Annotated in this window: 47 protein-coding genes and 1 pseudogene (1 of these 48 only partly in view); 16 read left to right on the forward strand and 32 right to left on the reverse strand. The window is 73.7% G+C overall.

Annotation, left to right across the window (positions count from 1 at the left end; all coding sequences use genetic code 11):
• Nucleotides 1-99, forward strand: a pseudogene (locus ACH4TG_RS36930) (lactate utilization protein C); the annotation flags it as partial.
• Nucleotides 100-106: 7 nt separating this feature from the next.
• Here the strand turns inward: ACH4TG_RS36930 and ACH4TG_RS36935 are convergent.
• Nucleotides 107-1,930 carry an ABC transporter ATP-binding protein gene (locus tag ACH4TG_RS36935; protein WP_398247065.1) on the reverse strand — a complete coding sequence of 608 codons (1,824 nt, stop codon included), beginning with the start codon at nt 1,928-1,930 and terminating at the stop codon, nt 107-109.
• A gap of 128 nt (nt 1,931-2,058) precedes the next feature.
• Between ACH4TG_RS36935 and ACH4TG_RS36940 the strand changes: the two genes are divergently transcribed.
• Nucleotides 2,059-2,571, forward strand: coding sequence for a MarR family winged helix-turn-helix transcriptional regulator (locus ACH4TG_RS36940; protein WP_398247066.1), 513 nt, complete (start codon nt 2,059-2,061; stop codon nt 2,569-2,571).
• Nucleotides 2,572-2,656: 85 nt separating this feature from the next.
• On the opposite strand, the gene mscL is transcribed toward ACH4TG_RS36940, so the two are convergent.
• The 3 genes from mscL to ACH4TG_RS36955 form a co-directional block, all read right to left on the reverse strand.
• A complete protein-coding gene (gene mscL, locus ACH4TG_RS36945; protein WP_398247067.1) occupies nt 2,657-3,109 on the reverse strand; it encodes a large conductance mechanosensitive channel protein MscL in 453 nt (150 codons plus the stop codon).
• A gap of 113 nt (nt 3,110-3,222) precedes the next feature.
• Complete coding sequence (locus ACH4TG_RS36950; RefSeq protein WP_398247068.1) at nt 3,223-4,962, reverse strand: carbohydrate-binding module family 20 domain-containing protein; 1,740 nt, start codon at nt 4,960-4,962, stop codon at nt 3,223-3,225.
• A 218-nt stretch (nt 4,963-5,180) separates the two neighbouring features.
• Nucleotides 5,181-5,930 carry a hypothetical protein gene (locus tag ACH4TG_RS36955; RefSeq protein WP_398247069.1) on the reverse strand — a complete coding sequence of 250 codons (750 nt, stop codon included), beginning with the start codon at nt 5,928-5,930 and terminating at the stop codon, nt 5,181-5,183.
• A gap of 260 nt (nt 5,931-6,190) precedes the next feature.
• On the opposite strand from ACH4TG_RS36955, the gene ACH4TG_RS36960 reads away from it, so the two are divergent.
• Nucleotides 6,191-8,110 (forward strand): ABC transporter transmembrane domain-containing protein, encoded by a 1,920-nt coding sequence (locus ACH4TG_RS36960; RefSeq protein ID WP_398247070.1) that lies wholly within the window; start codon nt 6,191-6,193, stop codon nt 8,108-8,110.
• Nucleotides 8,107-9,888: an ABC transporter ATP-binding protein gene (locus ACH4TG_RS36965; protein WP_398247071.1), complete on the forward strand. Its 1,782-nt coding sequence runs from the start codon at nt 8,107-8,109 to the stop codon at nt 9,886-9,888. Before ACH4TG_RS36960 ends, ACH4TG_RS36965 begins: the two co-directional genes overlap by 4 nt.
• Before the next feature lie 78 nt (nt 9,889-9,966).
• On the opposite strand, the gene ACH4TG_RS36970 is transcribed toward ACH4TG_RS36965, so the two are convergent.
• Nucleotides 9,967-10,761 (reverse strand): metal-dependent hydrolase, encoded by a 795-nt coding sequence (locus ACH4TG_RS36970; RefSeq protein ID WP_398247072.1) that lies wholly within the window; start codon nt 10,759-10,761, stop codon nt 9,967-9,969.
• Between the two features lie 135 nt (nt 10,762-10,896).
• Between ACH4TG_RS36970 and ACH4TG_RS36975 the strand changes: the two genes are divergently transcribed.
• On the forward strand, nt 10,897-13,410 hold the full coding sequence (locus ACH4TG_RS36975; protein WP_398247073.1) for a DEAD/DEAH box helicase: 2,514 nt from the start codon (nt 10,897-10,899) through the stop codon (nt 13,408-13,410).
• Here the strand turns inward: ACH4TG_RS36975 and ACH4TG_RS36980 are convergent.
• The 3 genes from ACH4TG_RS36980 to ACH4TG_RS36990 form a co-directional block, all read right to left on the reverse strand.
• Nucleotides 13,317-14,546, reverse strand: coding sequence for a DUF6397 family protein (locus ACH4TG_RS36980; RefSeq protein WP_398247074.1), 1,230 nt, complete (start codon nt 14,544-14,546; stop codon nt 13,317-13,319). The genes ACH4TG_RS36975 and ACH4TG_RS36980 overlap by 94 nt on opposite strands.
• Nucleotides 14,547-14,653: 107 nt before the next feature.
• Nucleotides 14,654-15,040 (reverse strand): roadblock/LC7 domain-containing protein, encoded by a 387-nt coding sequence (locus ACH4TG_RS36985; RefSeq protein WP_398247075.1) that lies wholly within the window; start codon nt 15,038-15,040, stop codon nt 14,654-14,656.
• Between the two features lie 117 nt (nt 15,041-15,157).
• Nucleotides 15,158-15,493, reverse strand: coding sequence for a YnfA family protein (locus ACH4TG_RS36990; protein WP_398247076.1), 336 nt, complete (start codon nt 15,491-15,493; stop codon nt 15,158-15,160).
• A 13-nt stretch (nt 15,494-15,506) separates the two neighbouring features.
• On the opposite strand from ACH4TG_RS36990, the gene ACH4TG_RS36995 reads away from it, so the two are divergent.
• The gene (locus ACH4TG_RS36995) at nt 15,507-16,115 is read left to right on the forward strand and encodes a class I SAM-dependent methyltransferase (RefSeq protein WP_398247077.1); all 609 of its coding nucleotides are present in this window, start codon (nt 15,507-15,509) and stop codon (nt 16,113-16,115) included.
• Here the strand turns inward: ACH4TG_RS36995 and ACH4TG_RS37000 are convergent.
• Nucleotides 16,102-16,872 carry an alpha/beta fold hydrolase gene (locus tag ACH4TG_RS37000; RefSeq protein ID WP_398247078.1) on the reverse strand — a complete coding sequence of 257 codons (771 nt, stop codon included), beginning with the start codon at nt 16,870-16,872 and terminating at the stop codon, nt 16,102-16,104. The genes ACH4TG_RS36995 and ACH4TG_RS37000 overlap by 14 nt on opposite strands.
• 119 nt (nt 16,873-16,991) lie before the next feature.
• On the opposite strand from ACH4TG_RS37000, the gene ACH4TG_RS37005 reads away from it, so the two are divergent.
• Both ACH4TG_RS37005 and ACH4TG_RS37010 read left to right on the forward strand, forming a co-directional pair.
• On the forward strand, nt 16,992-17,522 hold the full coding sequence (locus tag ACH4TG_RS37005) for a PadR family transcriptional regulator (RefSeq protein ID WP_398247079.1): 531 nt from the start codon (nt 16,992-16,994) through the stop codon (nt 17,520-17,522).
• A 150-nt stretch (nt 17,523-17,672) separates the two neighbouring features.
• Nucleotides 17,673-18,779, forward strand: coding sequence for a hypothetical protein (locus ACH4TG_RS37010; protein ID WP_398247080.1), 1,107 nt, complete (start codon nt 17,673-17,675; stop codon nt 18,777-18,779).
• A gap of 195 nt (nt 18,780-18,974) precedes the next feature.
• On the opposite strand, the gene ACH4TG_RS37015 is transcribed toward ACH4TG_RS37010, so the two are convergent.
• Complete coding sequence (locus ACH4TG_RS37015) at nt 18,975-20,354, reverse strand: FAD-dependent oxidoreductase (protein ID WP_398247081.1); 1,380 nt, start codon at nt 20,352-20,354, stop codon at nt 18,975-18,977.
• Nucleotides 20,355-20,641: 287 nt separating this feature from the next.
• Here ACH4TG_RS37015 and ACH4TG_RS37020 point away from each other — a divergent pair, with 287 nt between their 5' ends.
• Nucleotides 20,642-23,659 (forward strand): carbohydrate binding domain-containing protein, encoded by a 3,018-nt coding sequence (locus ACH4TG_RS37020; RefSeq protein ID WP_398247082.1) that lies wholly within the window; start codon nt 20,642-20,644, stop codon nt 23,657-23,659.
• Nucleotides 23,660-23,780: 121 nt separating this feature from the next.
• Here the strand turns inward: ACH4TG_RS37020 and ACH4TG_RS37025 are convergent, their stop codons facing one another.
• The 6 genes from ACH4TG_RS37025 to ACH4TG_RS37050 form a co-directional block, all read right to left on the reverse strand.
• Nucleotides 23,781-24,374, reverse strand: a complete 594-nt coding sequence (locus ACH4TG_RS37025) for an NADAR family protein (RefSeq protein WP_398247083.1) — start codon at nt 24,372-24,374, stop codon at nt 23,781-23,783.
• A gap of 23 nt (nt 24,375-24,397) precedes the next feature.
• Nucleotides 24,398-24,943 carry an MOSC domain-containing protein gene (locus tag ACH4TG_RS37030; RefSeq protein WP_398247084.1) on the reverse strand — a complete coding sequence of 182 codons (546 nt, stop codon included), beginning with the start codon at nt 24,941-24,943 and terminating at the stop codon, nt 24,398-24,400.
• A 66-nt stretch (nt 24,944-25,009) separates the two neighbouring features.
• On the reverse strand, nt 25,010-25,192 hold the full coding sequence (locus tag ACH4TG_RS37035) for a hypothetical protein (RefSeq protein ID WP_398247085.1): 183 nt from the start codon (nt 25,190-25,192) through the stop codon (nt 25,010-25,012).
• A gap of 123 nt (nt 25,193-25,315) precedes the next feature.
• Complete coding sequence (locus tag ACH4TG_RS37040) at nt 25,316-27,289, reverse strand: Xaa-Pro dipeptidyl-peptidase (RefSeq protein ID WP_398247086.1); 1,974 nt, start codon at nt 27,287-27,289, stop codon at nt 25,316-25,318.
• Between the two features lie 108 nt (nt 27,290-27,397).
• Nucleotides 27,398-29,800, reverse strand: coding sequence for a Tex family protein (locus tag ACH4TG_RS37045; RefSeq protein WP_398247162.1), 2,403 nt, complete (start codon nt 29,798-29,800; stop codon nt 27,398-27,400).
• Between the two features lie 125 nt (nt 29,801-29,925).
• Nucleotides 29,926-30,432 (reverse strand): GNAT family N-acetyltransferase, encoded by a 507-nt coding sequence (locus ACH4TG_RS37050; RefSeq protein ID WP_398247163.1) that lies wholly within the window; start codon nt 30,430-30,432, stop codon nt 29,926-29,928.
• Between the two features lie 183 nt (nt 30,433-30,615).
• On the opposite strand from ACH4TG_RS37050, the gene ACH4TG_RS37055 reads away from it, so the two are divergent.
• The gene (locus ACH4TG_RS37055; protein ID WP_398247087.1) at nt 30,616-31,695 is read left to right on the forward strand and encodes a fatty acid desaturase family protein; all 1,080 of its coding nucleotides are present in this window, start codon (nt 30,616-30,618) and stop codon (nt 31,693-31,695) included.
• Nucleotides 31,696-31,722: 27 nt separating this feature from the next.
• Here ACH4TG_RS37055 and ACH4TG_RS37060 read toward each other — a convergent pair whose 3' ends face one another.
• The 8 genes from ACH4TG_RS37060 to ACH4TG_RS37095 all read right to left on the reverse strand — a co-directional run bounded on the left by ACH4TG_RS37060 (nt 31,723) and on the right by ACH4TG_RS37095 (nt 44,106).
• Nucleotides 31,723-32,202, reverse strand: a complete 480-nt coding sequence (locus ACH4TG_RS37060) for a macro domain-containing protein (protein WP_398247088.1) — start codon at nt 32,200-32,202, stop codon at nt 31,723-31,725.
• A gap of 45 nt (nt 32,203-32,247) precedes the next feature.
• Nucleotides 32,248-33,648 carry a M1 family metallopeptidase gene (locus ACH4TG_RS37065; RefSeq protein ID WP_398247164.1) on the reverse strand — a complete coding sequence of 467 codons (1,401 nt, stop codon included), beginning with the start codon at nt 33,646-33,648 and terminating at the stop codon, nt 32,248-32,250.
• A gap of 273 nt (nt 33,649-33,921) precedes the next feature.
• On the reverse strand, nt 33,922-36,090 hold the full coding sequence (locus ACH4TG_RS37070) for a 3-hydroxyacyl-CoA dehydrogenase NAD-binding domain-containing protein (protein WP_398247089.1): 2,169 nt from the start codon (nt 36,088-36,090) through the stop codon (nt 33,922-33,924).
• Nucleotides 36,091-36,117: 27 nt separating this feature from the next.
• Nucleotides 36,118-37,332 (reverse strand): acetyl-CoA C-acetyltransferase, encoded by a 1,215-nt coding sequence (locus tag ACH4TG_RS37075; RefSeq protein WP_398247090.1) that lies wholly within the window; start codon nt 37,330-37,332, stop codon nt 36,118-36,120.
• Between the two features lie 34 nt (nt 37,333-37,366).
• The gene (locus tag ACH4TG_RS37080; protein WP_398247165.1) at nt 37,367-38,467 is read right to left on the reverse strand and encodes a CaiB/BaiF CoA transferase family protein; all 1,101 of its coding nucleotides are present in this window, start codon (nt 38,465-38,467) and stop codon (nt 37,367-37,369) included.
• A 923-nt stretch (nt 38,468-39,390) separates the two neighbouring features.
• Nucleotides 39,391-41,349, reverse strand: coding sequence for a primary-amine oxidase (locus tag ACH4TG_RS37085; RefSeq protein ID WP_398247091.1), 1,959 nt, complete (start codon nt 41,347-41,349; stop codon nt 39,391-39,393).
• Nucleotides 41,350-41,558: 209 nt separating this feature from the next.
• Nucleotides 41,559-43,109: an APC family permease gene (locus tag ACH4TG_RS37090; protein ID WP_398247092.1), complete on the reverse strand. Its 1,551-nt coding sequence runs from the start codon at nt 43,107-43,109 to the stop codon at nt 41,559-41,561.
• Between the two features lie 40 nt (nt 43,110-43,149).
• A complete protein-coding gene (locus ACH4TG_RS37095; protein WP_398247093.1) occupies nt 43,150-44,106 on the reverse strand; it encodes a hypothetical protein in 957 nt (318 codons plus the stop codon).
• Between the two features lie 238 nt (nt 44,107-44,344).
• On the opposite strand from ACH4TG_RS37095, the gene ACH4TG_RS37100 reads away from it, so the two are divergent.
• From ACH4TG_RS37100 to ACH4TG_RS37110, 3 genes are all read left to right on the forward strand, one after another.
• Nucleotides 44,345-45,976 carry a hypothetical protein gene (locus tag ACH4TG_RS37100; RefSeq protein WP_398247094.1) on the forward strand — a complete coding sequence of 544 codons (1,632 nt, stop codon included), beginning with the start codon at nt 44,345-44,347 and terminating at the stop codon, nt 45,974-45,976.
• Nucleotides 45,977-46,232: 256 nt separating this feature from the next.
• Nucleotides 46,233-46,598, forward strand: coding sequence for a nuclear transport factor 2 family protein (locus tag ACH4TG_RS37105; protein ID WP_398247095.1), 366 nt, complete (start codon nt 46,233-46,235; stop codon nt 46,596-46,598).
• 124 nt (nt 46,599-46,722) lie between these two features.
• On the forward strand, nt 46,723-48,180 hold the full coding sequence (locus tag ACH4TG_RS37110; protein WP_398247096.1) for an MFS transporter: 1,458 nt from the start codon (nt 46,723-46,725) through the stop codon (nt 48,178-48,180).
• A 137-nt stretch (nt 48,181-48,317) separates the two neighbouring features.
• On the opposite strand, the gene ACH4TG_RS37115 is transcribed toward ACH4TG_RS37110, so the two are convergent.
• The 5 genes from ACH4TG_RS37115 to ACH4TG_RS37135 form a co-directional block, all read right to left on the reverse strand.
• On the reverse strand, nt 48,318-48,758 hold the full coding sequence (locus ACH4TG_RS37115) for a nitroreductase family deazaflavin-dependent oxidoreductase (RefSeq protein ID WP_398247097.1): 441 nt from the start codon (nt 48,756-48,758) through the stop codon (nt 48,318-48,320).
• Between the two features lie 65 nt (nt 48,759-48,823).
• Complete coding sequence (locus ACH4TG_RS37120; protein ID WP_398247098.1) at nt 48,824-49,384, reverse strand: hypothetical protein; 561 nt, start codon at nt 49,382-49,384, stop codon at nt 48,824-48,826.
• Nucleotides 49,384-50,286, reverse strand: coding sequence for a zinc metalloprotease HtpX (gene htpX / locus ACH4TG_RS37125; RefSeq protein WP_398247099.1), 903 nt, complete (start codon nt 50,284-50,286; stop codon nt 49,384-49,386). Before htpX ends, ACH4TG_RS37120 begins: the two co-directional genes overlap by 1 nt.
• 141 nt (nt 50,287-50,427) lie before the next feature.
• Entirely contained in the window at nt 50,428-51,381 is a 954-nt protein-coding gene (locus ACH4TG_RS37130; RefSeq protein WP_398247100.1) for a zinc-binding alcohol dehydrogenase family protein, read from the reverse strand.
• A 105-nt stretch (nt 51,382-51,486) separates the two neighbouring features.
• Entirely contained in the window at nt 51,487-52,647 is a 1,161-nt protein-coding gene (locus ACH4TG_RS37135; RefSeq protein ID WP_398247101.1) for a citrate synthase, read from the reverse strand.
• 176 nt (nt 52,648-52,823) lie between these two features.
• Between ACH4TG_RS37135 and ACH4TG_RS37140 the strand changes: the two genes are divergently transcribed.
• Nucleotides 52,824-54,089, forward strand: a complete 1,266-nt coding sequence (locus tag ACH4TG_RS37140; protein ID WP_398247102.1) for a citrate/2-methylcitrate synthase — start codon at nt 52,824-52,826, stop codon at nt 54,087-54,089.
• Nucleotides 54,090-54,099: 10 nt separating this feature from the next.
• Here ACH4TG_RS37140 and ACH4TG_RS37145 read toward each other — a convergent pair whose 3' ends face one another.
• The gene (locus ACH4TG_RS37145) at nt 54,100-54,309 is read right to left on the reverse strand and encodes a hypothetical protein (protein WP_398247103.1); all 210 of its coding nucleotides are present in this window, start codon (nt 54,307-54,309) and stop codon (nt 54,100-54,102) included.
• A gap of 122 nt (nt 54,310-54,431) precedes the next feature.
• Here ACH4TG_RS37145 and trxA point away from each other — a divergent pair, with 122 nt between their 5' ends.
• The gene (trxA, locus tag ACH4TG_RS37150) at nt 54,432-54,806 is read left to right on the forward strand and encodes a thioredoxin (protein WP_398247104.1); all 375 of its coding nucleotides are present in this window, start codon (nt 54,432-54,434) and stop codon (nt 54,804-54,806) included.
• Between the two features lie 81 nt (nt 54,807-54,887).
• Nucleotides 54,888-56,582, forward strand: a complete 1,695-nt coding sequence (locus ACH4TG_RS37155) for a bifunctional 3'-5' exonuclease/DNA polymerase (RefSeq protein ID WP_398247105.1) — start codon at nt 54,888-54,890, stop codon at nt 56,580-56,582.
• Between the two features lie 25 nt (nt 56,583-56,607).
• Here ACH4TG_RS37155 and ACH4TG_RS37160 read toward each other — a convergent pair whose 3' ends face one another.
• Together ACH4TG_RS37160 and ACH4TG_RS37165 are read right to left on the reverse strand one after the other, a co-directional pair.
• Nucleotides 56,608-56,829, reverse strand: coding sequence for a hypothetical protein (locus ACH4TG_RS37160; RefSeq protein WP_398247106.1), 222 nt, complete (start codon nt 56,827-56,829; stop codon nt 56,608-56,610).
• Nucleotides 56,826-56,910, reverse strand: partial view of a hypothetical protein gene (locus ACH4TG_RS37165; protein ID WP_398247107.1) — the 3' end only. It continues 344 nt past the right edge of the window; 85 of the gene's 429 nt are visible here — the last part of the coding sequence; its start codon lies off the right edge, out of view; it ends in the stop codon at nt 56,826-56,828. Before ACH4TG_RS37165 ends, ACH4TG_RS37160 begins: the two co-directional genes overlap by 4 nt.

The raw sequence follows: 56,910 nt of genomic DNA on the forward strand, positions 1-56,910 counted from the left end.
TGGATCAGCGGCCCCTCCGCCACCAGCGACATCGAACTCGACCGCGTCGAAGGCGTCCACGGACCCCGCACCCTCGACGCCATCATCACCACCCCCTGAACGACCCCTACGAGGCCGTGGCGGGGGCAGTGGCGAGGAGGGTGTCGCGGCGCACGAGTGCGGCGTACCGGCCGTCCAGGGCCACAAGTTCGTCGTGGGTGCCGCGTTCCATGATCTGTCCGGCGTCCAGGACCACGATCTGGTCGGCGTCGCGGACGGTGGACAGGCGGTGCGCGATGGTGAGGGTGGTGCGGCCGGCGGAGAGGGCGTCGATGGCCTGCTGGACAGCCGCCTCGGTCCGGGTGTCCAGCGCGCTGGTGGCCTCGTCGAGGATGAGGACCGGCGGGTCGCGCAGGATGGTGCGCGCTATGGCGAGCCGCTGCTTCTCGCCGCCGGAGAAGCGGTAGCCGCGCTCGCCGACGAGGGTGTCGTAGCCGTCGGGCAGGGACGCGATGTGGTCGTCGATCTGCGCGGCGCGCGCGGCGGCCCGGATCTCCTCGTCCGTGGCGTCCGGCTTGGCGAAGCGCAGGTTCTCGGCGACGGAGGCGTGGAAGAGGTAGGTCTCCTGGGAGACCACGCCGACCGCGGCGGCGAGGGTGTCGAAGGTCAGGTCGCGTACGTCGGTCCCGTCGAGCGTGACCCGGCCGCTTGTCACGTCGTACAGCCGCGGCACCAGGTAGCTGAGGGTGCTCTTGCCCGAGCCGGTCGCACCGACCACGGCGAGGCTGCTGCCCGCGGGCAGGTCGATGTCGATGCCCTGGAGGGTGGGCGCGCCGGTCTCGTCGTAGGAGAAGTCGACGTTCTCGAAGCGGACGTCACCGCGGACCCGCTCGATCCGCACGGCGTCGGGCTTCTCGGTGATGTCGACGGGCAGGTCGAGGTACTCGAAGATGCGCTGGAACAGCGCGAGCGAGGTCTGCACCTGCACGCCGGTGGCCAGCAGCGAGACGGTGGGCCGGAACATGCCCTGCTGCAGCGAGACGAAGGCGACGAGCGTGCCGATGGAGATCGACGAGCCGCCGTGGCCGGTGGTCAGTCCGGCCGCCCAGTACAGCAGCGCGGGCATGGCCGACATGACGATGCCGATCACGGCCATCCGCCAGCGGCCCTGCATGTTGGAGCGCACCTCGAGGTCGACGAGGCGCTCGGACTCGGTGGAGAAGTCGCGGGCCAGGGACTCGCCGCGGCCCATGGTGCGGCCGAGCAGGATGCCGCTGACCGAGAGGGACTCGGTGACGATCGCGGACATCGCCGCCATCTGCTTCTGGCGCTCGGTGGTGATCTTCTTGCGTTCGCGGCCGACCTTGCGGGCGACCCAGACGAACACCGGGAGCAGCAGCAGGGAGACCACGGTCAGCCGCCAGTCGAGGGCGACCATGGCGACCACGGAGGCGATCACCGCGGTGGCGTTGGAGACCAGCGAGGTCGCGGTGGAGGTGACGGTGGCCTGCATCCCGCCGATGTCGTTGGCGATGCGCGACTGCACCTCACCGGTGCGGGTCCTGGTGAAGAACGCGAGCGACATGCGCTGCAGCCGCTCGTAGACGGCGGTGCGCAGGTCGTGCATGACCCGCTGGCCGACAGTGGTGGAGATCAGCGTCTGGAGCACGCCGAAGACACCGTTGGCGACGGCGGTGGCGATCATGCCGAGGGCGAGCAGGCTGAGCAGCCCGGTGCGGCCCTGCGGGATCGCGGTGTCGAGGATCGCCTTCAGCAGGAACGGCGAGGCGACCGAGACGAGGGAGGACAGGCCGACGAGGATGCCGACGACGGTGAGGCGCCCGCGGTACGGGCGGAACAGCCGCATGATCCGGCGGACGTCGGTGGGGGTGGCGGGCTTTTTCTTGTTCGGTGGGGTCCACCGGGAGGCGAGATCGTTTTCGGGGCGCAAAGGACTCCTTGGGCATGCGGGGCCCCAGCCGCGCGCCGATGTCCGGGCGCGCCGGGGTCAGGACATTGGGAGTGTAGTTCATTGTTACCTATACTCACAATGAACCTTTGTCCTGATACCCTCGGAGCATGGATACGCCCACCCTCCCGCCGGCCGTCGCACCCGTTCCGGCCGAGGCCGCAGAGCGGCCCGAGGAGCGTCCCGACGAGGTGACCGCGCGGCTCGCCGACCAGCTGCTCGGCCTCAGCCGGCGGCTGCACCGCGCTCAGCGCCGCCTGATGGAACCGCTGGGTGTCACCCCGGCGCAGTCCCGGCTGCTGCGCGCCCTCGCGCACTGCACCGAGCCGCCCCGGATGGCCGACCTCGCGCAGCGCCTGGAGGTGGTGCCGCGCGCGGTGACGAGCCTGGTCGACGCACTGGAGGAGCGCGGGCTGGTGCGGCGGGTGCCGGATCCGGACAACCGCCGGGTGATCCGCATCGAGCTGCGCGACGAGGGCGCCCGCGTGCTGCGGGATCTGCGCCAGGCCCGGCGCACCGCGGCCGCCGAACTGCTCTCCCCGCTCGACGACGGCCAGCGGGCGGCGCTGACCGCGCTGCTGGCCGTGCTCGACGAGGAGGAGCCGCACCCCGGCCGGAGCTGACCCGGCCGGGCGGGCACTCGCCCCGGGCCTCCCGCCTGCGCGAGAGCGCTCGAAGCCGCCCTGCCCGGCGAGGAAGCGCCGACCGCTACTTGGAGAGGTTCGCGCGCTCGTCGACCGGGCCACCCTGCGCGACGACGGTCGGGGCGAGCTGGCTGGTGCAGGCGCTGCAGCGCTTGGCGGCGGCCGGCACCGCGGTCAGGCACTCGGGGCACTCGCGCACGGGCGCGTTCGCGGCCTTGGGGAAGAACCGCGCCTGCATCTTGTTCATCGGCATCACCACCAGGAAGTAGATCACCGCGGCCACGATCACGAAGCTGATCACCGCGTCGATGAACACCCCGTAGGGGAACGTCACGCCGGACGCGCGGAACGACTTGGCGCTGAAGTCGCCGGTCGCACCGCTGGCCAGGCCGACGACAGGCGTCAGGAACGCCTTGACGAAAGCCGTCACCAGTGCGGTGAAGGCCGCACCGATGACGATGCCGACGGCGAGGTCGACGACGTTGCCGCGGAGCAGAAATGCCCGGAAGCCCTTCATGGGTGGGGGTCCCCTCTGTGGTCAAGAATCTTGAGCGGCCAACAGCATGCCAACTCCGCCACAGAGGGGCCAATCCGGTGTGCCCTCGGTCACACTTTCTGCTGATTCGTGGCTCAGTTCCGCCAGGTGTCGTTCAGTACGACCTTGCCCGAACTCGGTACGGTGGCCGTCCGGTTGGCACCGGATTCCCAGGTGACCGCGCCGCTTGCGTCCTTCCGGATGTACTTGTACTGAAAGGCGGTGCCGGCGGGCATCGCCACGTCGGCCTTCCACACCGGGTAGCCGGCCGACGACAGCGGCACGGCCTGGGAGGTGTCCCAGCCGCCGAGCGCGCCCGCGTCGCCCGAGACGAAGATGTTCTGGCCGAACACGGTCGTCGCGTTGACGGCGAAGGACGCGCCGGCCGACGGGTCGGGCGTCCCGCTGCCCCCGTCCGTTCCGGTGGTCCCGCTGCCGGTCCCGGAGCACGGCGCGCCGACGTAGAGGGCGACCGCGTCGCCCGCGCCGACCGTGGCGGTGAACTTGCCGTCGGAGCCGACGGTGTACGTGGCGCCGCTGTGCTGCACGTCGCAGTAGGTGCCGGCGGGCAGCGAGGTGGTGAACGTCTGGGTCAGCGCGCCGCTCTCGTGGTTGATCGCCACGTAGCCCTTGCTGCCGCGGCCGAAGGCGATGGCGTTGTTGCCGTTGTCCCACCAGTTGGTCACGCCGGTGCCGGCCACCGCGTTGTGGAAGCCGACCATGCCGGCGATCTGCGGCCAGGCGTGCTGGCACTTCCAGCCGTCGCTGTAGCAGGCGTTGACGGTGCCGCCGTTGGGCGGGCCGGCGTCGTTGTCGGAGAACTCGTAGCCGGAGTAGACGTTCGGCGAGCCGTAGTTCCAGGCCAGCAGGTAGACGTTGGCCAGGGTGTAGGTGTTGCCGTACTTGTAGTTGAGGGTGGAGCCGTTGCGCTCGGTGTCCCAGTTGTCCACGAACGTACGGGAGTTGGCACTGGGCAGGTAACCGGCGCCCCAGGAGGGGCCCCAGGTGCTGAGGTAGGCGAGCTTCTCGCTGCTGAAGATCCGCTTGAGGTCGTAGGCGCCCTGGAAGAGGTCGACGTCGCCGGTGCCGGTGTACTCGGTGGGCTGCACCGCCTCGCCCGCGCCGTAGATGACCTCCTGGGCCCAGAAGACGCCCGGGTTGGTGAGCTTGGCCTTGATCGCGGCGAGGTCGCCGTCCGCGATGTGCTTGGCCGCGTCGACGCGGAAGCCGTCGACGCCCAGCGCGATCAGGTGGTTGAGGTAGCCGGCGATCGTGCCGCGCACGTAGTCGCTGCCGGTGTCGAGGTCGGCGAGCCCGCTCAGCTCGCAGTTCTGCACGTTGTCGCGGTTGGTGTAGTCGCTGATATTCGTCCGGCAGCTGTGGAAGTCCTGGTCCTGGTAGTAGCCGGGGTAGTTGTACTTGGTGTAGCTGCTGCCGCCGGTGCCGGTGCCGGAGCCCGCCGACATGTGGTTGATCACCGCGTCGGCGATGACCTTGACGCCCGCCGCGTGGCAGGTGTTCACCATGTTCTGGAACGAGGTGGCGTCGCCGAGCCGGCCGGCGATCTTGTAGCTGACGGGCTGGTAGGACGTCCACCACTGGGAGCCCTGGATGTGCTCCTCGGGCGGGGAGACCTCGACGTAGCCGTAGCCGTCGGGGCCGAGGGTGCTGGTGCACGCCTGGGCCACCGAGTCGAACTTCCACTCAAAAAGGGTCGCGGTCACGTCCTTGCCGCCCGGCGGGGCGGCCTGCGCCGGGTGCTGGGCGGAGACGGCGATCAGGCCGGCCGAGGCGAGCAGTGCGGCCAGCGCGCCATTGACGACGCGGGATCTCATGGGCGGCTCCTTCGGAAGGCGGGCAGCATGCTGCCCTCGAAGGCAGCCACGCGCCTGGCCGCCGGTGGGGGAAGGGAGCCCGGTCCGTCGGGCTCCGCCGAGGAGCTTCCCGCCGTGGGCGCGTACGCGTCAATACGCGGACGGAAGAAGTTTCGTGCGCTTTCTGCAAACTCTTTCGGCCGGCGCTCTCCCGGTGACCGGCGCCTGGTGACGTCCCGTCAGGCCGCCAGGTGCGCGGTGTCGCCCATCACCACGACCGGGTGGGCGGACGGCTGCAGGGTGTTCAGCAGGTAGCGCAGGGCGTCCTTGGACACCGTCACGCAGGCCGAGGTGCCCACGCCGTGGTCCAGGTGGATCCAGATGCCGCCGCCGCGGGACTGGCCGAGCGGGCGGGTGGGGTCGCTGGGCGAGGTGCCGACCACCCGGTTGTAGTCGATGGCGATGACGTAGTCGAAGTCGTGGTGGTAGCTCTTCGGCCAGGACGCGGGCGTGGTGAACGCCGTCGACTGGTGGTAGGGCAGCCGCGAGCCGGGGTCGGGCAGCAGGCCGCCCGCGTCGTGCAGGGTGAAGACGCCGATCGGGCTCTTCAGGTCGCCCTCGTGGTGCTGGAGTGTCCAGCCGTGGATGGCGTTGTGCGACGGCCAGCTGGGCCCGCGGTGCCAGACGCCGCCACTGCGGGTGAACAGGGTCACGGTGGACTTCGAGTGGTCCGGGTTCGCGCCGTAGACGACCAGCGCCTGCCGGGCCGTCGCCGGGACCTGGGCCGTCAACCGCGGGCCCACGCCCGGCAGGGTGCGGGTGTCGTCGGCGGGAGCGGCGTGCGAGCCGCCCGACCGCCCGCCCGGGGAGGAGGCGGAAGCGTGCGCGGCGCCCGAGCCGGCCTTGCCGCCGCAACCGGCGAGCAGCAGCGCGCACACCGCCGTGGCCGCGTACACCGCCTTGCGCGCGGCACCCATCGTCCGTCCCATTTCCGAACCTCCCGCGGGCCGTCCCCGGCACGTCCCTTCCGTCACACGAACGTATCGCGGGCGATGGCGCGTTCCGTCCCGGGGCGCCGGAAAACCTGTTGACCCGGTCCCGCCGACGCGCGAACCTTGCACGGCTCCTGACCGCTCCCGTCAGGGTTCCTCCGCATTTGCCGCAGTCCGGCGGACGGATCCCGATGTGCCGACCGCGTTCGCGCGGTGTCCCCGTGCCGGTCCCGCCCTCGCAGAGATCCCAGGACCTCATGCCGTCCCTCCGAAGTCTTCCGTTCCCCGACCCCGGCGTGCCCGACGTCCGCTCCGGGTTCCGCTTCCTGCTCTGGCTGGAGATCCGCCAGTGGCGGGGGCAGGCGGCCGCCGCTGCCTGGGGCACCCTCCATCTGGCGGCCGTCGCGAGCTTCCCGGCCACCGTGGGCATGGCCGTGCAGGCCGTCGTCGACCGCTCGGGTACCAAGCTGGCTCTGGCCGGCGGCCTGATGCTGCTGCTCGGTGTCCTGACGGCCGTCGGCGACACGATGCTGCACCGCACCGCGGTGACCAACTGGATCTCCGCCGCCGCCCGCGTCCAGCAGTTGCTCGCCCGCAAGACCGTCGCGCTGGGCTCGGTGCTCACCCGGCGGGTGGCGGCCGGCGAGGTGGTGGCGGTCAGCACCGGCGACGTCGAGAAGATCGGCTGGTTCGTGGAGGCGCTGGCCCGCTTCACCTCCGCGCTGCTGGCCACCGTCGGGATCGCCGTGGCGCTGCTGGTCTACCAGCCCAGGCTCGGGCTGCTGGTGGCGGCCGCGGTGCCGGTGCTGGCCCTGGCCGTGCTGCCGCTGCTGCCGGCCGCGACGCGACGCGCCGACCTGCAGCGGGAGAAGGCCGGCCGGGCCACCGAGCTGGCCTCCGACACCGTCGCGGGGCTGCGCGTGCTGCGCGGCATCGGCGGCGAGGAGCTGTTCCTGGACCGGTACCGCCGGGCCTCCCAGGAGGTGCGGACCGCCGCCGTGCGCAGCGCCCGGATGTGGGCGCTGATCTCCGCGGTCCAGGTGGCGCTGCCGGGACTGCTGCTGGTCGGCGTGGCCTGGTACGGGGTGCGGCTCGCCCTCGACGGCCGCATCTCGGTGGGCGAACTGGTCACCGTGTACGGCGCGGTGGGCTTCCTGATGCTGCCGCTGCGCAACTTCCAGGAGATCGCCATGGCCTGGTCGTTCTCCCGCCCCTCGGCCAAACGGGCGGCGCGGGTGCTGGGCCTGGAGCGGTCCGCCGGGGAGGCCGGGCAGGCCGGCGCACCCGGGCATGCCGGCTCGGCCGGAGAGGCCGGGGGGAGCGCCGCGCGGACGGCCGCCGGCGACGGCGCGCCGCCAGCCGGTGACCTCCGTGAACTCCGTGAACTCCACGACCCCGTCACGGGGTTGACCGCTCCCGCCGGACTGCTCACCGCCGTGGTCTGCGGCGACCCGGACGCGGCCGGCCGGCTCGCGGACCGGCTGGGCGGCCACAGCCCGCAGGCCGCCGGCGAGGCGTCCGCCGAACTCGGCGGGCAGCCGCTCGACGCCCTGCCGCTGGCCGCGGCCAGGAGCACGGTGCTGGTCCAGGACAAGGACCCGGTGCTGCTGTCCGGCACCCTCGCCGAGCTGCTCGACGTGCCCTCCTCGGGGCGGGTCGACGCCGGCGCCGCCCTCGCCGCGGCCCAGTGCCAGGACGTGCTCGACGCCCTCGTGCAGTCCCTTGCCGGCCCCGACGCGGAGACCGGCGACCCGATGCGGGCGCGGATCACCGAGCGGGGCCGCTCGCTGTCCGGCGGCCAGCGGCAGCGCCTGGCGCTGGCCCGCTCGCTGGTCACCGACCCCGAGGTGCTGGTCCTGGACGAGCCGACGTCGGCGGTCGACGCGCACACCGAGGCGCGGATCGCCCGCGGCCTGCACGAGATCAGGGCCGGGCGCACCACGGTGGTGCTCACCTCCAGCCCGCTGGTGCTGGACCGGGCCGACCTCGTGGTGTTCGTCGACGAGGGCAGGGCGGCGGCCGGCGGCCGCCATCTGGACCTGCTGCACACCAACCCGCGCTACCGGGCCGTGGTGACCCGCGAGACCGAGGCGGAGGCGGCCGCCGCCGTGCCGCCGCAGCCGGGGCCGGCGGCACCCGGCGCCCGTACCACCCCACCGATGGAGGAGTCCGCATGATCGGCGTGCGACCGCCGGAGTACGACCCGGCCGCGCCGCAGCAGAGCACCACCCTGCCGGTGGGCTCGCCGGCCACGGTCCGCGCCTACGTGCGCGACCTGGTCCGGCGGCACCGGCGGGACTTCGGGCTGCTGATGGGCGCGAACACCGTCGCCGTGGTCGCGTCCATGGTCGGCCCGTACCTGCTGGGCGGCATGGTGCAGGACCTGTCGACCGGCCACCGGGACATCCGTCTCGGCCCGATCGTCTGGCTGTTCGTGGCCGCGCTGGTGGTACAGGCGTTCTTCGTGCGGCTGGAGCAGCTGCGCGGCGCGGTGCTGGGCGAGCGGATGCTGGCCGACCTGCGCGAGGACTTCCTGGTCCGCTCGGTGGCGCTGCCGCCCGGCGTGCTGGAGCGGGCCGGCACCGGCGACCTGCTGTCGCGGATCACCACGGACGTGGATCGGCTGTCCAACGCGATGCGCGAGGCGGTGCCGCAGCTGGTGATCGCCGTGGTGTGGACGGTGCTGCTGCTGGGCGCGCTGACCTTCACCGCGCCGCCGCTGGCGCTGGCCGTGCTGGTCGCGGTGCCGCTGCTGGTGGCGGGCTGCCGGTGGTACTTCCGGCGGGCGCCGCAGGCGTACCGCTCGGAGGCCGCCGGGTACGCGGCGGTCGCCGCGGTGCTCGCCGAGTCGGTGGACGCCGGCCGCACCATCGAGGCGCACGGCCTGGGCGACCGCCGCGAGGACCTGTCGCGGCTGCGCATCCGGCAGTGGGTGGCGTGGGAGCGGTACACGATGTGGCTGCGCAGCGTGCTGTTCCCGGTGATCAACCTGACCCACACGGTGATCCTGGCCGCCGTGCTGATGATCGGCGGCGCCATGGCCCTCAACGGCTGGGTCACCGCGGGCGAGCTGACCACCGGCGCGCTGTACGCGCAGATGCTCGTGGACCCGGTGAACCTGATCCTGCGCTGGTACGACGAGCTGCAGGTGGCGCAGGTGTCGCTGGCCCGCCTGGTGGGGGTGCGCGAGGTCGCCGAGGACGACGGCGACGCGTCCCTCGCCCCGGACGGCCGGCACGTCGCCGCGCAGAAGGTGCGGTTCGGCTACCGCGCGGGCAGCGACGTGCTGCACGACGTGACGCTCAGCGTCGCTCCGGGGACCCGGCTGGCGCTGGTCGGCCCGTCGGGTGCGGGCAAGTCCACGCTCGGGCGGCTGCTGGCCGGCATCTACGCGCCGCGGGTGGGCGAGGTGACGCTCGGCGGCGCGGAGCTGGCCCGGATGCCCGCCGAGCGGGTCCGCTCGCACGTGGCCCTGGTCAACCAGGAGCACCATGTGTTCGTCGGCTCGCTGCGGGACAACCTGCGGCTGGCGCGCGCCGGGGCGACCGACGACGAGCTGTGGGCGGCGCTGGCCGCGGTCGACGCCGACGACTGGGCCCGCGCCCTGGACGGCGGGCTCGACACCGAGGTGGGTTCCGGCGGTTCGGTGCTGACCCCGGCCCAGGCGCAGCAGCTCGCGCTGGCCCGGCTGGTGCTGGCCGACCCGCACACCCTGGTGCTGGACGAGGCCACCTCGCTGCTCGACCCGCGGGCCGCCCGCCATCTGGAACGGTCGCTGTCGCGGGTGCTGGACGGCCGGACCGTGGTGGCCATCGCGCACCGCCTGCACACCGCGCACGACGCGGACGTGATCGCGGTGGTCGAGGACGGCCGGATCAGCGAGCTGGGCAGCCACCACCAGCTGGTCGCCGCCGGCGGTGCCTACGCGGCGCTGTGGCGGTCCTGGCACGGATAGCCGTCCGCTGCGGGCCCTCACCGGGCCCGCCCTCACCCGGTCCGGGCCCCCCGCGGGCGCGGACCGGGTCGCGGGGTCTCAGCCCAGGATGCCCAGCGCGCCGAGCGCGCTCGCCCCGCCGATGATGAAGAACGCCGGCGTCAGCACCTTCAGCTCGACCCAGCTGCCGGCCCGGAACCGCATGAACTTCGGCGGCCCCAGCGGGTACCAGCGCTTGCGGGCTATCGGGATCGGCCACAGGATCGGGCAGCCCGAGACGGTGATCGCGTCGCCCACGCAGTGCACCAGCGCCCCCAGGATGATGGGCAGGCCGATCCACATGTAGTGCTGGCCGGGCTGGGTGAACAGCCACGCCTTGCCGTTGCCCGGGTCGTCCAGCACTTCGGCGAGCACCCAGGCGCTGAAGGCGCCGAGCAGCCACACGATCACATGGCTGGAGGCCCTGGCCGCCCGCCACAGCAGGCCCTCCACCGCCAGCACCATGTGGACGAAGAGGATCGCCAGCACCGCCCAGCGCCCGCCGTAGACCGCCGCCGCCGAGCAGCCGGTGCCGATCAGCGCGGCCCACACCGCGGTGTGGGTCAGCGTGCGGTGCCCGCCCGTGCGGCGCGGGTCGTGCCTGCCGCGGGTCGCGTTGTAGGTGGCGTGCGCGATGGCGTCGATGATCTTGCACGCGGCCTTCGACAGCGGACCGAAGGAGTGGGAGATCGTCGCGGCATGGTGGTCCAGGTCCGGGGCGAGGGCCGCGCCCGAGCTGATCAGCGCACCGACCACGAGTGTCGGCCAGGGCATCGGGTGGCCCACTCCCGCGGCCACGGCTCCCGCACCCATCCAGGCAGCCGCTCCGGACAGTGAGTGCGCAGGTCCCATCATGGTGGTGCTCAGCCCCCCTATACCGCCGTCCTGAGGCGGAGTTGACGCATCGTTGAGCGCACACCCTACCGTTGGTGATCACGGTCCTCGTCGTCCGGTTCCGCCACCGCGGCCGGGGGCGGGCAAGATGGAGGGGTGACCCTTATCGATCAGCTGCCGTCCGACGCCGACCCCGATGCCCTCTTCGAAGCCTTCTCGACGTGGGCCGAGGGGCAGGGCATCACCCTGTACCCGGCCCAGGAGGAGGCGCTGATCGAGGTGGTCTCGGGCGCGAACGTGATCCTGTCCACCCCGACCGGGTCGGGAAAGAGCCTGGTCGCGGCGGGTGCGCACTTCGCCGCCCTGGCCCGGGACGACGTCACCTTCTACACCGCGCCGATCAAGGCGCTGGTCTCGGAGAAGTTCTTCGACCTGTGCAAGCTCTTCGGCACCGAGAACGTCGGCATGCTCACCGGCGACGCGTCGGTGAACCCGGACGCGCCGGTGATCTGCTGCACCGCGGAGGTGCTGGCCTCGATCGCGCTGCGCGACGGCAGGAGCGCGGACGTCGGCCAGGTCGTCATGGACGAGTTCCACTTCTATGCCGAACCGGATCGCGGGTGGGCCTGGCAGATCCCGCTGCTGGAGCTGCCGCAGGCGCAGTTCCTGCTGATGTCGGCGACGCTCGGTGACGTCTCCCGGTTCGAGGAGGACCTGAAGCGGCGCACCGGGCGGCCCACCGCGGTCGTCCGGTCCGCGAGCCGGCCGGTGCCGCTGAGCTACGAGTACCGGACGACGACGCTGACCGAGACCCTCACCGAACTGCTGGAGACCCGGCAGTCCCCCGTCTACATCGTGCACTTCACCCAGGCCGCCGCCGTGGAGCGGGCGCAGGCGCTGATGAGCATCAACATGTGCACGCGGGCGGAGAAGGACGCCATCGCCGACCTCATCGGCAACTTCCGGTTCACCACCGCCTTCGGGCGCAATCTGTCGCGATTCGTGCGGCACGGCATCGGCGTGCACCACGCGGGGATGCTGCCGAAGTACCGGCGGCTGGTGGAGAAGCTCGCCCAGGCCGGGCTGCTGAAGGTGATCTGCGGCACCGACACCCTGGGGGTGGGCGTCAACGTCCCCATCCGCACGGTGCTGTTCACCGCGCTGACCAAGTACGACGGGCAGCGGGTGCGGGTGCTGCGGGCCCGCGAGTTCCACCAGATCGCCGGCCGGGCCGGGCGGGCCGGCTTCGACACCGCCGGCTTCGTGGTGGCGCAGGCCCCCGAGCACGTCGTCGAGAACGAGCGGGCGCTGGCCAAGGCCGGCGACGACCCGAAGAAGCGCCGCAAGGTGGTCCGCAAGAAGGCGCCCGAGGGCTTCGTCAACTGGTCGCAGGCGACCTTCGAGAAGCTGATCGGTTCCGAGCCGGAGCCGCTGACCTCCCGCTTCCGCGTCACCCACGCCATGCTGCTGTCGGTGATCGCCCGGCCGGGCAACGCCTTCGACGCGATGCGCCGGCTGCTGGAGGACAACCACGAGGACCGCCGCTCCCAGCTGCGCCACATCCGCCGCGCCATCGCGATCTACCGCTCGCTGCTGGACGGCGGCGTGGTGGAGCGCCTCGACGAGCCGGACGCCGAGGGCCGGATCGTCCGGCTGACCGTCGACCTGCAGCAGGACTTCGCGCTGAACCAGCCGCTGTCGACCTTCGCGCTGGCCTCCTTCGACCTGCTCGACCCCGACTCCCCCTCCTACGCGCTGGACATGGTGTCCGTGGTGGAGTCCACGCTCGACGACCCGCGGCAGATCCTCGCCGCGCAGCAGAACCGGGCCCGCGGGGACGCGGTGGCCGCGATGAAGGCCGACGGGGTCGAGTACGAGGAGCGGATGGAGCGGCTGCAGGACATCTCCTACCCCAAGCCGATGGAGGAGCTGCTGCTGCACGCCTACGGGCTGTACCGCAAGAGCCACCCGTGGGTCGGCGACCACCCGCTGTCGCCGAAGTCCGTGGTGCGGGACATGTACGAACGCGCCATGACCTTCTCGGAGTTCGTCTCGTACTACGAGCTGGCCAGGACCGAGGGGATCGTGCTCCGCTATCTGGCCGGCGCCTACAAGGCGCTGGAGCACACGGTGCCCGACGACCTGAAGTCCGAGGACTTCCAGGACCTGACGGCCTGGCTGGGCGAGCTGGTCCGGCAGGTCGACTCCAGCCTGCTCGACGAGTGGGAGCAGCTGGCCAACCCCGAGGAGGAGAGCGCCGAGGAGGCCGCCGAGCGGGCCGACCAGGTCAAGCCGGTCACCTCCAACGCCCGTGCCTTCCGGGTGCTGGTCCGCAACGCGCTCTTCCGCCGGGTCGAGCTGGCCGCACTGGAGAAGTACGCGGAACTGGGCGGGCTGGACGCGGACGCCGGCTGGGACGCGGACGCCTGGGCGGACGCCATGGACGCGTACTGGGACGAGTACGACGACCTGGGCACCGGTCCGGACGCGCGCGGCCCGAAGCTGCTGCAGATCGAGGAGGATGCCGCGCACGGCCTGTGGCGGGTCCGGCAGACCTTCGCGGATCCGGCCGGCGATCACGGCTGGGGCATTTCCGCCGAGGTCGACCTGGCGGCCTCCGACGAGGAGGGCCGCGCGGTGATCCGGCTGACGGACGTCGGCGAACTCTGACCGGGACGCGCCGGGCCGCCCGGTGACCGCCGCCCCAGGAGCCTGCGCAACCCGCGGCGCATCGGCGAGGCGGCGGCCACCGGCCCGGCGACGGCCACCGGTACCGGGTCCGGCACCGGTGAGGGATCCGGCACGTACCGCGGAACGGATGCGCGCCCCGGGCCACGGGTCGGCCCCGGCCCAAACCTGCGCGCCGCTTCTTCGACGGCTTCCTCTGGACGCGCGGCCTCGGCTGCGACCGGCGAAGGCGAAGAGCGGGGCACGGGCTGCCCGGTGCGGGCCCGGCCCAGGGCCTCGGCCAGTGCGACCAGGCCGGCCGCGATCTCGTCCGGCGCGTCCGCGGTGGTGATCGACCTGACCTGCTCCGGTGTCGCCCGCCCCGGCCGTCCCGGGGGCAGTGCGGTCCGCAGCCCGTGCAGCCGGGCCCGCTCGCAGGGATCGGGAACCGCTTCCGCTGCGATCTCAGGTCCGAGCAGCGCGGCCCACACCGCCGCCTCCTCCCACGCGTCGGCGGCGTCCCGCACCAGTTGCCGGGTGCGGCGGGCCCGCCAGCCGCGGGCGCGCTGGTCGGCGCCGTCCGCGGCCTCCCGCAGAGCTGCAGGCAGCCGCCCGGCCAGCACGCCGCGGTTCTCCGCGGCGAACTCCGCGGCCTCCCTTGCCAGATACAGCCACACCACGGCCCGGTACTGGTTGACATACCAGCGCACCGGGCGGACGCAGCCGGCTCGGGCGAGGCGGACGAACCGGTCGCGGCCGATGCCCATCGCCTCCGCGGCGCCCTCGCTGCTCACCAGGCGCAGCCGGTCCAGAAGGGTCTCCGGATAGCCCCGCGTCGCACGCACCCGGGTCAGTTCGGACCGCGGCACCTTCCACACGCCGGGCCCGCAGACCACGGTGCGCACCTCGCCCACCTGCAACGCGACCTCGAACTCGTCGTAGTCCAGGTCGAGTTCGTCGCGAGCCTTGCTCAGTGGCAGCAACTCCCGCCCGTCCGCCGCGGACCCGTCCCGGCGCACCCGGCGCACCCCGCGCCCCTGGGCCCTCCGCCGGGCCGCCTCCTCGACGACGCCTGTGACCGCGCCCCCGACCGCGCCCTTGGCCGTGCCATTCGCCGCGCCCTTGACCGTCTTCGTCATCATCACTCCCCCGCATCGATTCGCTCACTGACAGTGACGAATCTAGCGCGGCGACGAGACGGCCGTCGGCGGCCCTGTGGATAACTCCCGGCCGGCGAACGCCCTGGCTACCCGCGCGGCGCGACCCCGAGGTGCTCCCCGACCTGGTGCACCAGCCGCGTCATCTCGTACGCGACCTGGCCGATGTCGGCCTCCATACCGCTGAGCACGGACAGGCAGCTGCCGTCGCCCGCAGCGGTGACGAACAGGAAGCCCTCGTCGAACTCGACCATCGTCTGCCGGACGCCGCCGGTGCCGAACTGGCGCCCGGCGCCCTTGGCGAGGCTGTGGAAGCCGGAGGAGACGGCCGCCAGATGCTCGGCCGTGGAGCGGTCGAGCTCCGTGCTCGCGCCGGTGACCAGCCCGTCGTTCGACAGCACGAGCGCGTGCCGGACATGGGGCACGCGCTTGGTCAGGTCGTCGAGCAGCCACGCGAGCCCGTTGCTCACCGTCATCGCCCACCTCCGCTTCCCGCTGCGGTAGGCAGCCTCGTACGTCCGCCGCGCCACGGCAACCCCCACCCCTGCGCGCGGGGGCCCGCACCGCCCCGTATCGCAATCAACCGTCGGTTTTCAGCCTCCGCGCGGGGCGTACATGATGACGCCCACGCCGACCAGGCACACCGCGGCGCCGATGACGTCGAACCGGTCGGGCCGGTAACCGTCCGCGACCACACCCCACAGCAGGGACCCGGCGACGAACACCCCGCCGTAGGCGGCGAGGATCCTGCCGAACTGGGCGTCCGGTTGGAGCGTGGCCACGAACCCGTAGAGCCCCAGCGCGACGATCCCCGCGCCGATCCAGGCCAGTCCGCGGTGCTCGCGCACACCCTGCCAGATCAGCCAGGCGCCGCCGATCTCCAGGAAGGCGGCGAGGACGAACAGGGCGACGGAACGCAGGGTGAGCATGTCACCATGATGCATGGCCAGGAGAACGCGTGATCGCCGGGAGACCAGGGAGTTCTTCGCCGCCAGGGCGGTCGGCTGGGAGACCCGGTACCCCGACGACGTCCCCGCGTACGCCGCGGCCGTCGGCGAGCTGGGACTGCACACCGGGGACCGGGCGCTGGACGCGGGCTGCGGGACGGCCCGCGCGATGCCGCTGCTGCGCGCGGCGGTGGGACCGTCCGGCACGGTCGTCGGCGTCGACGTGACGCCCGAGATGCTGCACGAGGCCGCGCATCTGGGGCGCGGCGCGGACGGCGCCCTCGTCGAGGCGGAGGGCGGGCAACTGCCTTTGCGCGACGGCGCCTTCGACGCGGTGTTCGCCGCGGGCCTGGTCAACCATCTGCCCGACCCCGCCGCCGGGCTCCGCGAACTCGCCCGCGTCACCCTGCCCGGCGGGCGGCTCGCCCTGTTCCACCCGCTGGGCCGCGCGGCCCTGGCCGCCCGCCGCGGCCACGAACTGGAGCCCGACGACGTGCGGGCCCAGCCCCAGATCGGCCGGATCCTCGCGGCGACGGGCTGGGAACTCGCCCTGTTCGACGACTCCGACGAGCGGTACCTGGCCCTGGCGGTCAGAGCGCGCTGACCGGCGCCCCGATCACCGCTGCATACACGGCCGGGTTGTCGAACATCGGGCAGTGCCCCGCGCCCGGCACGGTCACGACGTCCACGCCGGCCGCCTCCAGACCCGCGCGATCGAGCCCGTCCTCCCCCGTCGACTCGCCCACCAGGTAGGTGCGGGGGATCGTCAGGGACTGCAGCATGACGCGCATCGTCGGCTCGGTGCCGCGCGCCAGACCGGTCGCCGAGCGGTGCAGCGCCAGCGGGTCCGCTAGCCGCATGGTGGCCGCCCAGAGCCAGCCGACCCGTTCCAGGGTCGCCTCGAAGCCGCCGCCGTGCACGAACTCCTCCTCCGTCCAGGCGGCGATCGCGCTGCTGCCGGCCGTGACCGGCGGGTTCGGGTCGAGGTTGGCCTCGGCGAGCACCAAGCGCGAGACCAGCTCCGGGCGGCGGTGGGCCAGCACGACGGCCACCGCGCCTCCCATGCTGTGCCCCACCACCTCCGCGCCGCGCACCCCGGCCGCGTCCAGCACCGCGGCGACCGCGCCCGCGTGCTCCTCCAGCGAGTAGCCGAAGTCCGCCGGGCGGTCGCTGATACCGAAGCCCGGCAGGTCGACGAAGAGGGTGCGGCGGCCCGCCAGGCGCGGGTCGACGCTCAGATGCGCCGTGTAGTGCGCCGAGGCGGCGCCCAGACCGTGCACGTGGACCCGGGCCGGGCCGTCCCCCGCCGCCTCCGTCCACCGGATGAACGCCCCCGCCGGGCCGAATTCCGTCTGCCGCATACCTGCCGCCCCTTCACCGTGGTCCCCGCCCCCGCTCCCCGGGGGCCGCGACGCCACCATACATCGATACCAAAGTATGTCGTCAACGAGGTACACCGCGGCTGGGACACAATGGGCGCATGCTGGAACTCGCGATCCTCGGCTTCCTCCACGAGGCCCCCCTGCACGGCTACGAGTTGCGCCGGCGCATCGCCGCGCTGAGCGGGCACGTCAAACCGGTGGCGGAGAGCACGCTCTACCCGGCGATCAAGCGGATGGAGAACGCCGGGCTGCTGCGCCGTGAGCCGCAGCCGGGAGCGGCGGCCGCCCCGCGCCACGTGCTGAGCCTCACCGACGAGGGGCGCGCGGAGCTGCGCCGCCGGCTGGCCGACCCGGCGCAGAACGACCTCACCGACGAGAACCGCTGGTTCACCGTGCTCGCCTTCCTGCGCCACCTCGCGGACCCGGCGGCCCAGGCGGCGGTGCTGCGCCGCCGGCTGGCGTTCCTGGAGGAGCCGTCGAGCTTCTTCTACGACGGCGACCGCCCGATGCGCGCCGAGGACGTGGACGACCCGTTCCGGCAGGGCGTCCTGACCATCGCCCGGGCCACCAGCGCGGCCGAACTGCGCTGGCTGCGCGAGACGTTGGCGGTGCTCGACGCCGCCGCGTGAGGGAGGCCGGCACCGGGCAGAGGCGATGGAGACGGCGTAGAGGTGCGGTGAAGGCCGGACCGACCGGATTTCCTCCCTCCGCAGACTCTCGACGCGACGGTTACCCGCTGGTTAAGGTGCGCGGACCGGTACGACTTTGGGAGACGAGGGATGGCCGCGGCCGAGACCCCGCAGGACGACGACGCGCTCTTCGTGCTGACCGCTGCGCTGCTGACGCCGGGCCAGTACCCGGGTGTGCTGGGCGACGACTACCCGTCGGCCTGCGCCGGGCTCGGCCTCGCGCCGGACGAGGCCGGCTACGGGCTGGTCTTCGGGCAGGACGGCACCGGAGCGCGGTGGACGGTGGCGACCACGGACGCGTGGATGGTCGCGTGCGCCCTGGCCGCGTGGGACTGCGGCCTGGAGTACGACCTCTCGCCGGACGAGAGCAGCATCACCGCGTCGCTGCCCGGCTGGCCGCTGCCGGTCGCCGTGTGCGTACCGGGCATCCCCGCCCCCTTCGACCCCGACGAGGAGACCGGCGGCGGTCCGGCCCTCGCCCCGCCGGACCCCACCCGCTGGGGCCCGGCCCAACGGCGGCTCGGCGCGGACGAGATCGCGATCCACTGGCGGGAGTGGCGCGACGAGTTCGGCGCTCCCGGCGAGGCCGCGGACGCCGCCCCGCCCACCGGCGGCAACGCCACTCCGACGCCGGCGGGGACGCCTGGGCCCACCGCACCCGCGGCCGGGGGGACGGCCGACTCAGACCCGGTGGACGCCGCGGGCGCGGCTCCCGGCCCGGACGGCACGGACTCCGGCACCACGGACAGCGGCACCGCGGACTCCGGCACCGCGGACTCCGGCACCGCGGACTCCGGCTCCACAGACGGCGACACCACCGCCGCCGCGCCCGAGCCGCCCGCCGATGGCCCGACGTCCGACGCCGCCGCCGGGTCCTCCGCCGGCGCGGCCGAACCGGCCGAACCGGCCGGCCCGCGGCCCATCTCGCACACCGGCGTGCGCGGTGTCCTGGCGGCCGCCGAGGAGTACGTGCGCACGCCCCCGCCGCCCGGCCGCGTGCGCCTGGCCTACGGCTCGGTGCGGGCCGACGGACCCGGCTGGAGCCTGGTCGGCAGGGCCGACGACATGGCCTTCGTCCTGCTGGACGACGCACCTGGGGAGATCCTGCCGGTCGGCCGCGGGCCGTCCCTGCCCGTCCTGATGGAGGCCCTGGGCAGACTGGCCGCTCCCGCCACGGCAGCCGCCGCGACATCCTGACGGGCTAGGCCGCCCCGCCCATCCGGCCGCCGCCTCCCCGGCGCACGCTGGGGCCGCCCCGACCGTTCCCGCCGCGCTGCCCCTGCTCCGGCCGCCGCCTCCGCCGCGCACGCCTCGGCCGGCCCGGCCGATCCGGCCGCGGCCCGAGGGGGCCGCCCGCGGAAGCCGCCCACCAGCCGTGCCCCGCACGCCACTTCACCCCCGGCGCAGGTCCGCCGCCACCGCGTCCGCGGCCTTGCGGGCCGCGACCAGCACGGGGTCCCAGACCGGGGAGAAGGGCGGCGCGTACCCGAGGTCCAGGTCGATCATCTGGTCCACGGTCATGCCCGCGGTGAGGGCGACGGCGCCGACGTCGACCCGCTTGGCCGCGCCCTCCCGGCCGACGATCTGGAGGCCGAGCAGCCGCCCGGTGCCTCGTTCCGCGATCATCTTGACCGTCATCAGACCGGCGTCGGGGTAGTACCCGGCGCGGCTGGTGGACTCGACGACCGCCGTCACGAACCGCAGGCCGGCGGCGCGGGCCTGGGACTCCTTCAGCCCGGTCCTGGCGATCTCCACCTCGCAGACCTTGCTCACCGCGGTGCCCACGACCCCGGGGAAGGTGGCGTACCCACCGCCGATGTTGGTGCCGATGATCCGGCCGTGCTTATTGGCGTGGGTGCCGAGCGGCACGTGCTGCTCGGCGCCGGAGACCAGGTTCAGCACCTCCACGCAGTCCCCGCCGGCCCACAGCCGCTCGCAGCCGCGGACCCGCATGGCGCGGTCGGTGAGCAGGCCGCCGGCCGCGCCGAGCGGCAGGCCGGCGGCGCGCGCGAGGTCGGTGGAGGGACGCACGCCGAGGCCCAGGACCACGAGGTCGGCCGGGTACTCGGCGCCGTCGGTGGCGACCGCCCGCACCCGGCCGTCCGGGCCGGTGAGCACCTCGCGGACCGCGGCGCCGGAGGCGACCGGTACGCCGAGCCCCTCCAGTTCTTCGCGGACCAGGCGCCCCATGTCGGGGTCCAGGGTGCTCATCGGCTGGTCGTTGCGGTCGACGAGGGTGACCTCCAGGCCGTGCCGCAGCATCGCCTCGGCCATCTCCACGCCGATGTAGCCGCCGCCGACCACCACCGCGCGCCGCACCCCGCCGCGGTCGAGGGCGGCCAGTGCCGCCTCGCCGTCGTCGAGCGTCTGCACGCCGAGGACTCCGGGGGCGTCGATGCCGGGCAGCGGCGGACGGATCGGCACCGCGCCGGTGCCGATCACCAGGTGGTCGTAGGAGGTCCACTCCTCGCGGCCGTCGGCGTCCCGGCTGCGCACCCGGCCGCGGGCCGGGTCGATCTCGGTCACCTCGGTGCCCAGCCGCAGCGCGATCCCGCGCTCGCGGTGCTCGGCGGCCGTCCTGGCGACGAGGGCGTCGGGGCCGGAGACGGTGCCGCCGATCCAGTACGGGATGCCGCAGGCGGAGTAGGAGGTGTGGCGGCCGCGTTCGAAGGCGACGATCTCCAGGTCGCCCTCGGGCCTGCGGCGGCGGGCCTGGGAGGCGGCCGACATCCCCGCGGCGTCGCCGCCGATGACCACCAGACGTTCCGTCATGTCCCGCGGCTTCCCTTCGTGTACGGGCCGCCGTCCGGGGGCGCACGGGCGGCCGTGCACGCTGCGGGGCACGTCCGGCCCGTACCTCCGTGTCCCTCCGGCACTCTACGTGCGGCGCCGCGCCCCTCCCTGTGAGAACCCTTTACGGCATCCGTGTGTCCCAGTACCCTCACGAAGGTTCTTGCAGCAACTTGCGCAAGAAATACGGCTGTTCGTTCCGTGGCGCGCGGACAGGACGGCATCCCCGCACCGGCCGCACCCCGCGGCCCCGTCCGAGGAGTCCCCCCATGCATCTCCCGACGCGCCACCGCACCCGGCACCGGCCCCGCGCCGCGACCGCCGTCCTCGTCCTCGTCACCGGCCTGCTGGCCGCGCTGCTGCCGGCGCTCGCCACCGGTCCGGCGCACGCCGAGGCGGCCGCCTCGAACACCGCAACCGTCTTCTATTCGACCGCCTCCGCCGGCTGGCCCGCGTACAACCTGCACTGGGCGCCGGACGGCGGCAGCTGGACGTCGGTGCCCGGCGTTCCGATGGACGCCGCGTGCACCGGCTGGGTGGAGAAGACCGTCGACCTCGGCGCCGCCACCACCTGGCAGGCCACCTTCAACAACGGCCAGGGCACGTGGGACAACAACGGCGGCCACAACTACGCCCTGGGCACGGGCACCATCACCGTCAAGGACGGGGTGGTCGCGCACAGCGACCCGTGCGCGGGCGGCACGACCGACCCGCCGCCGGCCGCCACGTCGGCGACCGTGTTCTACTCCACCGCCACCGTCGGCTGGACGACCGTCAACCTGCACTACGCGCCGACCGGCAAGGCGTGGACGACCGTGCCCGGGGTGGGCATGGAGCCGGCCTGCGCGGGCTGGGTGAAGAAGACCGTGGACCTGCAGGGCGCGACCGGGCTGGCCGCCACCTTCAACAACGGCAACGGCGTCTGGGACAACAACAACGGCGCCAACTACGCGCTGTCCGCCGGGACCAGCACCGTCAAGGACACCGAGGTGACGGCCGGAGCCGCCGATCCGTGCGCCGCCGTGGTGCCCGACACCACCCCGCCGACGCGGCCCTCGGCGGTGCGCGCCACCGCCACGGACACCTCGGTGGTGCTCTCCTGGGACCCGTCGACCGACGACACGGGGGTCACCGGTTACCGGGTGACCCGCACCGGCGGCACCAAGGGGACGGTGGTCACCAGCGTGGCCTCCACCGTCTTCACCGAGTCGGGGCTGGAGGCGCTGACCGCCTACACGTACACCGTCGTCGCGCTGGACGCGGCGGGCAACGTCTCCGACGCGTCGGCGCCGGTCACCGCGACGACGGGCAGCGCGCCGCCGCCCGCTGCGCCGGGGACGATGCTCGGCACCGACCCGCGCAAGGACCCGATCTACTTCGTGCTCACCGCCCGCTTCTACGACGGTGACACCTCCAACGACCGCGGCGGCAACCAGGACGTGGCGTCCGGCAACGCCGCCAACCACGACCCCATGTTCCGCGGCGACTTCAAGGGCCTGGTCCAGAAGCTGGACTACATCAAGGCCCTGGGCTTCTCGGCGATCTGGATCACGCCGGTGGTGCTCAACCGCAGCGACTACGACTACCACGGCTACCACGGCTGGGACTTCTACCGGGTGGACCCGCGGCTGGAGTCGGCGGGCGCGTCGTACCAGGACCTGATCAACGCGGCGCACGCCAAGGGCATCAAGATCTACCAGGACGTCGTCTACAACCACAGCTCGCGCTGGGGCGCCAAGGGCCTGTTCGTGCCGACGGTGTACGGCGTACGGGACGCGCAGTGGTCCTGGTACTACGACCAGCCCGAGGACGGCTTCGCGTACGACGGGCTGACCGTCGACCCGCAGACCGGCAAGTCCTACTACAACGGCGACCTGTGGTCGACCGCGGAGCCGGCCGGCAACACCTGCATGAACTGGGGCAAGCCGACGGGGCAGAAGAGCCCCGAGGGCTACACGCTCTACAACTGCCAGTGGCCGAGCCCGACATCGGGCATGTTCCCGGCGAAGTACTACCACCAGTGCTGGATCGGCAACTGGGAGGGCGAGGACTCCCGTTCGTGCTGGCTCGCCGACGACCTCGCGGACTTCAACACCGAGAACCCGGAGGTCCAGAACTACCTGATCGGCGCCTACGACAAGTACATCGACATGGGCGTCGACGGATTCCGGGTCGACACCGCCGTGCACGTCCCGCGGGTCACCTGGAACCGCCGCTTCCTTCCGGCGATCCAGCAGCGGGTGCTCCAGGACTGGGGGCCGGCCAAGGCGCAGGACTTCTTCGTCTTCGGCGAGGTCGGCGCGTTCGTCAACGACAAGTGGAACCGCGGCTCGGTCAACCACTCGGCGCAGTTCTACACCTGGAAGGAGCGCCGTGAGTACACCTCCGACGACGTCCAGGCGGCGCTCGACCAGTACACCTACGAGGAGCAGTTGGGCACCGGCAACCAGCCGACGTCCACCAACGCGTTCCTCGACGGCAACGCCTACCACACCCCGGACCACAGCCAGTTCTCCGGGATGAACATCATCGACATGCGCATGCACATGAACTTCGGCGACGCGCACAACGCGTTCTCCAACGGCAAGGACTCCGACGACTCCGTCAACGACGCCACCTACAACGTGGTGTACGTCGACAGCCACGACTACGGGCCCAACAAGTCGAGCGTGCGCTACACCGGCGGGCAGGACGCGTGGGCGGAGAACATGGCGCTGATGTGGACGTTCCGCGGGATCCCGACGCTCTACTACGGGTCGGAGATCCAGTTCCAGGCGGGGAAGACGATCGACTGCGGGCCCAGCTGCCCGCTGGCGACGACCGGCCGGGCGTACTACGGCGACCATCTCGAAGGGACGGTGACCGCACCGGACTTCTCCGTGGTCGGCAGCGCCACCGGCGAGGTGGCGAACACGCTCGCGCAGCCGCTGGTCAAGCACCTGCAGCGGCTGAACCAGATCCGCCGGGCCGTCCCGGCCCTGCAGATGGGCCAGTACAGCACCGACGGGGTGAGCGGCGGCGGCATGTCGTTCAAGCGCCGCTACACTGACGCCGCCTCGGGCGTGGACAGCTTCGCACTGGTGACGGTGACCGACGCGGCGACGTTCAGCGGCGTCCCCGACGGCCGGTACGTGGACGCGGTCACCGGTGACGTGCGGACGGTGACCGGCGGCACGCTGTCGGTCGCGGCACCCGGCAAGGGCGACATGCGGGTGTACGTGCTGGACCTGGGCGGCGCCAACGCCGCACCGGGGAAGGTCGGCACCGACGGGCCCTATCTGAAGTAGCGCGCCCCGCGCGCGTACGGGGCGTGAGCAGAGCCCGCGCGCACGCCTCGCGCCCGTCCGGCCGGCGGGCGGGCGCGAGGCGTGCGCGGGCCGTCCGGCGGGCGGCGCCGGCCGGAGGCGCTCAGGCGGTGCCGGGCGTCTCCGCGGCCAGCCGGGCGCGTGCCTCCATCAGGGCGAAGCCCAGCAGGTTCAGGCCGCGCCAGGCGGCGGGGTCCTCGGCCCGCGGGTCGTCGGCGGCCAGCCCGATGCCCCACACCCGGTCCAGCGGGCTGGCCTCGACCAGGACCCGGCTGCCGGTGCCCAGCAGGTAGTCCCGCAGGTCCGGGTGCTGCCGGAACTTGTGCACGCTGCCCTCGGTGACCAGCGCGAACCGCTCGCGCTCCCAGACCTGTTCGTCGAAGCCGCGGACCGTGCGGCCGACGCTCTTGGCGGTCCGCGGATGGCCGGCGGCCACCGCCTTCCGCTCGGCCTCGGCGTCGCCGAACAGCCGCGCCTTGCCGGCCATCATCCAGTGCTCGGCGGTGGCGTATCCGACGCCGTCGACGGTGAAGGGCGACGGCCACCACTGGCTGAGGCAGCCCGGCCCCGCGCTGCCGTCGCGCTGCGGGCGGTGCCCCCAGAAGTGCAGGTACTTCACGCGCCGCCCGGTGGCGGTGTGGGCGGCCAGCGCCGCCACGGAGCGGATGGTCCCGGCCGGCTGTGCGGAGGCGGTCACCTGGTCGTCGGTCCTCTCGCGGCTCAGACCCGCTCCAGCGGGCGGTGCGGGGTGGCGGGAAGTTCGGCGCTGACGGCGTCGCCGGGCCGCAGCTCGCCGCCGGTCAGGACGACGCCCATGATGCCGCCCTTGCGGATCACGGCGCCGCCCTCGTCGCGGCCGACGACCTGCTTGAGCAGGCCGCTGCGGAACCGGTCGATCTGCAGGCACGGGTTGCGCAGGCCGGTGACCTCCACGACCGCGTCGGGACCGAGGTGCAGCAGGGTGCCCACGGGCAGGCCCAGCAGGTCCAGGCCGCGCGTGGTGACGTTCTCGCCGAGGTCGCCGGGGGCGACGTCGTAGCCGGCGAGGCGGAGGTCGTCGAACAGCTCCGCATGGATCAGGTGGACCTGGCGCAGGTTGGGCTGCGTCGGGTCCTGGGCGATACGGGAAAGGTGCTGGACGGTCACGCCCAGATGGGCGTCGCCCTCGACACCGAGTCCGGCGAGCAGCCGGATGCTGTCCTGGTTGGCCTTGCTGAACCGGTGCGTGCCGTCGCGGCTGACCGCGATCACCGAACCGCTGTGCATAGGAGCGTCGTCCCCTCGATCGGATGCCCTGACCCGATGCTTCACCCTATCGGGGGACGCGCCTGGTCAGCGACCGATTTGCCGCCGGCCGACGCGGCGCAGCCGGCGCCGCTGGGAGCGGTCGAGGGTGAGGTAGGCGGCCGTCGGGACGCCCAGGATGATCAGCACGACCGCCCAGAAAGGCAGCCAGATGAGCAGGAAGAGGCCGACGGCCACTCCCCCGATGGCGATCTTCGCGCGATTCGACATCTCCCCGACTCCTGTCCCTGGCTCCCGCCCGCCGCGGACGGGGCGGCCCGCGCCGCGCCCCCACCGTACTACCCAGTGGAACGCGCCGCGTGCCGCCCCGGTTCCCGCCGGGAGTCCGCCGGGTCAGCCCAGCTCGGCCGCCGGGGTGAACCGCGGGGCCGGCGCCGCGGGCCGCAGTGCCGGGGTGTGCGCCGGGGAGGCCGCCGCCGCGCCGGGAACGGTCGCCAGCGCGCCGGTGCCGCCGGAGACCGGCAGCCGCAGCACCGACTGCGACAGGTCCACGGAGACCGTCGGGGTGGTGGAGGCGGGCAGGATCAGGCCGCCGTCGGTGCCGGCCACGATGAGCGCGAGCCGGTGCCCGGCGGGCACCACGTGGTCGGTGGCGGCCAGCTGGATGGTCATCGTGTACGGCTTGCCCGGGGTGAGCGGCACGCCGTGGGCGAGCGACTGGTAGTGGCCGAGGTCGGCCCAGCCGCGGCTGAAGACCGTGTGGTCGACGGACTCGGTGTCGGCGGCGGTGTCCAGGAAGCACGCGCTGTCACCGGGGGTGCTCTCGCCGTAGCAGGAGCGGGTCTTCAGGGTGGTGATGCCCTCCCCGCCGCCGAGGAAGTCGCGGATCGTCGCCGGTCCGAGGTCGACCAGCACGGCCGACAGGTGGGCGCTGGACGTGGAGGAGGTCGCGGTCACGGTGACCGTGCCGCCGCCGGAGATCCGCAGGTCCTTGGCGAGCACGCCGGTGGTGAAGGCGGTCTTGGCCGGGGTGGCGGTGTCCGCCGCGGCGGCCCAGTCCTCCTCCCACAGGTTCGGGTCGTCGGTGAAGGACTCGGTGCCGGTGGTGTGCGCCTTGCCGAGGGTGCCGAGGCCGTTCACGGCCGTCGGGCCGAGGTTCAGGGTGCTGATGTGGGTGCCGGACGGCGGCCACGCCTTGTCGGTGGTCCAGTGGTCGACGGTGCGCTCGATGTCGGCCATCGGCTCGCGCTCGATGCCGTTGTCCACGCCGAGCAGGTAGTGGTCGAACCACCGCTGGAGGGTGGGCACCCAGGCGGTGCGCCGGTAGTCGAACGGGTCGACGTGGCCGGTCTGGGACAGCCACACCTTGCGCTCCACGCCGTGCTGCGCGAGCGCGTTCCACCACTGGCCGAAGTGCTTGGTGCGCACGTTGAGGTCCTGCATGCCCTGCGCGGCGAAGACGCTCGCCCGGACCTTGCCGGCGTCCTTGACGTAGTCGCGCGCGGTCCAGAACGGCGTCCAGTCGCCGCTGCGGGGCGAGCCGGCGATGATCTTCTGCTGCTCGGCGGCGCAGTTCGCGTGGGCGCTGTCGCTCTCCACGTAGTCGGACAGCCACTCGGGGCCGTCCTGCAGCGGGGCGCCCTGGTGGAAGTAGTAGTCGTACCAGGAGGAGATGGCGCTGATCGGCACGATGGTCTTCAGGCCGGCGACACCGGTGGCAGCGACGCCGTTGGCGATGGTGCCGTCCCAGCTCTTGCCGATCATGCCGACGGCGCCGGTGGCCCAGGTGGCCTTGACGGCGCTGCCGCCGGAGCGGGCGCTGTAGCCGCGGGCCCGGCCGTTGAGCCAGTCGACGACCGCCTTGGCGGACTGGACGTCCGACGGCCCGCCGACGTCCACGCAGCCGTCGGACCGGTCGGTGCCGGCGAGGTCGACGAGCACGGTGGCGTAGCCGCGCGGCACGAAGTAGTTGTCGTAGAACAGCGGCGCCTGGACGATGTCGCCGTTCGCGTCATAGGTCTTGAGCTGGCTCTCGTTGCCGCGGCCGCAGCAGGAGTAGTAGGGGCTCGCGTCCATGATGACGGGAACCTTGCCGCCCTGGCGGGCCGGTTCTGAGGGCCGGACGATGTCGACGGCCACCCGGTCGGTGCGGCCGTCGCCGTCGCCGTCCCTCCCGGTGTCCACCCACACGGCCTCGCGAATGGCGTCGGCGTAGGAGTAGACGGGCTGGCTGAGGCCGCCGCGAACGGTTCCGCCCCCGGCCGCGTGGGCGGCTGCGGGGGCGGTGAGTACGGCCGCGAGGGCGGCGAGGACCGCCGCGACCACGGATATCCACGAGAGGCGGGGTGCCCGCGTCAGTGAGCGCATCCCGCGAGGTTAGCGTCTGTCGGACCACGGTCAACAGGGTTGACGTCCGGGACAGTTGGGGGCGGCGGGGGCGGCCGGGGTCGGCCGCCCCTCACTCACCTCGCGGTGCTACTTGCCGCCGGTCAGGCCCGCGCGGCGCAGGGCGTCGGCCATCGCGCCGCCGGGCGCGGGCCGGTCCTGGCCGCCGCGCCGCCCTCCCTGGCCGCCTTGACCGCCCTGGCCGCCCTGACCGCCCCGGTTGCCGCCCTGGCCACCGCGGTTGCCGCCCTGCCGGGGCGGGTTGCCGCGGCGCTCGCCACCGCGCTGCTGGTCGCCGCGCGCCGGGCGCGCCTCGTCGTTCAGCCGCAGGGTCAGCGAGATCCGCTTGCGCGGCAGGTCCACGTCGAGCACCTTGACGCGCACGATGTCGCCGGACTTGACGACGTCGCGCGGGTCGGAGACGAACGAGTCGGACAGCGCGGAGACGTGCACCAGGCCGTCCTGGTGGACGCCGACGTCCACGAACGCGCCGAACGCGGCGACGTTGGTGACCACGCCCTCCAGCAGCATCCCGGGCCGCAGGTCCTTCATCTCCTCCACGCCTTCCTTGAAGGTCGCGGTCTTGAAGGCGGGGCGCGGGTCGCGGCCGGGCTTCTCCAGCTCGGTGAGGATGTCGGTGACGGTCGGCAGGCCGAACGACTCGTCGACGAAGTCCTGCGGCTTCAGGGTGCGCAGCACGCCCGCGTTGCCGATCAGCGCGGGGACGTCGGTGCCCGCGGTGGCGCTGATCCGGCGGACCACCGGGTACGCCTCCGGGTGCACGCTGGACGCGTCCAGCGGGTCGTCGCCGCCCTGGATGCGCAGGAAGCCGGCGCACTGCTCGTACGCCTTGGGGCCGAGCCTGGCGACGCCCTTGAGGTCCTTGCGGGTGCGGAACGGGCCGTTGGAGTCGCGGTGGGACACGATGTTGGCGGCCAGGCCCTCGGTGATGCCCGACACCCGGCGCAGCAGCGGCACCGACGCGGTGTTGACGTCGACGCCGACACCGTTGACGCAGTCCTCCACGACGGCGTCGAGCGAGCGGGAGAGCTTCACCTCGGACAGGTCGTGCTGGTACTGGCCGACGCCGATGGACCGCGGGTCGATCTTCACCAGCTCGGCCAGCGGGTCCTGCAGGCGGCGGGCGATGGACACCGCGCCGCGCAACGACACGTCGAGGCCGGGCAGTTCGGCCGAGGCGTAGGCGGACGCGGAGTACACCGAGGCGCCGGCCTCGGACACCACGGCCTTGGTGAGCTTCAGGTCGGGGTGCTGCTTGATGAGGTCGGCGGCGAGCTTGTCGGTCTCGCGGGACGCGGTGCCGTTGCCGATCGCGATCAGGTCGACGCGGTGCGCGGCGGCCAGCCGGGCGAGCGTCGCCAGCGACTCGTCCCACCGGTTGCGCGGGGCGTGCGGGTAGATGGTGTCGGTGGCGACGACCTTGCCGGTGCCGTCGACCACGGCGACCTTGACACCGGTGCGCAGGCCCGGGTCCAGGCCCATGGTGGCGCGGGTGCCGGCGGGCGCGGCGAGCAGCAGGTCGCGCAGGTTGGTGGCGAACACCCGCACCGCCTCGTCCTCCGCCTGCTGGCGCAGCTGCACGCGCAGGTCGATGCCCAGCCGGACCAGCAGGCGGGTGCGCCAGGCCCAGCGGACGGTGTCGGCCAGCCAGCGCTCGCCGGGACGGCCGGGCTCGCCGGAGGAGGAGATGCCGAAGTGCTGGGCGATGCGCCGCTCGTAGCTGCTCGGGCCCTCGGCCGGCTCCTCGGGTTCGAGGGTGAGGTCGAGCACCTCCTCCTTCTCGCCGCGCAGCATGGCCAGCACGCGGTGCGAGGGCAGCTTGGTGAACGGCTCGGCGAAGTCGAAGTAGTCGGCGAACTTGGCGCCGGACTCCTCCTTGCCCTCCCTCACCTTGGCCAGAAGGCGGCCGCGGCTCCACATCCGGGTGCGCAGCTCGCCGACCAGGTCGGCGTCCTCGGAGAAGCGCTCGGCCAGGATGGCCCGCGCGCCGTCCAGGGCGGCCGCCGCGTCCTCCACGCCCTTGTCGGCGTCGACGTACGGCGCGGCCGACGCCTGCGGGTCCAGGCCCGGGTCGGCCAGCAGCGCCTCGGCGAGCGGCTCCAGGCCCGCCTCCCGCGCGATCTGCGCCTTGGTGCGCCGCTTGGGCTTGTAGGGCAGGTAGATGTCCTCCAGGCGGGCCTTGGAGTCGGCCGCCATGATCTGCGCCCTGAGCGCGTCGTCGAGCTTGCCCTGGGACTCGATGGACTCCAGGACGGCGGCGCGCCGCTCGTCCAGCTCCCGCAGGTAGCGCAGCCGCTCCTCGAGCGTGCGCAGCTGCTCGTCGTCCAGGGTGCCGGTGGCCTCCTTGCGGTAGCGGGCGATGAACGGCACGGTCGCCCCGCCGTCGAGCAGGTCGACGGCCGCCCGCACCTGTCCCTCGCGTACCCCGAGTTCCTCGGCGATCCTGACCTCGACCGAAACGTTGCCGCTGATGGTTCCGCTCCTCAGATCCGCTGACCCCTTGCGTGTCCCTGCATCGTAGACGGCCCGGGCGGCGGAATGCGGTGACCGCCGGGCCGCGCGGCGCAGCGGCCGCGCGGCGGGTGCCGGGGCCGCGGTCAGCGCAGCGGCTTCTCGAACCAGTGGTCGGCGTAGGGGCTGTCGTTGTAGGGCGCGATCTCGCGGTAGCCGAGCCCGGCGTACAGGGCACGGGCCTCGACGAGGTCCTTGCGGGTGTCCATGCGCATCCTGGCCGCGCCGAACTCCTCGCGGGCGACGGCTTCCGCGGCGCCGACGAGCAGCCGCGCCACGCCCTGGCCGCGGGCCTGCGGGGCCACGTACATGCGGGTCAGCTCGGTGGTCCCGGCGTCCAGGACGCGCACGCCGACGCAGCCCGAGGGCTGCCCGTCCCGGCGGGCCACCAGGAACTCCCCGGTGGGGCGGGCGAGATCGTCGCTGGGCTCCTCGGCGAGGACGGCCGCGAGCTCCTCGTCGTCGGTGGGGCGGCCGTGGTACCGCTCGATCAGCTCCACGTAGTAGGCGCGCAGCAGCGCGGCGGACTGCGGGTCGGTCACGGGGTGGGCGGCCGCGGTCCAGCCGGCCGCCCGCGGGTCGTTGGTCGTCACCCGGCCATCCTGGCAAGGCCCGGGTGGGGTTTTCCCCCGGTTTTCCGGTCGGCGGGCCCCCGCACGGGTCGGGTGGAGGCGTCATGGCCGCGGGCGGGCCCCGGTTCGTAGCGTCGTGGGTGCGGCCGGGCAAGGCCGCCGACCTGCGTCGTCCGCGCCCCCGAAGCCGCCCGAGGAGCACCCATGCCCGCTTCCAGCAGCACACTCGCCGTCGCGTCAGCACCGCCGCCGGGGGCGGAGCGGGCCTCCGCGGGAGGGCGGCCGGAGCCCTCGGGCAGCGAGTTCGCCCCGCTGCTGCGCCAGGTCAGGGACGCCGGGCTGCTGCGCCGCAGGACCGGCTGGTACGCGGCGATGATCGCGGTGAACGCGCTGGCGACGGGCGCGGTGTGGACCGCGGTGGTGCTGCTGGGCGGGACCGGCACGTGGTGGGTGCTGGCGCTGGCGCTGCCCGCCGCGGTGCTGTCCGCGCGCACCGGGTTCATCGGGCACGACGCGGGCCACCAGCAGATCGCGGCGGGCCGGCGGGCGAACCGGGTGCTCGCCCTGCTGCACGGCAACCTGCTGCTGGGCATGGGCGCGAGCTGGTGGACGGACAAGCACAACCGCCACCACGCGAACCCCAACCACGTGGGCAAGGACCCGGACGTGGAGGTCGGCGCGCTGGTGTGGTCCCGGGCCCAGGCGGTGGAGCGGGAGGGCTTCGCGCGCTGGCTGACCAAGCACCAGGCGCGGTTGTTCTTCCCCATGCTGCTGCTGGAGGGGCTGGCCCTGAAGGTGGCGAGCTTCCAGGACCTGCGGCGCCTGTCCGGGCGCGACCGGGCGGTGGAGGGCGGCCTGCTCGTCGCGCATCTCGCCGGGTACACCGCCCTGCTGCTGTGCGCGCTGCCGCCGGCCCAGGCGGTGGTGTTCGCGCTGCTGCACCACGCGCTGATCGGCCTGCACCTGGGCTGCGCGTTCGCGCCCAACCACAAGGGCATGGCGATGCCGGAGGAGGGCGCCCGCTGGGGCCACCTGCGGCGGCAGGTCCTCACCTCCCGCAACGTCCGCGGCAACCCGGTCACCGACTTCATGCTCGGCGGCCTCAACTACCAGGTCGAGCACCATCTGATGCCGAGCCTGCCGCGCCCCCATCTGCGTCTGGCCCAGCCCCTGGTCCGCGCGCACTGCGCCCGGCTGGGCGTGCCGTACACCGAGACCGGGCTGCTCGACTCCTACCGGCAGGCCCTGGGCCACATGCACGACGTGGGCGCACCCCTGCGCTGACCCCGCTTCCCCGGGGCGGTCCGCGGCTCAGCCGTCATGGTCGTAGACCGTGACGGCCACGCCGCGTGCCACCAGCTGCTCGGTGACCAGGGGTTCGACCCGTGTCCAGGTGCCGCCGGCCAGCCCGCAGCCGATCCGCGGCATGTGCACGGAGGCGCCGAGCCGCCCGGCATGCTCGGCGACCCGCCCCAGCGCGGTGCCGATCGCCGGGTAGCGGACCGGAACACCCTTGCTGCCGGTGCGTATCCCCCGCTGCCCGATCATGTTCGCCACCCACAGGTAGGGGCCGACCTGGACGAACTGGACGGCGCCCAGGCCGAAGTCGTTGGCGGCGCGTTCGCGGTGCCACCTTCGGTAGGCGGACTCGGGCTCGGGCCAGCGGCGCGAGACGGCGAGCACGAAGCCCTTCCCCCAGCCGCCGAGGTCGTTGCAGACGTGCGCGATCACCTTGACGCCCTTGCCCTGCGGTGCGGTGGCGTCTCCCCGCACATACGTGATCTCCCCCATGCCTCCACGGTAGGTGCCGCCACTGACAGCCGCACCGGCGTTTCGTCACAGGTGGGCGGGCTTGGCGGCGCCGTAGAGCCAGGTGCGGAACACAGGGGTCAGGTCGCGGCCGGTGAACTTCGCGCAGAAGGCGGTGAAGTCGGCGGTCGAGGCGTTGCCGTACCGGTGCTCGGCGGGCCAGGCGCGCAGCAGGCGGAGGAACTCGGCGTCGCCAAGGGTGCGCCGCAGCTCGTAGAGCACCAGCGCGCCGCGGCGGTAGACGGGTGCGGCGAAGAGGTCGGCGGCGGTCGGCGGGGAGGCGGGCGGGAAGGCCCAGGCGGCGGTTTCGGCGAAGGCCGCGGCGGCGCTCTGGTCGACCGTGTCGCCGCCCTCGTGGGCGTCCCACAGCCACGCGGTGTAGGTGGCGAAGCCCTCGTTGAGCCAGATGTCCTGCCAGGACCGCGGGGTCACCGAGTCGCCGACCCACTGGTGGGACAGCTCGTGGACCAGGGTGCTGAGCGGGACCGCCGGCGGGTCGCCGTCGCCGGGGAAGAACGGCCGGTTCTGGGTCTCCAGCGCGTAGCCGCCCTGGTCGCTTCCCAGATGGGCGACGATCGCGCCGGAGGACGCGAAGGGATAGGGGCCGAACAGGCCGCTCTCCCAGTCGAGGATCTCCGGGATGCGGGCCAGCGCGGCGGCCGTGGCCGGGTCGTTCGAGCGCGGGTCGACGGCGGTGTAGAGCGGCAGCCCGGCGGGGGTGGTGGACCGGGAGACGTCGAAGTGGCCGATGGCCAGGGTGGCCAGGTAGGTGGCCATCGGCCGGCTGGTGCGCCAGTGGAAGACGGACCGGCCGCCGGTCTGGGAGGTGCCGGCGAGCTCGCCGTTGGAGACGGCTGTCAGGCCGCCGGGCACGGACACGGTCAGGTCGTACGCGGCCTTGTCCGAGGGGTGGTTGTTGCAGGGGAACCAGGCCATCGCGCCGACCGGTTCGCCGAGCGCGACGGCGCCGTCGCTGGTGCGCAGCCAGCCCTCCCGCGACCCGTCGGGGTCGGTGAGGGTGCGCGGCACGCCGGCGTACGCCACGGTGGCGGTGAACTGCTCCCCGCGGTCGAGCGGCTTGTCCGGGCGCACGGTGAGCTCGTCGCCGGACCGGGAGAAGGCGGCCGGGTGCCCGCCGACGGTGACGGAGCCGACCGTCAGCCCTGACAGGTCGAGGTTGAAGCGGCCGAGGTCCTGCGTGGCGGTCGCGGTCACCGCCGCGGTGCCGGACAGCCGCCCCGACGACGGCTCGTAGGACAGGTCCAGGCCGTAGTGGGTGACGTCGTAGCCGCCGTTGCCCGCGTGCGGGAAGAGCCGGTCGCCGACGCCCGGTGCGCCCGCGACGGGTTCGGCGACCACCCCGCCGGCCGAGCAGGACAGGCAGCAGGCCAGCAGCAGCGGCAGCAGGGCGTGCCGGGCCGCGCGCAGCGGCCGGGGGCGGGCCGGGCGGGGGGCCGGGGCGGAGCCGGCCGGACCGCCGCGGCCGCCGGAGGAGGGACGTGGACGCACGCGGGCCAGCGTACGAGACGGTCCGGCACACGCCGCGCCCGCCGCGTCACCTGCGCACCCGACGTCACTCGCGTACCGCGTCGCCTGGGCACGACCGGCGGCCGGACCGCAGGTGGACGGGCGGAGGGCGGGTGCGGAACGCGGAGTGGGCCCGGCGGGCCGCGGCCGGGACCGCGGCCCGCCGGGCCTCGGTCAGTCGGTGAAACGCTCCCCGCGCTCGGCCTTCTCCACCAGCAGTGCCGGCGGGTTGAACCGCTCGCCGTAGGCGGCCGCCAACTCCCGTGCGCGGGCGGTGAATCCGGCGACGCCTCCGTCGTAGCCGTTGATGTACTGGAGCACACCGCCGGTCCAGGCAGGGAAGCCGATGCCCAGCACCGAACCGATGTTGGCGTCGGCGACCGAGGTGAGGACGCCCTCCTCCAGCAGCCGCACGGTGTCCAGCGACTCGGCGAACAGCATTCGCTCCTGCATGTCGCGGAACGGGATCTCCGCGCCGGGCTTGGTGAAGTACTCGGCGAGCCCGGGCCACAGCCCGGTCCGCCGGCCGTCCTGGTAGTCGTAGAAGCCGGCGCCGCCGCTGCGGCCCGGGCGGTCGAACTCGTCGACCATGCGGTCGATGACCCGCTCGGCCGGGTGCTCCTGCCACACCCCGCCCGCCGCCTCGACCGCGGCGCGCGCCTCGCGGCGGATCTTGCGCGGCAGGGTGAGCGTGAGCTCGTCCAGCAGGGAGAGCACCTTCGCCGGGTAGCCGGCCTGGGCCGCGGCCTGCTCGACGGAGGCGGGCGCGAGGCCCTCGCCGACCATCGCCACGCCCTCGTTGATGAAGTGGCCGATCACCCGGGAGGTGAAGAACCCGCGCGAGTCGTTGACGACGATCGGGGTCTTGCGGATCTGCCGCACCAGGTCGAAGGCGCGGGCCAGCGCCTCGTCGCCGGTGGCCCGGCCGCGGATGATCTCCACCAGCGGCATCCGGTCGACCGGCGAGAAGAAGTGCAGGCCGACGAAGTCGGCCTGCCGCTCGACTCCTTCGGCGAGCATGCTGATGGGCAGCGTGGAGGTGTTGGAGCACAGCAGCGCATCGGACGCGACGACGTCCTGGATCTCCTGGAACACCTTGTGCTTGAGCGCGGCGTCCTCGAACACCGCCTCGATGACGGCGTCGCAGCCGGCCAGGTCGGCCGGGTCGGCGGTCGGGGTGATCCGGGCGAGCAGCGCGTCCCGCTTCTCCGGAGTGGTGCGGCCCTTGGCGAGCGCCTTGTCCAGCAGTCCTGCGGAGTACGCCTTGCCGCGCTCCGCGGCCTCCGCCGACACGTCCTTGAGGACGACGTCGATGCCGGCCCGCGCGCAGGAGTACGCGATACCGGCGCCCATCATCCCCGCGCCGAGCACGGCGACCTTGGCGACCTGGCGGGCGGGCACGTCCTTGGGGCGGCTGGCACCGGAGTTGACGGCCTGCATGTCGAAGAAGAACGCCTGGGTCATGTTCTTCGAGATGGGGCCGCAGGCCAGTTCGGTGAAGTAACGGGCCTCGATGACCCCGGCGTTGTCGATGTCGACCTGCGAACCCTCGACGGCCGCGGCGAGGATGTCGCGCGGCGCCGGGTAGGGGGCGCCGGCCAGCTGCTTGGCGAGGTTCGCCGGGAAGGCCGGCAGGTTCGCGGCGAAGGCGGGGCTCTTGGGGGTGCCGCCGGGGATCTTGTAACCGGGGGTGTCCCAGGGCTGCCGCGCGTCCGGGTTGGCCTCGATGAAGGCGCGGGCGGCGGCCAGCATCGCCTCGCGGTCGGCCGCGACCTCGTGGATCAGGCCGGCCTCCAGGGCCCGTTCGGCGCTGTACTGGCGGCCCTGGAGCAGCACCTTGAGCAGCGCGTCGGCGATGCCGAGCAGGCGCACGGTGCGCACCACGCCCCCGCCGCCGGGCAGCAGGCCCAGGGTGACTTCCGGCAGGCCGATCTTGGTGCCGGGGCTGTCGAGGGCCACGCGGTGGTGGCAGGCCAGCGCGATCTCGTAACCGCCGCCCAGGGCCGCGCCGTTGATGGCGGCGACGACCGGGCGGCCGAGGGTCTCCAGCCGGCGCAGCCGGCTCTTGATCCGCAGCGACCCGGAGTACACCTGCTCGGCGTTCTCCGGCGTCGCGCGGATCAGGTCGCGCAGGTCGCCGCCGGCGAAGAAGGTCTTCTTGGCGGAGGTGACGATGACGCCGCGCACCTGCTCGACCTCGGCCTCGAGCCGGTCCAGGACGGCGTCGAGGGAGTCGGCGAACGCCGCGTTCATGGTGTTGGCGGACTGGTTGGGATCGTCGAGGACGAGGGTGACGATGCCGTCGCCGTCCTGCTCCCAGCGGATGGTGGTGGACTCGCTCATGTCGGTGGGCTCCAGAAAGGCGGGGGGTCAGAGGCGTTCGACGACGGTGGCGACGCCCATGCCGCCGCCGACGCAGAGGGTGGCGAGCCCGTACCGCTGGTCGCGGCGCTCCAGTTCGTCGATGAGGGTGCCGAGGATCATGGCGCCGGTGGCGCCCAGCGGGTGGCCGAGCGCGATGGCCCCGCCGTTGACGTTGACCTTGTCGATGCTGACGCCCATGTCGGCGGCGAACCGCAGCACGACCGCCGCGAACGCCTCGTTCATCTCGATCAGGTCGATGTCGTCGACGGTCAGCCCGGCCTTGGCGAGCGCCTTGCGGGAGGCGGGGGCCGGGCCGGTGAGCATGATGGTCGGCTCGGAGCCGGACACCGCGGCGGACAGGATCCGGGCCCGCGGGGTCATCCCGTAGCGCTCGCCGACCTCGCGGTTGCCGATGGCGACCAGGGCGGCGCCGTCCACGATGCCGGAGGAGTTGCCCGCGTGGTGGACGTGGTCGATCCTCTCCACCCAGTGGTACTTCTGCAGCGCGACCGCGTCGAAGCCGCCGAGGTCGCCGATGTCGGCGAAGGACGGCTTGAGCTTGGCCAGGCTCCCGGGGGTGGTGCCCGGCCGCATGTGCTCGTCGTGGTCGAGGACGGTCAGGCCGTTGCGGTCCAGCACCGGGACGACCGAGCGGGCGAACCGGCCCTCCTTCCACGCCTCGGCCGCGCGCTCCTGGGACAGCGAGGCGTAGGAGTCGACGTCGTGCCGGCTCCAGCCGCCCATGGTCGCGATCAGGTCGGCGCCGATGCCCTGCGGGACGAAGCCGACCTGGAAGGACGTCATCGGGTCCATCGCCCAGGCGCCGCCGTCGGATCCCATGGCGACCCGGGACATGGACTCCACGCCGCCGGCCAGGACCAGGTCCTCCCAGCCGGAACGGACCTTCGCCGCGGCCAGGTTGACCGCTTCGAGGCCGGAGGCACAGAAGCGGTTCTCCTGCACGCCCGCGACGGTGTCGGGCAGGCCCGCGGCGACGGCGGCGATCCGGGCGATGTCGGAGCCCTGGTCGCCGAGCGGGCTGACGACGCCCAGCACGATGTCGTCGATCGCGGCGGGGTCCAGGCCGGGGAAGCGCCGCCGGACCTCGTGGATCAGGCCGACCACGAGGTCGATGGGCTTGGTCGCGTGCAGCGACCCGTTCGCCTTTCCGCGCCCGCGCGGGGTGCGTACGGCGTCGTAGACGTAGGCGTCGGTGCTCAACGTCGTGCCTTTCGGTGAGGGTGCGGGCGGGCGGTCAGTCGGTGGCGAGCGCCGGTACGTCCCAGTCTGCTGCGACGTCCGCGGTGTGCGCGCCGGGACGGGCCGGCGGCCGGCGTACCGCCGTGGGGGTGGCGCTGAACCGGGGCGCGGGCGCGGGCTGCACGATCCCCGCGTCCTCGGTGAAGGTGCCGCGTGCGGCCAGGTGCGGGTGGTCCGGCGCCTCGCCGAGGCCGAGGACCGGGGCGACGCAGGCGTCGGTGCCGGCGAACACGCCGGTCCACTCCTCGCGGGTGCGGGTGCGAAAACGTGCGGCGACGACCGCCCGCAACTCGGGCCAGCGGGCCGGGTCGGCGCGCAGCGCCGCCTCCTGCTCGCCGAGGCCCAGCAGGGCGGCGAAGGTGTCGTAGAAGCGCTGCTCCAGCGCGCCGACGGCCATGTGGCCGCCGTCGGCGGTGGCGTAGACGCCGTAGAACGGGGCGCCGCCGTCGAGCAGGTTGGCCTCCCGGCGGTCCTGCCAGGCACCGGCGGCGCGCAGGGCGTGGATCATCGTGGTGAGGTGCGCGGTGCCGTCGACGATCGCCGCGTCGACGACCTGGCCGCGGCCGTGCGCACGGGCGTGGTGCAGGGCGGCGAGCACGCCGGTGACCAGGTAGAGCGAGCCGCCGGCGTAGTCGCCGAGCAGGTTCGCCGGCGGCGTGGGCGGCCCCGCGGCCGGGCCGGTCAGGTCCAGGGCCCCGGTGACGGCGATGTAGCCGATGTCGTGCCCCGCGGTGGCGGCGAGCGGGCCGTCCTGGCCCCAGCCGGTCATCCGCCCGTAGACCAGGCGGGGGTTGCGGGCCAGGCACGCCTCGGGCCCGACGCCCAGGCGCTCGGCGACGCCGGGGCGGTAGCCCTCGATCAGGATGTCGGCGCGCTCGGCGAGGTCGAGCACCACGGCCGCGCCCGCGGCGTCCTTGAGGTCGACCACCACGGACCGCTTGTTGCGGTTGGTCAGGTCGAGGGCGGGTTCCACGCCGAGGCCGGCGCCGCCCGGGCGGTCGACCCGTACGACGTCGGCGCCGAGGTCGGCGAGCAGCATCGCGGCGAACGGCCCCGGGCCGATCCCCGCCAGCTCCAGCACGCGCACACCGGCCAGCGGGCCCGGCTCCGCCGAGGGAGCGGGTGGCTGCGCCACTGCTGAGGTCACACCATGGATACTAGGAACGTGTTCCAGTTTTAGCAAGGCCTGACTGAGCGCTCGCTCAGCTCCGCTGCGGTCCCCCTCCCCCTCTCCACCTCCACCATCCCCCTGAACCAGCCCCACCACCCCCCTCGCCCCCCGGCATCCGGGCTGCCCCCGGGATACGTTGCCGGCTGCGCCGCGCGTGGCTGGCCTGTCGCGCAGTTCCCCGCGCCCCTACGGCATCTGGTCCTGCCCCCTGGGGTCCGTCCCCGTCCAACGGTCCGCTGTGGCTTGGCGCGCAGTTCCCCGCGCCCCTGCGGGATCTGGTCCTGCCCCCTGGGGTCCGTCCCCGTCCAACGGTCCGCTGTGCCTTGGCGCGCAGTTCCCCGCGCCCCTGCGGCATCTGGGCAGCCCCCGGAGGTGCTTTGCCGTCTGCGACGCGCGTTGTGGCTGGGCGCGGAGTTCCCCGCGCTCCTGGGAGCATCGCCCCTCCGGGGCGGGAATCCGGGCTGCCCCCGGGGGCGCGTTGCCGGGTGCGGCGCCCGCTGTGGCTGGTCGCGCTGGGGGACCCCGCGCCCCTTGGGGTGCGCCCGGTGGGCAGGGACGCCCGGGCCACTTCCTCCCGCAGACGGGGGCCGGGCCGGGAGGGGACGGTGCGGGAGTGTCCCCGCAGGAACTGTGCATCCACCCGGGTGACCCAATGGACAAAGCCGCACGCACAGTTCCGAGGAGACACTCCCGTGGCGGCCCCGACCCCACCCACCGAAGGTGCACCGCCAGGGGCGCGGGGAACTGCGCGACCAGCCACGACGGCGGGGCACACGGCGATGGCGCCCAGGGGGCACCCCGGACCCCGCCAGGGGCGCGGGAGGGAGGCGGACCCCCGAGAGGGGGGCTCAGGCGTGGCAGTGGGTACCGGAACCGTCACCCGTTTCACGAGGAAGGTCGAGAGCCGGATTGCGGTCGAAGAACCCGCTCGGCCGCAGCGCGAACCCGCAGGAGTCGACCGGCATGACCGGCCAGTCCTCCAGGCGGGGCAGATGCGTGGGACCGAACGAGTGCCAGACGGTGAGGTCGGTGTCCTCCAGCGCCTCGCCCGGCCGCGCCCAGGCCGCGACACCGGCGCCACCCGGATGCTGGTTGGGGTAGTCGCCATCCGGATAGTGCCGCTCAGGCCGATAGCGGGTGACCCACAGATGCCGGGTCGCGTAGGCGACGCGCTCGGCGACCGGCGAGCCGGGCTGGGACAGCAGCAGCGGCCCCGCCGCGGGCACCAGGGTGTACGCGACGGGCTGCCCCATCCGGTTGAGCGCGCCGCGGTTGCTGATCCGCCAGCGCCGTCCGGCCGCCGGATCGGCGGTCCGCCCGCCGTCCCCGCTGTCGGCGATCACCGTCGCCCGGGTGGTGAAGGCGTTGCCGCGCGGGTTGTCCGGCCCGGTCGGCAGCCGCACCACGTCCACCTCCTCGACCGTGTTGCCGCCGCCGTCCAGCCCCGCGTCGAGCCGGGCGCAGAACAGGTGCTGGTGGAACGGCGCGAGCAGCCCGGGCGCGACCTCGGTGGCGTACGGCGAGCCGGCCCCGGCCTCCGCGGCCGACGTCTGCAGCAGCCCGGTCGCCTTCGCCTCGAACGCGATCGTGCCGTCCTGGTAGAGGTACCAGTAGAAGCCGTAGTCGTAGTTGCCGAGCGTCGCGATGTACGAAATCACCAGGCGCCGCGAACGGCGGCTGTCCACCGCGAAGTTGTCGAAGATGTTGGTGTGCTTCCAGAGCAGGCCGGTGTCCTCCTCGTGGATGCAGATCGCGTTGGGCAGCGTCTCGGGCCGGCCGAGGTCGTCGGCGAGCACCGCGTCCACGTAGGCGATCTCGCCGAGGCAGTCGCAGCCCAGCCGCAGGGCGTTGGCGTTGCGGCCCAGCAGGTACTCGCCGGCGTCGAGGTAGCAGACCCAGTTGCGGGCCGGGTCGGGCTCGGCGTACGGCACGGCCATCTCCGCGATGGACGCCCGGTGCAGCACCAGCCGGTGCCGCTCGCCGTCGCGGTGCGCGATCTGATGCAGCACCAGCCCCTCGCGGGCGTTGAAGTCCAGCCGCAGCCGCCAGTTCTGCCACCGGAGCACCGGGCCGTCGAGCGTGAAGGAGGGGCCCTGCGGCTGGCGGATCTCCAGCGGGCGCAGGTCGGTGCGGGCCGGGCCGGTGAACTCCGCCTCGTAGCGCCCGCATTCGGCGGGCGTCGGCACGATGCCGGTGTCGATCAACCGGATCACCCGCCGCTCGACCAGGTCGACCTCGGCGACCAGGCCGCCGACCGGGTGCGCGAACGGGTTGTCGCTCTCGCTGCACCGCAGGAACGTCAGCGAGCGCAGCATGCGGCGGCCGCTCTCGTCGGCGACGCCGAAGTGGCCGGCGGCCAGCGGGGCCGCGATGACCAGCGAGGTGTCGGTGATGCCGCGTTCCGCCATGGCCGCGCGCCAGCCCGGGTCGGCCTTGACGATCTCGTCGCAGGTCTCGTACTCCTCGAAGAGCAGCGGCGGTTGGCCGTCGGACGCCGCGTCGAGGTCGCGGTACGCCAGCAGTACGCGGGCGGTCACGTCCACCAGCGCCTCGGCGGCGCGGCCGGTCCGCGTGTCCAGCAGGGTCACGCGGATCCGGCGGTCGACCGGGTGCCCGTCGCGGTGCGCCAGCACGGTGTGCCGGTCCGGCTCGTCGGGCAGGACCAGCGGGAACCGCGTCCCCTCGGTGACCTTGCCCTCGGCCTCCAGCACCTCCCGCGCGGCGGCGATCTCGTCGGCGGTCAGCGGGTCGAGGGGGTGGGCGGCGGGCGTGCGGGGAGCGGTGGAGGTGGCGGTCTGCGAGGTCACGGTGGGGTCCTGACGTCGGAGGAGGGGTGTGCGGCGCGGGCGCGGATGCCGGGGGGGGGCCGGTACGCCGAGCGGGCGAACGGCGGCGGAACGGCGGATCGGCCGGGACGGGAAACGGCGGCGGGGGAACGGCGGGGAGGCGGCGGGAACGCGGACGGCCCGCTCCCGCCCGGGCGGGCAGGGGCGGGCCGTCACGGCACGTGGCCGGCTCAGGCCGGGGCGCCCCCGGACTGGGCGGCTGCGGCCTTCTCCAGCTGGAACGCCTCGTTGCCCATGCCGATCCTGGCGTGCACCTCGGGCTTCCTGCTGTGCAGCACCAGGCCGACGACGAGGCCGATGACGGCGGCCAGCGCGATGATGCCGGGCAGCACCCAGCGCAGCCCGTGGCCCGGGTTGGCGCCGAGCAGCACCGAGAAGTCCTTCACCGAGTACACCGCGATCACGACCAGCGCGATGGCGGCGAGGCCGGAGGTGACCAGCCGCCACGCCTGCACACCGGCGGCGCCGCGCTTGACGAAGAACACGATGACCGCCACGGCCGCGGTGGCCATCAGGATCACCACGCCGAGGGCGCCGACGTTGCCGGCCCAGGTGAACAGGCGTCCCACGGAGGCCGTCGGGTCCGGGCCCATCGCCTTGTCGAAGTGCCCGCCGTCGGTGACCGCGAACGCCACGACGACGACCAGCGCGACCGCCGACTGCAGGAACGAGCCGACCGCCGGCGCCCCGGAGGACTTGGAGGTGCGGCCGACCGCCGAGGGCAGCAGCCCGTCGCGGCCCATCGCGAACGCGTAGCGGGCCACCACGTTGTGGAAGCTCAGCATCGAGGCGAAGATGCCGGTGATGAAGAAGACGTTCAGCACGTCGGTGAAGCCGTTGCCCAACCGGTCCTGGTTCAGGGCGAAGATGAGGTTCGCGGACTGCTGCTGTGACTGGTCGACGACGTGCGACGGGCCGGTGGCCACGGTGATCGCCCAGGAGCTGAACGCGAAGAAGACCGTGGCGAAGCCGATGGCCAGGAACATCACCTTGGAGACGACCCGCTGCGGGTCGCTGGTCTCCTCCGCGTAGACCGGGGCCTGTTCGAAGCCGACGAACCCGGCGATGACGAAGCACAGGGCGGTGCCGAGGCCGGGCCCGCTCAGCGTGCCGGGGTCGAAGGCGTGCATCGACAGGCCCTGCGGACCGGCGTCGGTGACGAAGCTGAAGTCGAACACCAGCGTCAGCACGGTCTCGATGAGCAGCAGCACGCCGAGCGTCCGGGCGTTGAGGTCGATCTTCAGCGCGCCGAACACCGCGGTGATGGCGACGCCGCCCAGCGCCGGGATCCACCAGGCGACTTCGTGGTGCCAGTGCTGGAAGATCTGCCCCGATATCTCGAAGCCGAAGATGCCGTAGAGGCCCACCTGCAGGATGCTGTACGCGAACAGCGCCACGTAGGAGGCGCCGGCGCCGACCGTGCCGCCCAGGCCGCGCGAGATGTAGGCGTACAGCGCACCGGCGTTGTGCACGTGCCGGCTCATCTCGGCGTAGCCGAAGCTGAACAGCACGAGCACGACGCCGAGGATCACGAACAGCAGCGGCACACCGACGATGCCCATGGTGCCGAACGTGGTGGGGACGACACCCGCGACCACCATCAGCGGGGCGGTCGCGGCCAGGACGGAGAGCAGCAGGGCCGGAGCACCGATCCTGTCGGCGCGCAGCGCCCGTTGCTCCCCCTTGAAGGTGCTGATCTCGTTCGAACTCCCCGTCAGCATGGCTGCGGTCCTTCCCAGGAGGTGAGGCGGGTGTCGGGTCTTACGAGGAACCGAAGCCGAGCGCGTAGTTGCGCGCGGCGCGGAACGCCTTCTTCGGGTCGCGGTCGGGGTACGCCCACGGGATGCGGGTGACCTGCGAGCCGATGCGGTTGAACAGGGCGGCCGCCGCGACGGTGTCGCCGGAGTGGAACTTCCCGAACGCCAGGTAGTTCAGATCCAGCGACAGCCGGGGGTGGCTGCCGCCCTCCCAGTCCAGCCACCAGTCGAACGCGGCCCGCACGCTGGTCCTGGCGCGCGAACTGGTCCAGTAGGGCAGGTTGTTGGGTGCTGCGGGCAGCGCGCCGGCGGCGGCCAGCACCCGGTAGCGCTCGATCAGGGCGACCATCGGCAGGAGGGTCAGCGGCGAGCCGCCGCCCGCCTCGCCCGCCGCCCACTCGGCGAACTCGTACACCTCGTGGAACGGGTCGTCGCCGTCGGTCTTCTGACGCTCCGCCAGGCACTGCGTCATCAGGTGGTGGCCGTGGTGATGGCCCCGGTGCCGGCCGCGCACCTGGTCGAACGCCCTGACCTGCTCGTCGTCGGTGCCGGTGCGGCGGGCCAGGATCAGCAGGCCCAGCCAGGGGGTGGGGTCCCCGGGTGACATCCGGGCCGCCCGCAGGCACGCCTCGCGCGCGGAGTCCGCGTTCTGCTTGCCGGCCGCCGCCCGGAAGACCGCGGCGATGGCGGTGAGTGCGGCGGCGTCGGGGCTCTCCGGCTCCGCGAGTTGCCACTCGTGGGCCCACACGGAAGCGGACTTGCCCTCGCCGAGCACCACCAGGCGGTGCCCGCGCAGGTCCCAGTCGCTGCCGGTCCTGGTCAACAGGGCGCGGACATCGGCCCAGCGGCCCTGGGCCAGGGCGGCGCGGGCGGCGATGAGTTCATCGTCGCCGAAGGCGGGATCGAAGGCCACATCGTCCTTGCCCCGTGTGAAACGGAAGGGTGGCGGCGGTGGGGTCATCCGCGGGCAGCCCTCCACGGCGCGGCGTTACGTCATGTGATCGCGAACAGCCAACCGGTAGGCGGCGGTCCGCTACAAGGCCATACCTGTTGTCTCGCTGTAGTCCCTTAGGGTTGCGGGGGTTTGGGTCTCGGATCGGGCCGCAAAGCGTGCGTCCGGCTGGCGCCGGACGCGCCAATGCTGATATCGAAAGCCTGATCGTGGCAGGGCTCGGGCACGGTAGTGGGGGACCGGGGAAATGGACGACAGCAACGTGGCGCACGACGACTCCGCCGGCTCCACCCATCCCCTCGCCTACATCCGGCGCCGGCACGGCTGGAGTTACCAGGACGTGGCGCGGGTGATCGCCGAGCACGCGCGCGCCCTCGGGGTGCCGATGGCGGCCCGCCGCGAGAAGGTGTGGCGCTGGGAGCACTGGGGTGTCGTCCCGGAGGCCGACAGCCAGCGGGCGCTGGCCCGCGCGCTGGGCGTGCCGGCCAAGGAACTCCAGGCGCGGCCCTGGCCGCGCTGGCTGCCCGCGCACGGCGGCATGCCGGACGGCCTGCCCTGGACCGTGCAGGGCAGCCGCACCGCGCTCGACTCCCTGGTGGACGACGGGAGCGGCGATCCGCGCGGCTATCCGATCGCCGACGGGCAGGCGCTGCGGGACGCGATCGCCGACTGGGACGCGGCCGGGGCCGAGGGGACGGCGGAGCATCCGGAGGCCGCCGCCGCGCCGCCGGCAACGGCCGTTCAGGAACGGGCCGAGGTGGCCGCGTGCGCGCGGGCCGCCGCGGGAGCCGCCGACTGCGTACCCTCCGCAGCCGGGTCCGCGCCCGCGCATGCCTCCGTGGTGGTCCCCGTGTCCGCGACGGCATCAGCGGCGGCCTCGGCATCGATCGCGGCATCCGGTGACCGCGGTCCCACCAGGGGCGCGCCCGCCGAACGCGTCGTGGCCGCCGAGCGCATACCCGCGGAACGCACCGCCGCCGAGCGGGTGCCCGCTCAAGCGACCGGCCCCGGGCCGGACTTCGACGTCCCGGCCTGTGTCGACGAGCCCGTCGTGGAGTGGCTCGAAGCCGGGGCGCTGGGACTGCGCCGGCTGGACGACCGGCTGGGCGGCGCCGCCGTACGCCACCGCGTGGAGGCCGATCTCCGGCTGGTCTCCGGGCTGTTGGGACGCGACGTGCGGGGTGGTGCGGTGCAGCGGCGGCTGCTGCGGGTCGCCGCCGACCTCGCGCAGCTCGGCGGTTGGGCGGCCACCGACACCGGGCGGCACGGCGCCGCCCAGCGTCACTACCTCACCGGGCTGCGGCTCGCGCACAGCGCGGGCGACCGGGAGCTGGCCGTCGCCCTGTGGGGCGGGCTCGTGCTCCAGTCGGTGATCGCCGGCCGCCCGCAGGACGCCATCGCCGCCGCGGAGGCCGGCGTGCGCGCGGCCGGCGGCTCCTCCCCCGCGGTGCGCGCGCTGGCGGCCAGCCGGCTGGGCCGGGCGCACGCGGCGATGGGCGCGCTGGGGCCGTTCCGCCGGGCGGTCGCGGAGGCCGAACGCCAACTGGAGGCGGCACAGGCCGATCCGGGACCACCGTGGCTGTACTGGCTGGACGAGGCCGAACTCGCCGCGCAGGCCGGCCAGTCGCTGCTCGACCTCGGGCAGGCGTACGAGGCGCGGCCGCTGCTGGAGCAGGCACTGGCGATGCAGGACGCCGCGTATGTCCGGGACCGCAGCCTGTACGCCGCGCGGGCCGCGCTGGCCCGGGCGATGACCGGGGACCTGGAGGGGGCCCGCACGCTGGGCCGGGAGGCCGCCCGCCTGTCGCGGCACTGCGGTTCGCCGCGCCTGACCGAAGCGCTGGCAGCGCTCAAGGCCCGCCTCGACCTGCACCGCTGACCCGCCGCCCGCCACGGCGGTGGCGGAGGCCGTGTCCCGGTTCCCCCCGCGATGACGGATGCCGCCGCCAGACCCCCGCACCGCGATGACGGATGCCGGTGCACCACGCCCGCACCTCGATGACGGATGCCGGTGCACCACCCCCGCACCGAAGTACCTAACGATGACTGATTCCCCTGCGCTCGCCGCTCCGTAACTTCTTGACCTGCAAGAAGACGGCGCAACCCGGCGCCGCTGACCGCAGGGAGAACCGATCATGAGCGACCTCCAGTACCTCGCCGAGCGCTACATCGCCGCCTGGAACGAGACCGACCCGGCCGCCCGCCGCGAGCTGATCGGCGAGGTCTTCGCCGACGACGGCCGGTACACCGACCCGCTGGCCGACGTGACCGGTCCCGACGCGCTGGACGCGGTCGTCGGCGCGGTGCAGGGCCAGTTCGCGGGCCTGGTCTTCACCCTCGGCCCGGTCGACACCCACCACCACATCGCCCGGTTCACCTGGGAGCTGGGCCCGGCCGGCGGCGAGGCGCTGGTCGTCGGCTTCGACGTCGCGGTCACCGGCGAGGACGGCCGGATCCACAGCGTCCTCGGCTTCCTCGACAAGGTCCCGGCGACCGCCTGACCCCGGGCGGCGGCCCCGCGCAGACCCGCTGCGCGGGCGCCCCCGGGGCCCGGCCCCCCAACCGCCCAGCCCCTCAACCGCCCAGCCCCCAGAGCCAGTTCACCGTTCGCGACAGGAGTACGTCATGGCTTCGGCCTCCACCACCGCCTCCCCGTCCGCGGCCACGGGCCTCGCCCGTGCCGCCGACCGGTCCGGCCTGGGCCTGCTGGTCCTCCTGGCCGCGACCTTCATGAGCGCCCTCGACATCTTCATCGTCAACGTGGCGATCCCCGCCCTCCAGGGCGACCTGCACGCGGGGACCGCCGCCGTCCAGTGGGTGGTGGCCGGCTTCGGCCTCGCGGTCGCCACCGGGCTGATCACCGCGGGCCGGCTCGGCGACATCTTCGGGCGGCGGCGGATGTTCGCCCTCGGGCTCCTGCTGTTCACCGCCACCTCGGCGGCCTGCGGCTTCGCCCCGACATCCGGGTCCCTGGTGGCCGCACGGGTGCTGCAGGGCCTCAGCGCCGCGCTGATGAGCCCGCAGGTGCTCGCCATCCTGCAGACCGCCTACACCGGCAAGGCGCAGGCCCGCGCGTTCGGCATGTACGGCATGACCATGGGCATCGGCGCGGTGTTCGGGCAGCTCATCGGCGGCCTGCTGATCAAGGCCGACATCCTCGGGCTCGGCTGGCGGGCCTGCTTCCTGATCAACGTGCCGATCGGCGTGGCCGCGCTGGCCATGGTCCCGCGGGCGCTCGGCGAGACGCGCGCGCCGCGGCGGCCCCGGCTGGACCCGGTGGGTGTGGTGCTGTCGACGGCGGCCGTGGTGGCCCTGGTCCTGCCGCTCATCCAGGGCCGCGCGCTGGGCTGGCCGGAGTGGACCTGGGTGTGCCTGGCCGGCTCGGCCGTGCTGTTCGCCGTGTTCGTGGCGCACCAGCACCGGCTGGGTGCCGGCGGCGGCGACCCGGTGCTCGCCTCCCGGCTGTTCCGGCTGCGGGGCTTCTCGCTGGGCGCGGTCGCGCAGCTGGTGTTCTGGACGGGACAGGGTTCGTTCTTCCTGGTCCTGGCGCTGTACCTGCAGGCCGGGCGGGGGCTGGACGCGCTCGCCTCGGGTACCGTCTTCCTGTCGATCGGCGGCGGCTACCTGCTGACCTCGACCACCGCGCACCGGATCGCCGCCCGCCTCGGAAACCGCACGGTGCCGGCCGGTGCGCTGGTGATGGCCGCCGGACTCGGCGCGCTGTGGGCGGCGGTGCACGCCTCGGGCACCACCGGAACCCTGTGGGAGCTGACACCCGGGCTGTTCGTGGACGGCGTCGGCATGGGGATGGTGATCGCTCCGCTCACCCACAGCGCGCTGGGCGGCGTGCCGGCGGAGATGGCCGGCTCGGCGTCCGGGGTGGTGGCCACCATCCAGCAGATCAGCGGCGCGCTGGGCATCGCCCTGATCGGCATCCTGTTCTACGGCGCGGTCGGGGACGGCGCTCCCCGCCACTATCCGCACGCTCTCGGCCTGGGCCTGGAGTTCCTGGTGATCCTGGAGCTGGCGCTGGCGGCCCTGACCGCCGCCGTCGCGGCCCGGGCCGGCCGCGCCGGACGCTGACCGCGCGGCGGAGAGTGCCGCCGGGCCGGAACGCCCCAGGGGCGCCCCTCATGGGAGGGGCGCCCCTGGGGCGTTCCGGCGGCACCGCCCGGATGACGGAAGCCGCGAGCGCGGCTCCCGGAGCGGGAACCCGGTGCTCAGACCCGGCGCAGCCGGATGACCGGGATGTCCCGGTCGGTCTTCTTCTGGTAGTCCTCGTAGGGCGGGTAGACCTCCAGCAGATGCGGCCAGACCCGCGCCTTGTCCTCGGACGACAGCGCCTCGGCCCGGGCGGCGAACCGCTCGCGTCCGACGCGCACGTGCACCTCGGGGTTGTCGCGCAGGCTCAGGTACCACAGCGGGTGCTCGGGAGCACCGCCCTTGGACGCGACGATCAGGTAGTCGTCGCCGTCCCGGCCGTAGATCAGCACGGTGCGCAGCCACTGGCCGCTCTTGCGGCCGAGGTAGTCGAGCAGCAGGCACGGGGAGCCGTTCATGTCGGTGGCCTCGGTGCCGTCCGACTCCTCGTAGCGGCGGGCCTGCTCGGACACCCAGCTGGTCGGGCTGACCTTGACGTCGGCGGGGTCGTACACGGTCATGCGCTTCCTCCATGGCGGGAGATCGTCACCGGTGATCCCACTCTAGGCACGTGGTGGCGAGCCGTTCAGTCCCCCATGCCGGGGGCGCCCCAGACGGGGAACCAGCGGGACAGGTCGGACTCGATGCGCAGGTCGTTCTTGAGCAGCGCCGACAGTTCCAGCTCCCGGGCGTTGTCCCGCTTCTGCTCGCCCGGCAGCTTGCACACCGGGTAGAAGCTGCCGCGCTTGTAGAGGTAGACCAGGGCGAGGGAGGGGCCTGACGGGGCCGCGAAGCCGACCAGGGAGCACAGCAGTTGCGGGCCGAAGCCGTGCTCCTCCAGCGTGGAGTTGATCGCGTGCAGGTCGGTGACCAGCCCGGTGACGTCCTCGGGGTCGTGGCGGGAGAGCAGCCAGGTGTAGCCGTAGGAGTCCTTGCTGGACTCGGTGGACAGCAGGGTGTGCAGGTCCTGCTGGATCTCGGTGAACGCGCCCCCCTCGACGGCGGAGAAGCACACCGAGCCCATCCCGGTCGGCCGCAGGTCGGTGGCGGCCTGCAGCGTGATGGCCGCGTCGGTGAGCCCGAACAGCTGGTCCAGGTCGGGCCGTACCGGCTTGCTGCGGCCGAGGAGTACGTCGAGCAGTCCCATCAGCGGCGGTCCAGTTCAGTGGTGATGCGGCTGAGCTGCTCCAGCCGCGTTTCCAGGGTGGGGTGGGTGGAGAGCAGCTTGGAGAAGGTGGCGCCGGCGCTGAGCGCCGGGGCGAAGTAGAAGGCGTTGAACGACTGGGAGGCGCGCAGGTCCTCGGTCGGGATCGCGGCGATCTGGCCGCTGACCTTGGTGAGCGCCGAGGCCAGCGCGGAGGGGCGGCCGGTGAGCAGCGCGGCGCTGCGGTCCGCCGACAGCTCGCGGTAGCGCGAGAGCATCCGGGTGAGCAGGAAGCTGATGGCGTACACCACGGCGCTGACCACCGGCACCAGGACGGCGATCATCGCGGTGTTCGCGTCCCGGCCGCCCCTGCGGAAGCCGCCCCACAGGCCGATGCGGGTGATGACGCCGGCGAGGATGCCGAGAAACGAGGCGACGGTCATCACCGCCACGTCCTTGTGGGCGACGTGCGACAGCTCGTGCGCGATCACGCCTTCGAGCTCCTCCGGCTCCAGGCGGCGCAGCAGACCGGTGGTGGCGCACACCAGGGTGTTGTTCTTGTTGCGCCCGGTCGCGAACGCGTTGGGCACGTCGGAGTCGGCGATGGCGACCTTGGGCTTGGGCATGTCGGCGAGGGCGCAGATGCGGTCCACCACGCCGTGCAGCTCGGGCGCCTCCTCGGGTGTGACCTCCCGCGCGCCCATGCTGAACGCGGCGATGCGGTCGCTGAACCAGAACTGGGCGACGAACAGCAGCCCGGCGATGACGATGATCAACGGCCAGGAGCCGCGCAGCAGGGCGAGCAGAGCGCCCACGAAGACGACGTAGAGAAGTCCGATCAGGAACATGGTGACGACCATGCGGGTCGTCAGTCCCCGGTCGGGAGCGAAGCGGTTCCGGTTCAATGCGGCCCCTCCCGAGTCGTGCGGGGCACGGGTCGCGAGGCGGCGGCCCGGGTGTGCTCCGTTGGTTGGCTGAACCTGTTGGCGGTTATGCGTGCTTACTACCCAACGATGGAACGACCAGGACGGCCCGGGCGGTTCCGCTCAACGGGTGGTGTCCAGGGCGAGTTTCCCCACCGTACGCCTCGACCGCAGGTCCTGGTGGGCACGGGCCGCCTCGGCGAGCGGGTACACGCCGCCGACCTGCGGCTTCAGCCGGCCCTGCGCGGTCATGGCGAGGAGGTCGGCCAGCGGCTCGCGGTACATCCCGGGGCGGCCGAGGCAGTGCGCCAGCCAGAAGCCGACCACGGCGCGCGAGCGGCCCATCAGCTGCGCGGGCTGCACCGGGGTGGCGGGCGTACGGGACGCCATGCCGTAGGTGACGAGCCGGCCGAAGGGCGCGAGGGCGGCGAGCGAGGCGTCGAAGACCGGCCCACCGGCCATCTCCAGCACGACGTCGACCTTACGGCCGCCGTTCGCCTCGACCAGGCGCTCCTTGAGGTCCTCGGGCGCGGCGTCCACGGCGGCGTCCGCGCCCAGCTCCTGTGCGAGGTCGCGCTTCTCCTTGGAGGAGGCGGTGGCGATCACCCGTCCGGCACCGAACTCCCTGGCGAGCTGGACGGCCAGTGAGCCGGTGCCGCCCGCGGCCGCGTGCACCACGACGCTCTCGCCCTTGGCGAGCCGCGCGGAGGTGCGCAGCAGGTGCCAGGCGGTGACGCCCTGCACGACCAGGGCCAGCGCCTGCTCGTCGCCGACGCCGTCCGGCACCTCCTGGGCCAGCGCCTCCTGGACGGCGGCCCGCTCGGCGTAGCCGCCGCCGTCGGTGAGGGCGACCAGCCGCCGGCCGTCCGCGGCGCGCCCGGCGACCTCGGAGCCGGGCACCATCGGCAGGGTGGAGCGGGAGAGGTAGGAGTCCTCGACGGTGTGGGTGTCGGCGTAGTTCACGCCGGCCCTGCGCACGTCGACCAGCAGCTGCCCCGGCCCGGCCACCGGTTCGGGCAGCTCGGCGACGTGCAGCACCTCGGGGCCGCCGAACTCGGTGATCTGGATGGCGCGCACGGTGACTCCTCCGCGTGGACGGCACGGCCCTACCGGCCGGTAGAGGCCCTGCCCCGCACACTACCGACTGGTCGGTATGGAGTCACGCTCCGGTCCGGTCCGCCCTCAGGCGGCCGGGACCGGGACGGCCGGCGCCGGGCCGACGTAGCGCGCGGCCGGCCGGATGATCTTGCTGTCCTCGGCCTGCTCCAGGACGTTGGCGCTCCAGCCGACCACCCGGGCCGCGGCGAAGGTCGGGGTGAACATCTCCCGCGGCAGCCCGCACAGCTCCATCACCACGCCGGCGAAGAACTCCACGTTGATGTGGAGGTTGCGGCCCGGCTTCAGCTCGGCGAGCACGGCCTCGGCCCGCTCCTCGACCCGCACCGCGAAGTCGACCAGGTCGCCGCCGAACCCGCGGGCGATGCCCTTGAGCATCCGGGACCGCGGGTCCTCCGTGGTGTACACGGGGTGGCCGAAGCCCATGATCCGGTCGCCGGCCAGGATGTGCTCGCGCAGCCAGCCGTCGATCCGCTCGGGGGTGCCGATCGCGTCCAGGGTGTCCAGGGCGCGGCTGGGCGCACCGCCGTGCAGCGGGCCGGAGAGCGCGCCGAGCGCGCCCACCAGGCAGGCCGCGAGGTCGGCCCCCGTCGAGGCGATCACCCGGGAGGTGAAGGTGGAGGCGTTGAAGCCGTGGTCGACGGTGGAGATCAGGTACTGCTCGACCGCCCTGGCCCTGTCCGCGTCCGGCTCCTGCCCGGTGAGCATGTACAGGTAGTTGGCCGCGTGACCCAGGTCGTCCCGGGGCTCGACCGGCTCCAGGCCCTGCCCGAGCCGGTACAGCGCGGTGATCAGGGTGGGCACCGCCGCGCAGGCCGCCAGCGCGTCGTCGCGCCGCTGCGCCGGGTCGAGGTCGTACAGCGGGCGGAATCCGGACGAGGCACCCAGCAGCGACAGCGCGGTGCGCAGCCCGGCGAGCGGCCCGGACGCCGCGCCGGCGCGGGCGACGGCCGGCAGGGCCGCCCTCACGTCGGCGGGCAGGTGGCGCAGCGCCGCGGTCGCGGCGGCGAACGCCGCGCGCTCGACGGCGTCCGGCAGCCGGCCGTGGACCATCAGGTGCCAGACGTCCTCGAAGGTGCGGGTCTCGGCCAGCTCGACGGCGGAGAACTCCCGGTAGTGGTAGAAGCCCTGGTCGCCCCTGACGTCCCCGAGGGTCGTCTCGGTGACGATCACGCCCTTCAGGCCGCGAGGTACCTCGACGGGGGCAGCGCGCTCGATGGTCGGCATGGTGTTCCTCCTTGACTGTTGACTTGACTGTCGATGATTGATTGAGTTGATGTCAATATTGATTCTGATATTGATTAACAGTTGATTAGCGTGGTCATCAGTCATCTTTCGGCGCGCACCCCAGGCCCGCGGGGCCACCCGGGGAGGCCGCCGCGGACCCGGATACGGTGAGGCCCATGGCACAGGACGCGGCAGACGCCGGGACCGGCGACGACGGCCGGATCGGCACCCGGGAGGCGGCCCGGCGGCTCGGGGTGAAGCCCGAGACCCTGTACGCCTATGTCAGCCGCGGCCTGCTCGGCAGCCGCCGCGCGCAGGGCGGGCGGGGCAGCACCTTCGACCCGGCGGAGGTCGCCGCGCTCGCCCGGCGCGGCCGGCCCGCGGCGCCCGCCGAGGCCCGGTCCGCGGACGACGCCGGCGTGGGCCGGGTGCGGACCGGGATCACCCTGATCACCGGGGACCGCTACTACTTCCGCGGGGTCGACGCGACCGCGCTGGCCGGGGCGTACTCCTTCGAGGAGGTCGCCGAGTGGCTGTGGACCGGTGTGCTGCGGCGCGGTGCCCGCTTCGAGGCCCCGCCGCAGCCGCTGGCCGCGGCCCGCCGGGCGGCGGCCGCACTGCCGGCCGACTGCGGGCCCATGGACCGGCTGCGGGTCGCCGCGATCGCCGCTGCGGCGGCCGACCCGCTGCGCTTCGACCTCGCGCGGGAGGCCGTGCTGGGCTCGGCCCGCAGCCTGATCCCTACGCTCGTGGACGCGCTGCCGCCGGCCGGGCAGGCGCACCGCGGCACCGCCCCGATCGCGCTGCGGCTGTGGTGGCGGCTGACCGAGCGGCCCGCGGACGACGCCTCGCTGCGGGTGCTGGACACCGCGCTGGCCCTGCTGATCGACCACGACCTGGCCGCCTCGACGCTCGCGGCCAGGGTCGCGGCCTCGGCACGGGCCAACCCCTACGCCGTGGTGTCGGCGGGCCTCGGCGCCCTGGACAGCCCGCTGCACGGCCAGGCCAGCGGGGTGGCGCACCGGATGCTGGCCGAGGTGCTGGAGCGCGGGTCGGCGGCCCCGGTGGTCGCCGCATACCTGCGGGCGGGGCAGCGCGTGCCCGGCCTGGGCCACCGGCTCTACCGCGGCGAGGACCCTCGGGCCGCACTGCTGTTCACGCTGCTGCAGCAGGTGCCGGACGCGGCCGGGGCGCTGTCCGCGGCGCGGGACGTGGTGGCCACCACCGCCCGGCACACCCCGCTGCACGCCAACGTCGACCTCGCGCTCGCGGTGCTGTCGCAGGCGTGCCGGATGACGCCGGAGGCGGGCGAGATCGTGTTCTCGGTGGCCCGCACGGCCGGGTGGATCGCGCACGCCCTGGAGGAGTATGCCGAGCGGCCGCTGCGGATGCGGCCGGTCGGCGCGTACGACGGGCCGCGCCCCGAGCAGCCGCTGCCCTGACGGCCCGGGCTCAGCGGCCGGTGAGCCGCGGGATCCGGCCGACGAGTTCGGCCCACTCGGTGTCCGTCTGCCCCGGCACCATGCGGCCGGCCGACTGCCACTGGGCGGCGAGCGCGCTGAACACGGGTGCGTCGGTGCTCTGCAGAACCGTTCCCCCGCGGGTGGTGCGCCTGCGCTGGGTGTCGCTGTCCTCTTGCCGGACCCATTTCGTTCCTGCCATGGGCTGATCAACGAGGACGGGCCGGGACACGCCATGCGGGCCGGCGCTCGACCACTCGGATGAGTGAAGGATCCCGTTCACAGGAGCGGAATTTCCCGCCGCCGCCACCCGTTGTGGGGGGCATGAGCACTGTTGAGCTGACCAAGGAGAACTTCGACGAGGTCGTTTCGTCCAACGACTTCGTCCTCATCGACTTCTGGGCCGCTTGGTGCGGTCCGTGCCGGATGTTCGCCCCGGTCTACGACAAGGCGTCCGACAAGCACGGCGATCTGATCTTCGCGAAGGTCGACACGGAGGCCCAGCCCGAGCTGGCCCAGGCCTTCCAGATCCAGTCGATCCCGACGCTGATGATCGTCCGCGACAAGGTCGCGGTGTTCGCCCAGCCGGGTGCGCTTCCGGAACCGGCCCTGGAGGACGTCATCGCGCAGGCGCGCGCCCTCGACATGGACGAGGTCCGCAAGTCGGTGGCCGAGGCGGAGGCGCAGAACAAGGGCTGACGCCCCGCCCGCGACCGATGTGCGGACGCGGCCCCGGATCGCTCCGGGGCCGCTGTCAGTGGTGCCCGTTACGGTCATGTGGTGGGTACAGCTGTCGCCGCAGGCGTGCGGATCGCGGTGGCCCCCGACCCGGTGGGGTCGGGCGGCCGGCTGTGCGTCCTCGGCGAGGACGGCACGGCCGTGGGCGCGGTGCTGGCCGCGCCGGACCTGGCCGCCGAGGTGGCCCGGCGGGAGGCGGAGCAGCGCCCGCGCTGGGTGTGGGCGGCGACCGACGAGGTGTACCCCCGGCTGCTCGATCGCGCCGCGGTCCGCCCCGACCGCTGCCACGACGTGAAGCTCGTGGAGTCGCTGCTGCTGGGCCAGGAGCTCCGGCACCGCCGGCCGCGCTCGCTGGGCGCGGCCTGGGCGCGGCTGCACGACCTGCCGGAACCCCCCGACGCACCCGAGCCCGGCGCCGACGACCAGCCGGTGCTCTTCGCCGCCGACCGCCACCATCTGCCGCCCGGCACCGACCTGATGGACGCCCTGGTCGCGGTGCACGCCGGGCAGCTGCGCCGGATCGCGGCGGGCCCGCACCCGGAGCGGATGCGGCTGCTGTGCGCCGCGGAGTCGGCCGGTGCGCTGGCGGCGGTGGAGATGGGCCGCGAGGGGCTGCCGTGGAGCGCGGCCGCGCACGACGAACTGCTCACCGGACTGCTCGGCCCCCGGCCGGCGCCCGGCACCCGGCCCGCCGTGCTGGGGGAGATGGCTCTGCGGCTTCAGGAGATGCTGGGCCGCCCCGTCAACCCCGACTCCCCCGCCCAGATGCTGCCCGCCTTCGCCCGGCTGGGCTTCCCGCTGACGTCCACCCGCTCGTACGAGCTGCGGTCCGTCGACCACCCGGCCGCCGCCCTGTTCCTGCGCTACAAGGAGCTGTCCCGGATCCACGCGGCCCATGGCTGGGCCTGGCGGGAGAGCTGGGTGCGCGGCGGGCGGTTCCGGCCGGAGTACGTGGTCGGCGGGGTGGTGTCGGGCCGCTGGGCGACGCGGGGCGGCGGTGCGCTGCAGATCCCGCGGCTGCTGCGGTCCGCCGTGGTGGCCGATCCCGGGCACCGCCTGGTCGTCGCGGACGCCGGCCAGCTGGAGCCGCGGGTGCTGGCCGCGATGTCCGGCGACCCGGGTCTGGCGCGCGCGGCGGCCGCCGGCGACCTGTACGCGGCACTGGCCCTGGACGCCTTCGGCGGCGACCGGCCGCGCGCCAAGATCGGCCTGCTGGCGGCGATGTACGGGCAGACCAGCGGCGAGGCCGGGCAGCTGCTCGCGGTGATGCGGCGGCGCTTCCCGGCGGCGCTGGCGCTGGTGGAGTCAGCGGCCAGGACCGGGGAGGCGGGCGGTACCGTCCGCTCCCAGCTGGGGCGCACCTCCCCCGCACCGTCCGCGGACCGCTTCCTCGACGAGAGCGCGGACCCCGGTGACGGCGCCTCCCCCGACCGCCGCGCGGCCCGCTCCTGGGGCCGCTTCACCCGGAACTTCGTGATCCAGGCCAGCGCCTCTGACTGGGCGCTGGCCATGCTGGCCGCGCTGCGCCGCCGGCTGGCCGAACTCGGGCCGGCGCCGCGGCTGGTGTTCTTCCAGCACGACGAGGTGATCGTCCACACCCCGCTGGAGCTGGCGCGGGCCGCGGAGGAGGCGGTCGCGGCGGCGGGCGAGGAGGCCCGCCGCCTGGTGTTCGGTACGACGCCTGTCCCGATCCCGCTGCAGACGCACGCCGTCGAGTGCTACGCGGACGCCAAGTAGCGCTCAGGCCCCGCGGGCCCGCGCGTCACTTGTCGGCGGACGCGTCCTTCTCCGCGGCCGACGCGGCGGAGTCCGCACCGTCCACGAGCTTCTGCATGTGGGCGAGTTGCGAGGCGGAGGGCGCCGAGGGCGAGGCGCCGCCCTGGTCCGAGCCGGCGGACGCGTCGTGGTGCGCGCAGCCGGCGAGCACCGCCGCGGCCAGCGCGGCCGCCGGCAGCAGAGCCAACGCCCGGAGCCTGCGGGTCACTTGGTCTTCCCCGCGCCCGCGCCGAAGTGCTGGGTGCCGCACCACGTGCGGACCGCGTCCAGGTCCGAGCTGCGCTGGTTG

The sequence above is a fragment of the Streptomyces sp. NPDC020917 genome (assembly GCF_044333795.1).
Lineage (GTDB): Bacteria > Actinomycetota > Actinomycetes > Streptomycetales > Streptomycetaceae > Actinacidiphila.

Bases quoted from the DNA above. Each gene is read 5' to 3' on its own strand.
- ACH4TG_RS37030 (WP_398247084.1), bottom strand. From the start codon at position 24,943: ATGCACAGCGGTTCGGTGATCGCGGTCAGCCGCGACGGCACGCACCGG.
- ACH4TG_RS37140 (WP_398247102.1), top strand. From the start codon at position 52,824: ATGGCACAGGACGCGGCAGACGCCGGGACCGGCGACGACGGCCGGATC.
- ACH4TG_RS37010 (WP_398247080.1), top strand. From the start codon at position 17,673: ATGGCCGCGGCCGAGACCCCGCAGGACGACGACGCGCTCTTCGTGCTG.
- ACH4TG_RS37100 (WP_398247094.1), top strand. From the start codon at position 44,345: ATGGACGACAGCAACGTGGCGCACGACGACTCCGCCGGCTCCACCCAT.
- ACH4TG_RS36990 (WP_398247076.1), bottom strand. From the start codon at position 15,493: ATGCTCACCCTGCGTTCCGTCGCCCTGTTCGTCCTCGCCGCCTTCCTG.
- ACH4TG_RS36985 (WP_398247075.1), bottom strand. From the start codon at position 15,040: ATGACGGTGAGCAACGGGCTCGCGTGGCTGCTCGACGACCTGACCAAG.
- ACH4TG_RS37120 (WP_398247098.1), bottom strand. From the start codon at position 49,384: ATGGGACTGCTCGACGTACTCCTCGGCCGCAGCAAGCCGGTACGGCCC.
- ACH4TG_RS37015 (WP_398247081.1), bottom strand. From the start codon at position 20,354: ATGACGGAACGTCTGGTGGTCATCGGCGGCGACGCCGCGGGGATGTCG.
- ACH4TG_RS37070 (WP_398247089.1), bottom strand. From the start codon at position 36,090: ATGAGCGAGTCCACCACCATCCGCTGGGAGCAGGACGGCGACGGCATC.
- ACH4TG_RS37055 (WP_398247087.1), top strand. From the start codon at position 30,616: ATGCCCGCTTCCAGCAGCACACTCGCCGTCGCGTCAGCACCGCCGCCG.
- ACH4TG_RS37000 (WP_398247078.1), bottom strand. From the start codon at position 16,872: ATGCGGCAGACGGAATTCGGCCCGGCGGGGGCGTTCATCCGGTGGACG.
- ACH4TG_RS37060 (WP_398247088.1), bottom strand. From the start codon at position 32,202: ATGGGGGAGATCACGTATGTGCGGGGAGACGCCACCGCACCGCAGGGC.
- ACH4TG_RS36965 (WP_398247071.1), top strand. From the start codon at position 8,107: ATGATCGGCGTGCGACCGCCGGAGTACGACCCGGCCGCGCCGCAGCAG.
- ACH4TG_RS37135 (WP_398247101.1), bottom strand. From the start codon at position 52,647: ATGCCGACCATCGAGCGCGCTGCCCCCGTCGAGGTACCTCGCGGCCTG.
- mscL (WP_398247067.1), bottom strand. From the start codon at position 3,109: ATGAAGGGCTTCCGGGCATTTCTGCTCCGCGGCAACGTCGTCGACCTC.
- ACH4TG_RS36995 (WP_398247077.1), top strand. From the start codon at position 15,507: ATGGCCAGGAGAACGCGTGATCGCCGGGAGACCAGGGAGTTCTTCGCC.
- ACH4TG_RS37090 (WP_398247092.1), bottom strand. From the start codon at position 43,109: ATGCTGACGGGGAGTTCGAACGAGATCAGCACCTTCAAGGGGGAGCAA.
- ACH4TG_RS36950 (WP_398247068.1), bottom strand. From the start codon at position 4,962: ATGAGATCCCGCGTCGTCAATGGCGCGCTGGCCGCACTGCTCGCCTCG.
- ACH4TG_RS36980 (WP_398247074.1), bottom strand. From the start codon at position 14,546: ATGACGAAGACGGTCAAGGGCGCGGCGAATGGCACGGCCAAGGGCGCG.
- ACH4TG_RS36970 (WP_398247072.1), bottom strand. From the start codon at position 10,761: ATGATGGGACCTGCGCACTCACTGTCCGGAGCGGCTGCCTGGATGGGT.
- ACH4TG_RS36960 (WP_398247070.1), top strand. From the start codon at position 6,191: ATGCCGTCCCTCCGAAGTCTTCCGTTCCCCGACCCCGGCGTGCCCGAC.
- ACH4TG_RS37040 (WP_398247086.1), bottom strand. From the start codon at position 27,289: ATGCGCTCACTGACGCGGGCACCCCGCCTCTCGTGGATATCCGTGGTC.
- ACH4TG_RS37115 (WP_398247097.1), bottom strand. From the start codon at position 48,758: ATGACCGTGTACGACCCCGCCGACGTCAAGGTCAGCCCGACCAGCTGG.
- ACH4TG_RS37020 (WP_398247082.1), top strand. From the start codon at position 20,642: ATGCATCTCCCGACGCGCCACCGCACCCGGCACCGGCCCCGCGCCGCG.
- ACH4TG_RS37035 (WP_398247085.1), bottom strand. From the start codon at position 25,192: ATGTCGAATCGCGCGAAGATCGCCATCGGGGGAGTGGCCGTCGGCCTC.
- ACH4TG_RS37095 (WP_398247093.1), bottom strand. From the start codon at position 44,106: ATGACCCCACCGCCGCCACCCTTCCGTTTCACACGGGGCAAGGACGAT.
- ACH4TG_RS36940 (WP_398247066.1), top strand. From the start codon at position 2,059: ATGGATACGCCCACCCTCCCGCCGGCCGTCGCACCCGTTCCGGCCGAG.
- ACH4TG_RS37005 (WP_398247079.1), top strand. From the start codon at position 16,992: ATGCTGGAACTCGCGATCCTCGGCTTCCTCCACGAGGCCCCCCTGCAC.
- ACH4TG_RS37105 (WP_398247095.1), top strand. From the start codon at position 46,233: ATGAGCGACCTCCAGTACCTCGCCGAGCGCTACATCGCCGCCTGGAAC.
- ACH4TG_RS37145 (WP_398247103.1), bottom strand. From the start codon at position 54,309: ATGGCAGGAACGAAATGGGTCCGGCAAGAGGACAGCGACACCCAGCGC.
- trxA (WP_398247104.1), top strand. From the start codon at position 54,432: ATGAGCACTGTTGAGCTGACCAAGGAGAACTTCGACGAGGTCGTTTCG.
- ACH4TG_RS37110 (WP_398247096.1), top strand. From the start codon at position 46,723: ATGGCTTCGGCCTCCACCACCGCCTCCCCGTCCGCGGCCACGGGCCTC.
- ACH4TG_RS36955 (WP_398247069.1), bottom strand. From the start codon at position 5,930: ATGGGACGGACGATGGGTGCCGCGCGCAAGGCGGTGTACGCGGCCACG.